General features: G+C 54.6%; 50 protein-coding genes. 39 read left to right on the top strand and 11 right to left on the bottom strand.

The annotated features are described in order from the left end of the window. Positions 1-298 precede the first annotated feature (298 nt). From FE783_RS33865 to opp4C, 5 genes are all read left to right on the top strand, one after another. Entirely contained in the window at positions 299-1261 is a 963-nt protein-coding gene (locus tag FE783_RS33865; RefSeq protein ID WP_138883820.1) for an ABC transporter ATP-binding protein, read from the top strand. 185 nt (positions 1262-1446) lie between these two features. Further along, positions 1447-2403, top strand: a complete 957-nt coding sequence (locus FE783_RS33860) for an ABC transporter ATP-binding protein (protein ID WP_138883819.1) — start codon at positions 1447-1449, stop codon at positions 2401-2403. A gap of 95 nt (positions 2404-2498) precedes the next feature. Further along, positions 2499-4160, top strand: coding sequence for a peptide-binding protein (locus FE783_RS33855; protein ID WP_138883818.1), 1662 nt, complete (start codon positions 2499-2501; stop codon positions 4158-4160). Between the two features lie 24 nt (positions 4161-4184). Next, a complete protein-coding gene (locus tag FE783_RS33850) occupies positions 4185-5156 on the top strand; it encodes an ABC transporter permease (RefSeq protein ID WP_138883817.1) in 972 nt (323 codons plus the stop codon). Positions 5157-5160: 4 nt separating this feature from the next. Beyond that, positions 5161-6036: an oligopeptide ABC transporter permease gene (opp4C, locus tag FE783_RS33845; RefSeq protein ID WP_138883816.1), complete on the top strand. Its 876-nt coding sequence runs from the start codon at positions 5161-5163 to the stop codon at positions 6034-6036. A 71-nt stretch (positions 6037-6107) separates the two neighbouring features. Here the strand turns inward: opp4C and FE783_RS33840 are convergent, their stop codons facing one another. Together FE783_RS33840 and FE783_RS33835 are read right to left on the bottom strand one after the other, a co-directional pair. Next, positions 6108-6476, bottom strand: a complete 369-nt coding sequence (locus FE783_RS33840; RefSeq protein ID WP_138883815.1) for a cupredoxin domain-containing protein — start codon at positions 6474-6476, stop codon at positions 6108-6110. Positions 6477-6656: 180 nt separating this feature from the next. After that, positions 6657-7019 (bottom strand): phage holin family protein, encoded by a 363-nt coding sequence (locus tag FE783_RS33835; RefSeq protein ID WP_138883814.1) that lies wholly within the window; start codon positions 7017-7019, stop codon positions 6657-6659. A gap of 256 nt (positions 7020-7275) precedes the next feature. Between FE783_RS33835 and FE783_RS33830 the strand changes: the two genes are divergently transcribed. The 12 genes from FE783_RS33830 (at position 7276) to FE783_RS33775 (ending at position 23574) form a co-directional block, all read left to right on the top strand. Beyond that, positions 7276-9639, top strand: coding sequence for an endonuclease MutS2 (locus FE783_RS33830; RefSeq protein WP_138883813.1), 2364 nt, complete (start codon positions 7276-7278; stop codon positions 9637-9639). 173 nt (positions 9640-9812) lie between these two features. Beyond that, positions 9813-12122: a family 78 glycoside hydrolase catalytic domain gene (locus FE783_RS33825; protein ID WP_138883812.1), complete on the top strand. Its 2310-nt coding sequence runs from the start codon at positions 9813-9815 to the stop codon at positions 12120-12122. A 136-nt stretch (positions 12123-12258) separates the two neighbouring features. Next, complete coding sequence (locus FE783_RS33820; RefSeq protein WP_138883811.1) at positions 12259-12927, top strand: tetratricopeptide repeat protein; 669 nt, start codon at positions 12259-12261, stop codon at positions 12925-12927. A gap of 169 nt (positions 12928-13096) precedes the next feature. Then, the gene (locus FE783_RS33815) at positions 13097-13777 is read left to right on the top strand and encodes a PspA/IM30 family protein (protein ID WP_138883810.1); all 681 of its coding nucleotides are present in this window, start codon (positions 13097-13099) and stop codon (positions 13775-13777) included. Positions 13778-13890: 113 nt separating this feature from the next. Next, positions 13891-14310, top strand: a complete 420-nt coding sequence (locus FE783_RS33810; RefSeq protein WP_138883809.1) for a DUF350 domain-containing protein — start codon at positions 13891-13893, stop codon at positions 14308-14310. A gap of 99 nt (positions 14311-14409) precedes the next feature. Further along, positions 14410-14883 (top strand): hypothetical protein, encoded by a 474-nt coding sequence (locus FE783_RS33805; RefSeq protein WP_138883808.1) that lies wholly within the window; start codon positions 14410-14412, stop codon positions 14881-14883. A gap of 168 nt (positions 14884-15051) precedes the next feature. Beyond that, on the top strand, positions 15052-16389 hold the full coding sequence (locus FE783_RS33800) for an MFS transporter (protein WP_420799792.1): 1338 nt from the start codon (positions 15052-15054) through the stop codon (positions 16387-16389). 69 nt (positions 16390-16458) lie between these two features. Beyond that, a complete protein-coding gene (cysK, locus tag FE783_RS33795; RefSeq protein WP_138883807.1) occupies positions 16459-17379 on the top strand; it encodes a cysteine synthase A in 921 nt (306 codons plus the stop codon). Between the two features lie 269 nt (positions 17380-17648). Continuing rightward, positions 17649-17960: a heterocycloanthracin/sonorensin family bacteriocin gene (locus FE783_RS39065; RefSeq protein ID WP_138883806.1), complete on the top strand. Its 312-nt coding sequence runs from the start codon at positions 17649-17651 to the stop codon at positions 17958-17960. A gap of 153 nt (positions 17961-18113) precedes the next feature. Further along, entirely contained in the window at positions 18114-20039 is a 1926-nt protein-coding gene (locus tag FE783_RS33785; protein WP_138883805.1) for a putative thiazole-containing bacteriocin maturation protein, read from the top strand. Continuing rightward, the gene (locus FE783_RS33780) at positions 20036-21979 is read left to right on the top strand and encodes a TOMM precursor leader peptide-binding protein (protein ID WP_138883804.1); all 1944 of its coding nucleotides are present in this window, start codon (positions 20036-20038) and stop codon (positions 21977-21979) included. The genes FE783_RS33785 and FE783_RS33780 overlap by 4 nt, the downstream gene beginning before the upstream one ends. A gap of 26 nt (positions 21980-22005) precedes the next feature. Then, a complete protein-coding gene (locus FE783_RS33775; protein WP_138883803.1) occupies positions 22006-23574 on the top strand; it encodes a SagB family peptide dehydrogenase in 1569 nt (522 codons plus the stop codon). Between the two features lie 87 nt (positions 23575-23661). Here the strand turns inward: FE783_RS33775 and FE783_RS38500 are convergent, their stop codons facing one another. Next, complete coding sequence (locus FE783_RS38500) at positions 23662-23787, bottom strand: sporulation protein YjcZ (protein ID WP_138883802.1); 126 nt, start codon at positions 23785-23787, stop codon at positions 23662-23664. Between the two features lie 149 nt (positions 23788-23936). On the opposite strand from FE783_RS38500, the gene FE783_RS33765 reads away from it, so the two are divergent. The 7 genes from FE783_RS33765 to FE783_RS33735 all read left to right on the top strand — a co-directional run bounded on the left by FE783_RS33765 (position 23937) and on the right by FE783_RS33735 (position 31268). Further along, complete coding sequence (locus FE783_RS33765) at positions 23937-25889, top strand: TOMM precursor leader peptide-binding protein (protein WP_138883801.1); 1953 nt, start codon at positions 23937-23939, stop codon at positions 25887-25889. Positions 25890-26137: 248 nt separating this feature from the next. Next, on the top strand, positions 26138-26830 hold the full coding sequence (locus FE783_RS33760; protein ID WP_138883800.1) for a response regulator transcription factor: 693 nt from the start codon (positions 26138-26140) through the stop codon (positions 26828-26830). Continuing rightward, on the top strand, positions 26827-27954 hold the full coding sequence (locus FE783_RS33755; RefSeq protein WP_138883799.1) for a sensor histidine kinase: 1128 nt from the start codon (positions 26827-26829) through the stop codon (positions 27952-27954). Before FE783_RS33760 ends, FE783_RS33755 begins: the two co-directional genes overlap by 4 nt. A 227-nt stretch (positions 27955-28181) precedes the next feature. Beyond that, entirely contained in the window at positions 28182-28928 is a 747-nt protein-coding gene (locus tag FE783_RS33750; RefSeq protein ID WP_138883798.1) for an SDR family NAD(P)-dependent oxidoreductase, read from the top strand. After that, on the top strand, positions 28925-29707 hold the full coding sequence (locus FE783_RS33745; RefSeq protein ID WP_138883797.1) for a creatininase family protein: 783 nt from the start codon (positions 28925-28927) through the stop codon (positions 29705-29707). The genes FE783_RS33750 and FE783_RS33745 overlap by 4 nt, the downstream gene beginning before the upstream one ends. Further along, positions 29704-30846 carry a hypothetical protein gene (locus FE783_RS33740; RefSeq protein WP_202916307.1) on the top strand — a complete coding sequence of 381 codons (1143 nt, stop codon included), beginning with the start codon at positions 29704-29706 and terminating at the stop codon, positions 30844-30846. The genes FE783_RS33745 and FE783_RS33740 overlap by 4 nt, the downstream gene beginning before the upstream one ends. Then, complete coding sequence (locus FE783_RS33735; protein ID WP_238403348.1) at positions 30843-31268, top strand: RidA family protein; 426 nt, start codon at positions 30843-30845, stop codon at positions 31266-31268. Before FE783_RS33740 ends, FE783_RS33735 begins: the two co-directional genes overlap by 4 nt. 107 nt (positions 31269-31375) lie before the next feature. Here FE783_RS33735 and FE783_RS33730 read toward each other — a convergent pair whose 3' ends face one another. Beyond that, complete coding sequence (locus FE783_RS33730; protein ID WP_138883796.1) at positions 31376-31954, bottom strand: hypothetical protein; 579 nt, start codon at positions 31952-31954, stop codon at positions 31376-31378. Positions 31955-32480: 526 nt separating this feature from the next. Further along, complete coding sequence (locus FE783_RS33725) at positions 32481-34274, bottom strand: cyclic nucleotide-binding domain-containing protein (protein WP_138883795.1); 1794 nt, start codon at positions 34272-34274, stop codon at positions 32481-32483. Between the two features lie 177 nt (positions 34275-34451). Here FE783_RS33725 and FE783_RS33720 point away from each other — a divergent pair, with 177 nt between their 5' ends. Then, positions 34452-34877, top strand: coding sequence for an RNA recognition motif domain-containing protein (locus FE783_RS33720; protein WP_202916306.1), 426 nt, complete (start codon positions 34452-34454; stop codon positions 34875-34877). 158 nt (positions 34878-35035) lie between these two features. Here the strand turns inward: FE783_RS33720 and FE783_RS33715 are convergent, their stop codons facing one another. Then, positions 35036-35632, bottom strand: a complete 597-nt coding sequence (locus FE783_RS33715) for a TetR/AcrR family transcriptional regulator (protein ID WP_138883794.1) — start codon at positions 35630-35632, stop codon at positions 35036-35038. Between the two features lie 163 nt (positions 35633-35795). On the opposite strand from FE783_RS33715, the gene FE783_RS33710 reads away from it, so the two are divergent. The 4 genes from FE783_RS33710 (at position 35796) to FE783_RS33695 (ending at position 39037) form a co-directional block, all read left to right on the top strand. Next, positions 35796-36359: a hypothetical protein gene (locus tag FE783_RS33710; protein WP_138883793.1), complete on the top strand. Its 564-nt coding sequence runs from the start codon at positions 35796-35798 to the stop codon at positions 36357-36359. Beyond that, a complete protein-coding gene (locus FE783_RS33705) occupies positions 36356-36991 on the top strand; it encodes a GNAT family N-acetyltransferase (RefSeq protein ID WP_138883792.1) in 636 nt (211 codons plus the stop codon). Before FE783_RS33710 ends, FE783_RS33705 begins: the two co-directional genes overlap by 4 nt. Positions 36992-37192: 201 nt before the next feature. After that, on the top strand, positions 37193-37990 hold the full coding sequence (locus FE783_RS33700) for an RNA polymerase sigma factor (protein ID WP_138883791.1): 798 nt from the start codon (positions 37193-37195) through the stop codon (positions 37988-37990). Positions 37991-38014: 24 nt separating this feature from the next. Next, positions 38015-39037, top strand: coding sequence for a hypothetical protein (locus FE783_RS33695; protein WP_138883790.1), 1023 nt, complete (start codon positions 38015-38017; stop codon positions 39035-39037). 152 nt (positions 39038-39189) lie between these two features. Here FE783_RS33695 and FE783_RS38765 read toward each other — a convergent pair whose 3' ends face one another. Beyond that, a complete protein-coding gene (locus FE783_RS38765) occupies positions 39190-39489 on the bottom strand; it encodes a CDGSH iron-sulfur domain-containing protein (RefSeq protein ID WP_138883789.1) in 300 nt (99 codons plus the stop codon). Positions 39490-39570: 81 nt separating this feature from the next. Here FE783_RS38765 and FE783_RS33685 point away from each other — a divergent pair, with 81 nt between their 5' ends. Then, the gene (locus FE783_RS33685; protein WP_238403350.1) at positions 39571-40539 is read left to right on the top strand and encodes an RNA-guided endonuclease InsQ/TnpB family protein; all 969 of its coding nucleotides are present in this window, start codon (positions 39571-39573) and stop codon (positions 40537-40539) included. A gap of 146 nt (positions 40540-40685) precedes the next feature. On the opposite strand, the gene FE783_RS33680 is transcribed toward FE783_RS33685, so the two are convergent. Then, positions 40686-41123 (bottom strand): DoxX family protein, encoded by a 438-nt coding sequence (locus FE783_RS33680; RefSeq protein ID WP_238403346.1) that lies wholly within the window; start codon positions 41121-41123, stop codon positions 40686-40688. Between the two features lie 149 nt (positions 41124-41272). Between FE783_RS33680 and FE783_RS33675 the strand changes: the two genes are divergently transcribed. Further along, positions 41273-41740 (top strand): MarR family winged helix-turn-helix transcriptional regulator, encoded by a 468-nt coding sequence (locus FE783_RS33675; RefSeq protein WP_138883787.1) that lies wholly within the window; start codon positions 41273-41275, stop codon positions 41738-41740. A 26-nt stretch (positions 41741-41766) separates the two neighbouring features. Beyond that, positions 41767-42276, top strand: a complete 510-nt coding sequence (locus FE783_RS33670; RefSeq protein ID WP_138883822.1) for an MOSC domain-containing protein — start codon at positions 41767-41769, stop codon at positions 42274-42276. An 80-nt stretch (positions 42277-42356) separates the two neighbouring features. On the opposite strand, the gene FE783_RS33665 is transcribed toward FE783_RS33670, so the two are convergent. Together FE783_RS33665 and FE783_RS33660 are read right to left on the bottom strand one after the other, a co-directional pair. Next, positions 42357-43919, bottom strand: a complete 1563-nt coding sequence (locus FE783_RS33665) for a sigma-70 family RNA polymerase sigma factor (RefSeq protein WP_138883786.1) — start codon at positions 43917-43919, stop codon at positions 42357-42359. A gap of 223 nt (positions 43920-44142) precedes the next feature. After that, a complete protein-coding gene (locus tag FE783_RS33660) occupies positions 44143-45054 on the bottom strand; it encodes an AraC family transcriptional regulator (RefSeq protein WP_138883785.1) in 912 nt (303 codons plus the stop codon). Positions 45055-45424: 370 nt separating this feature from the next. Between FE783_RS33660 and FE783_RS33655 the strand changes: the two genes are divergently transcribed. From FE783_RS33655 to FE783_RS33635, 5 genes are all read left to right on the top strand, one after another. After that, positions 45425-46729, top strand: a complete 1305-nt coding sequence (locus FE783_RS33655; protein WP_158302177.1) for an ABC transporter substrate-binding protein — start codon at positions 45425-45427, stop codon at positions 46727-46729. A gap of 182 nt (positions 46730-46911) precedes the next feature. After that, positions 46912-49593: a hypothetical protein gene (locus FE783_RS33650; protein ID WP_158302176.1), complete on the top strand. Its 2682-nt coding sequence runs from the start codon at positions 46912-46914 to the stop codon at positions 49591-49593. Between the two features lie 57 nt (positions 49594-49650). Beyond that, a complete protein-coding gene (locus tag FE783_RS33645; protein ID WP_138883782.1) occupies positions 49651-50991 on the top strand; it encodes an ABC transporter substrate-binding protein in 1341 nt (446 codons plus the stop codon). A 29-nt stretch (positions 50992-51020) separates the two neighbouring features. After that, the gene (locus FE783_RS33640; protein ID WP_138883781.1) at positions 51021-51887 is read left to right on the top strand and encodes an amidohydrolase family protein; all 867 of its coding nucleotides are present in this window, start codon (positions 51021-51023) and stop codon (positions 51885-51887) included. A 228-nt stretch (positions 51888-52115) separates the two neighbouring features. Next, positions 52116-52346, top strand: a complete 231-nt coding sequence (locus FE783_RS33635; RefSeq protein WP_138883780.1) for an NAD(P)-binding domain-containing protein — start codon at positions 52116-52118, stop codon at positions 52344-52346. A gap of 221 nt (positions 52347-52567) precedes the next feature. On the opposite strand, the gene FE783_RS33630 is transcribed toward FE783_RS33635, so the two are convergent. Further along, a complete protein-coding gene (locus FE783_RS33630) occupies positions 52568-55123 on the bottom strand; it encodes a helix-turn-helix domain-containing protein (protein ID WP_138883779.1) in 2556 nt (851 codons plus the stop codon). Positions 55124-55341: 218 nt separating this feature from the next. Here FE783_RS33630 and FE783_RS33625 point away from each other — a divergent pair, with 218 nt between their 5' ends. Together FE783_RS33625 and FE783_RS33620 are read left to right on the top strand one after the other, a co-directional pair. Next, the gene (locus tag FE783_RS33625; protein WP_138883778.1) at positions 55342-56577 is read left to right on the top strand and encodes a Gfo/Idh/MocA family protein; all 1236 of its coding nucleotides are present in this window, start codon (positions 55342-55344) and stop codon (positions 56575-56577) included. 261 nt (positions 56578-56838) lie between these two features. Beyond that, a partial coding sequence (locus tag FE783_RS33620) for an ABC transporter substrate-binding protein (protein WP_158302175.1) occupies positions 56839-57671 on the top strand: 833 nt, incomplete at its 3' end.

The following is a 57671-nucleotide window of genomic DNA, read 5'->3' as shown; positions in this document are numbered from 1 at the left end:
TGTTCCTTGCAGCAAAATAAGGAGTTTAAAAGACTTTTATTCTACTCGATTCCGGGAGACGACCTTTTTGCTATGCCACTTTAAAGCTTGTGTTCATTAAGGCGGTATATCATTAATACACATTTTCGTTAATGCGGGCATCCTTTAAAGCTGTTTATCTTTAACGCTTTTGTGTAATAATGTTTCTTTATTGAGGTTAAAAATGGGAAAAAAAATTTAATGACAATCGAGGGGAAAATAAGTAAAATGATTTTATTGCTTATTTTCTTTATGTAAAGAGCGAGCGGGGGTGAATGATGTGAATGAACCAATTTTACAGGTGAAAACGCTTAAAACTTCATTTCACAATAAAAATAAACAGACAACGGTCGTGGACGGGATAGATTTCGAGATCGGAAGCAACGAAGTGGTCGCCCTGGTAGGCGAATCGGGCTGCGGCAAAAGCATGACCTCCCTATCGATTATGCAGCTGCTTCCGCGTTCGGGAACGATTTCCGGAGGCGAAATCCGGTTCCGAGGCCGAAACCTGCTCCAGTTGAGCAAAGGGGAAATGTCGCGAATTCGCGGACGGCAAATCTCGATGATCTTTCAGGAGCCGATGACCTCGCTGAACCCGGTGCTGACGATCGGACTGCAGATGAGCGAAGCGGTCGTCCGCCATTTGAATGTCAAGAAGCCCGAAGCGAACGCGATTGTGGACGAATGGCTTCGCCGAGTCGGATTCCCCGAGCCTGCACGTACCCGGAAACAATTCCCCCATCAATTGTCCGGAGGCATGAGGCAAAGGGTCATGCTTGCCATGGCCATGTCCTGCAAACCGGATCTGCTGATCGCCGATGAGCCGACAACCGCTCTCGATGTGACCATTCAGGCTCAAGTGCTGGATTTGATTCGCCAATTGCTGAAGGAAACCGGTATGTCGGTGCTGTTTATTACTCACGATCTCGGGGTCGTCGCGGAGATGGCCAACCGGGTTATCGTCATGTATGCCGGTCAAATCGTGGAAACAGCCGATGTCCGTTCGCTATTCACATCGCCGTTGCATCCTTATACGAAAGGGCTGCTGCAATCGACGCCGCGCATGCAGGGCAAGATTGAGAAATTAGTACCGATCCCAGGTATGGTTCCTCCTGCCGGAACGTTTATAGCCGGCTGCCGATTTGCGGACCGCTGCCCGATAGCTACAGCCGAATGCCGCCAAAGTCTGCCCGAGCTCCGGGTCATCGGTCCGGGTCACAGCGTCCGCTGCATCAAGGCCTGATTCGAAGGCTAGCTACACTTTAGGACGTTAAAGTCTGGGGCTCCCCAAAAAGTATCCGGAATAAGCTCCGAAGCTTCTCTTCACTTTTTGGGGATCAAGTATGGGGGCTCCCCCAAAAGTACCCGGAATCAGCCTCGAAGGTTAGCTTCACTTTTGGGGGACTAAAAGTTAGGGGGATTAGAAACTTGAACGCTCCTCTTCTCGAAGTGCATGGGTTGAAGAAATATTTCCCGATAGGGAGAAACTTTAAGTCCGGCTCGGTCAAAGCGGTGGACGATGTGAGACTGACGTTGAACGAGGGCGAGACGCTCGGCATCGTCGGCGAATCTGGCTGCGGGAAATCGACGGTAGGCCGGCTCATTCTCCGGCTGCTCGATCCGACGGACGGCGAGATCCGTTTCAACGGCAAATCGATCGGCAAGATGAGCCAGCGGCAGCTTCGGCCGCTGCGCAAAGATATGCAGTGCGTGTTCCAAGACCCGTACGCTTCGCTGAACCCGAGAATGTCGGTCGGGAACGCTATCGCGGAGCCGCTCGTCATTCAAGGCGGCAGAAGCTGGCGGGAAGCGACGAAGGAAGCCGAGTCGCTGCTCGAAACGGTGGGCTTGAGCTCGCAAGCCGCGAGATTGTATCCGCACGAGTTTTCCGGCGGACAGCGGCAGCGCATCGCCATCGCCCGGGCGATATCGCTAGCGCCGAAAATGATCGTGGCCGACGAGGCGGTATCCGCCTTGGACGTATCGATTCAGGCGCAAATCGTCAACCTGCTCGGCAGTCTGCAGGAAAAAACGAAAGTGTCTTACTTGTTCATTTCCCACAATTTGAGCATCGTCCGGAATATTTCCAACCGGGTGGCGGTCATGTACTTAGGCCGGGTTGTGGAGACGGCCAGCCGGGATCAGCTATTTACGAATCCCCAGCATCCATACACGCAAGCGCTGCTGTCATCCGTTCCGGAGCCCGATGTGGATTTCAAACGGGAAAGAATCGTGCTGAGCGGCGAGGTGCCGAACGCGGCCAATCCGCCATCCGGTTGTCCGTTTCATCCGCGATGTCCGCACGCCACGGACCGTTGCCGCAGCGAGCGGCCTGAATTCAGGGAAGTGCAGCCGGGGCATTTCGCCTCGTGCCATTTCATATAAACGGCGGGAGTCGAGCTGTCCTTCGCTTTCATGCGGTGAAGGAAAGCTTTTCGTGCCGTAAACCAATTTATCGGCCTTAAGAGAGGGGAATTATCATGTTCAAACCGTACCGCAAATGGGCGACTGCAGCTTTAGTCGCAACGATGGGCGCTTCCGTCGTGCTGGCCGGATGCTCCGCCGGAACGAAGAACGGCTCCGAGCTATCCGCCTCGTCGGGAACTTCGACGAACACGACCGCACCGAAGAAAGAGAAAGTCGACGGCGGCGAAATTACGACGGCATACTTGTCCGATCCGCAAGGCTTTATCCGTTTCTGGGCGACGACTACGACGTCGAGCGAAGTGATCGATCTTGTATTCAGCTCGTTGTACCGTTTCAACGAGAAGCAGGATATCGTACCGGATCTCGCTGTCGGTCAACCGGTATTTTCCGACGATAAGCTGTCGATGACGATCAAAATCCGTAACGACGCCAAGTTCAGCGACGGCAAACCGGTAACGGCCGACGATGTCGTCTTTACTTACAACATTCCGATTAACCCGGACTATACGGGCCCTCGCAAAGGGGCTTTCGAGAAAATGCAGAAGATCGAGAAGGTGGACGACACAACCGTCAAAATCACCTTCAAGGAACCGCATGCCGGATACATCGACATGATGATTTACAACATTTTACCGCAGCATCTGCTTAAGGACGTACCGGTGAAAGAAATGGACAAATCGGCTTTCTTCAAGCAGCCGGTCGGTTCCGGCGCCTACAAGCTGGTGGAGTGGAAGCAAGGCCAATATTTGAGCTTCGTCCGCAATGAAGCTTACTACGGCGGCAAGCCGGCGATCGAGAAAGTGACGGCCAAAATCATCCCGGATGCGAACGCCATGATGGCTCAGCTGCAAACCGGCGAAATCAACGTCATCGCGGTTCCTGCCGACAACTTGGCGGCGGTCGAGCAATTCGCCAAAACGAACAACAAAATCAAGCTGCAAAAAGGAATCGCCCTCAGCCAATATTTGTTCATCGGCTGGAACTTGACCAATCCGCTCTTCCAGGACAAAAAGGTGCGCCAAGCGCTGACGATGGCGATCGACCGCAAAGGCATCGTGGAGAGCGTAGTGGAAGGCCAAGGCCAAGTCGTGAACAGCCAGACGGCTCCGGCTTACTGGACCTATACCGACAACGTACCGAAGTTCGACTTCAACGTGGAGAAGGCGAAGCAGCTGCTCGCGGAAGCCGGCTGGAAAGATACGAACGGAGACGGCGTATTGGACAAAGACGGCAAAAACTTCGAATTCGAAATGCAAGTGAACCAAGGCAACAAAGTCCGGGAAAAAGGGGTAACCGTCGTTCAGCAGCAGTTGAAAAAAATCGGTGTAAACGTGACGCCGCGAGTGGTGGAAGGTTCCGCTTTTACTAAAAATTTCCAAGGTAAAAACTTTCAAGCGATCTATTACGGTTGGTCGATCTCGGGAGACCCGAATCCGAAAGGCATCTGGCATTCGTCCGAAATCGAGAAAGGCTTGAACACCGTCTCGTACAAAAACGCCGAAGTCGACAAGCTGATCGACGAAGACTTGAGAACGTTCGACAAAGCGAAGCGCAAAGAGCTGCTTAACAAAGTCGACGCCCTGATCGCCGAAGACCAGCCGTACACGTTCCTGTACTCGCCGACGACGACGATGGCGTATCCGAGCAATCTCGAAGGCTTCAACGTCAACCGGGACAGCTTGAAGGAAATTGAGAAGTGGTATTTCACCAAATAATAAGAACGAAAGAAGTGACTTCCGGTGGCTCTTTACGCGCTGAGGCGATTGCTTAACGCCATACCTATACTGCTCGGCATTACGATCATCTCTTTTGCGATCATTCATATGGCGCCGGGGAGTCCGCTCTCCGCGTTCCTTGAAGATCCGACCATCAAAGCCGTTGACAAAGAGAATATGATTAAAGCCTTCGGGCTCGACAAGCCCCTCTACGTTCAGTATTGGGATTGGCTCACCGGCATGATGCGCGGAGACTTCGGGACTTCCTTTCTGAAAAGCGATCCCGTGTCCGATTTGATCCTGGATCGCCTTCCGACGACGCTGTTGTTGACCGTATCGAGCTTCGTGCTTGCGATGATGATCGCGATTCCGCTCGGCATCGCCTGCGCGTTAAGAGCGAATTCCCGGTTGGACCAGTTCGTCACGGCGATTTCCAACATCGGCATTTCCATTCCCGGCTTCTGGCTCGGGCTCGTGCTGATGATGCTGTTCGCCGTCAAGCTGGGTTGGCTGCCTTCGGGCGGCTTGCAGACGATCAACATGCCGTTTAGCATCGGGGATCGGATCATGCATCTGATTTTGCCGGTATGTACGATGGCTGCGGCGGAAATCGCGATCTGGACCCGGTATATCCGCTCCAGCATGCTGGAAGTCATACACCAGGACTACATGCGGACGGCCAAAGCGAAAGGCTTGCTGGACGGGCGGGTCATTACGGTCCATGGTCTCCGCAACGCGCTTATGCCGATCGTCACTTTGTTCGGACTGATGCTGCCCTCTTTCTTCGGCGGGGCTCTCATTATCGAAACGATATTCAGTATCCCGGGAATCGGCCGCCTCTTCATCGAGGCCGCCTTCCAGCGGGATTACCCGATCATTTTCGCGATAACAACCGTCGGTGCATTTTTGACCGTACTCGGCAGCATCATCGCCGATGTGTTGTATGCCGCACTGGACCCTCGGGTAAGTATCGACCAGAAAGGGGCGAAGGTGTAAGCCGATGGATGCCGCCGTTACTACAACCGCAGCAGTCAAACCGGTTTTGCCCCGCAATCGCGCGTGGGCCCGGTTCAAACAAAACAAACTGGCCGTAATCAGCTTGTTCATCATGGCGACGCTGATCTTGCTGGCGCTGTTCGCTCCGCTAATTGCGACGCATGATCCGGCCGAGCAAGACTTGCTGAACCGGCTGAAGCCGCCGAGCGCGGATCACTGGTTCGGGACCGACGATCTGGGCCGCGATCTATTCAGCCGTGTACTTTACGGCTCGCGGGTATCGCTGTCCGTCGGGATTTTCTCCGTCGTGTTCAACGTCGTAATCGGTGTGACCGTCGGTGCGCTTGCGGGTTATTACGGCGGGAAGCTGGACAGCATCCTGATGAGGTTCGTCGACGTGATGCTAGCTTTCCCTCAGCTGTTCCTGCTTATAACGGTCGTGACGATATTGAAGCCGAGCCTGTTCAATATTATCGTCGTCTTCGTCTTGTTCGGCTGGATGGGCAAGGCGAGGCTGCTGCGGGGGCAAATCATGTCGCTCAAAAACCGCGAGTTCGTGGATGCGGCCCGTACGATGGGAATGTCCGACTTCCGCATCATCTTCGTGCACATATTGCCGAACGCGATCGCCCCGGTTATCGTATCCGCGACGCTTCAGATGGGATCGATGATTTTGACCGAATCGAGCCTCAGCTTCCTCGGTCTCGGGATTCAACCCCCTCACGCAACTTGGGGCAATCTGCTGCAGAGCGCCCAAAGCTTGACGATCATGCTGAAAGCGCCGTGGTATCCGATCATCCCGGGCTTCATGATCTTCCTGACGATCATGTGCTTCAACTTTATCGGCGATGGATTGCGCAGCGCGCTCGATTCGCGGTAAGCGGATAAAACGATGCACAAAAAAACGGTTCGGAGCTATTCAGCTTCGAACCGTTTCTCTTTTTTATAGCCTTATTCAACAATCAGCTTCGCTTTCATCGTAGCGTGTCCGCTTCCGCAAGGAACGTTGCAGGTAATATCGTAGGTGCCGGGTTTGTCGAACGTAAAGCTGCCCGATTTGTTTGCGCCGACTTCGCCGATTTTGTCGATCTTGATGCCGTGAGCGCCTTCCTTGCTTTCCAGCTTGACGTTCAGCGTCTCGCCTTTTTTCACTTTATATTCCGCTTGGTCGAATTTCCAGTTGGTCGCCGTAATTTTCAGTTCGCCGGAAGCATTTCCTGCTGCGGGAGCGGCGGCGTTTTTCGTCTCTTCTTTCTTGGCGCAGGCTGCCAGCACAAGCACGACGGTCAAAGCGAGCAAATAAATAAGTGTCTTCTTCATAACTTAACCCCTCCAATGAATGGTATCGGATGATTGGCTCCAATTACTTTCATTATAGCGGAATGGGATATGGAAAGTGGTGACAGTATGGTGAATGCTTGGTGAACTTGTTGTGAAATTTAGGTAAAGAACGCCAAAAAAGGCCTGCCCCTAAGAGCAGACCGTTTCCGGGAACGCCAATTACCGGGCTTCTTCTCTGCGCCCCGCTTCGAACGGAGTGCTGATCGGAATGAACAGATCGATAATCCCGATAACAAGCGCCGCCAAAATCGCACCGACCACCGTCACGGACACGCCTCCGACAATAAACTGGGCCAACCAGATGACGGCCGCGCTCGCCAGGAAGCCGACGATGCCTCGTCCGAACGGAGTAACCCGTTTGCCGAAAATGCCTTCCACAATCCATCCCAACACCGCTATGACCAAGGCAAGGAACAAAGCGCTCCAGAAGCCTCCGACGGCAAAGTTGGGAACGATCCAGCCGACGAACATCAGCACGATGGCTGCAACGATAAATCGGACTACATGGCCAAGAAATCGCATGTACGCTACCTCCTCTTGGAATGGTCGCGAGCCCTCGAGGTTCGCGATTCGTAACTTGCAATCCTGTGTTATGGCGGCTATATCGGTGCAATCCTTATTTTGGCCCAACCGGTCCGCAATATGTTCGCCAAATATTGCCGAACGCCTCCTCCGGGCAAAATCGTTAAAACCGATCGTTCAATAGCTAATTGGCAAGCCTTCGGATATAATAAATAGACATACTGGTTTTGCGGATAGGAAGGAGTTTGACGCTGTTTTGAACCCGAAAGTACTGCTTACGCTTGAATATAATAAAGTTCGTCTCCGGCTCGCGGAGCATGCGGCCACGTCGCTCGGCAAAGCGCGGGCCGAATCGCTCGAGCCGAGTCCGGACCTCGAGGAAGTCAAGCTGCTCTTGAAGGCGACCGACGAGGCGGTGAAGGTCGACCGGCTGAAAGGGGGAGCCCCTTTCGGAGGCATCCGCGACGTGAGATCGGCGCTTCAGCGGTCGCGCATCGGCAGCACGCTCGGCGCTCCGGAGCTGCTCGATATCGCCAATACGATCGGCGGTGGCCGCAAGCTGAAGAGGTTTCTTCATACCGTTCATGAAAGCGAGCCGATCCCGTCGCTGACGGAGGCAGCCGAGCCTGTCAGCGAGAACAAAGCGGTCGAGGACAAAATCAAATCTTGCATCGATGATCAGGCGGACATTCTCGACAGCGCAAGCCCTGAGCTGAGCCGGGTCCGGCATGAGCTGCGGACGAGCGAATCGCGGGCGCGCGAGAAGCTGGAGCAAATGATCCGGACCCCCTCGATCCAGAAAATGCTGCAGGACTCGCTTATTACGATTCGCGGCGACCGTTACGTCATTCCGGTCAAACAGGAATACCGAAGTCATTTCGGCGGGATGATCCACGATCAATCCGCGTCCGGAGCGACGCTGTTCATCGAGCCGGAAGCGGTCGTGACGCTTAATAACAAGCTGCGCGAGCTGAAGCTGGCCGAAGAGCGCGAGATCGAGAAAATTTTGATCATGCTGTCCGGATACGCGGCCGAGGCGGCGGACGAATTGAGTATCTCGCTCGAAGCTCTCGGCGAGCTGGACTTTATTTTTGCCAGAGCGGGACTGGCCCGCGAGCAGAAGGCGACGCTGCCGATCATGAACGACCGCGGATTTCTGAAGCTTAAGAAAGGCCGTCATCCGCTTTTGAATCCCGGCGCTGTTGTGCCTCTGGACGTCGAGCTGGGCAATCAATTCACTACGATTATCGTTACAGGGCCGAATACAGGCGGCAAGACTGTCTCGCTCAAAACGATCGGCCTGCTCAGCCTGATGGCCATGTCCGGCATGTTCATACCTGCGGAAGACGGCAGCCAGCTGTGCGTATTCGACGCGATCTACGCCGATATCGGCGACGAGCAGAGCATCGAGCAAAATCTCAGTACGTTTTCGAGCCATATGACCAATATTATTTCCATTCTGAAAGGAATGACTCCGAAAAGCTTGGTGCTGCTCGACGAGCTGGGAGCGGGCACCGATCCGTCGGAAGGCTCGGCTCTTGCGATCGCACTGCTCGAATACATTCATACGATCGGCTGCCGCGTTGTGGCAACGACCCACTACAGTGAGCTAAAAGCTTATGCATTCGAACGCAAAGGCGTCATCAATGCGAGCATGGAGTTCAACGTGCAGACACTCAGTCCGACGTATCGGCTGCTTGTGGGGGTCCCCGGGCGAAGCAACGCTTTCGCGATCGCCGAACGGCTCGGGCTGCCGCGTTCTATTCTGGAGATGGCTCGCGGCCATGTAGACGAGGACGACAAGCGCGTCGAGACGATGATCGCATCGCTCGAGGCGAACCGGGCGACGGCGGAGGCGGAACGCCGCAATGCCGAGCAGCTGCGCGGCGAAGTGGAGCGGCTGCGAAGCCAGCTCGAGGACGATCGCGAGAAGTTCCGGGAGCAGCGCGACAAGCTGCTCGCGAAGGCGGAGCAGGAGGCGAAGACCGCGGTGGCGAATGCGCGACGAGAAGCGGACGAAGTGATCCGCGAGCTGCGGCGTCTCGCGCTGGAGGAACGCGGTGCGGTCAAGGAGCATAAGCTGATCGACGCCAAGCGGCGGCTCGATCAAGCGGTTCCGGAGCTGCGCGACAAGCGCGATCTGCCGAAATCGGCCAAGAAAAAGGCGGAGACGATCGAGGTCGGGGACGAAGTGCGCGTCGTCTCGCTCGGACAGAAAGGCCAAGTGGTCGACTTTGCCGGCAGCGAGGCTACGGTGCAATTGGGCATTTTGAAGATGAAGGTGAACAAAGCGGATCTGGAGCTGATCAAGTCGGCGCCGGCGGCCAAGCCGGTTCAGCAGGTAGCCACTATCGTGAAGCGCAGCCGGGACGAGAACATACGCACCGAGCTCGATTTGCGGGGGAGCAATCTGGAAGAAGCGATAATCGAGACGGACCGGTTCCTCGACGAAAGCTTCCTGAACGGCTTCGGTCAGGTGTATGTCATTCATGGCAAAGGTACAGGCATACTTCGCGCGGGGCTTCAGGACTATTTCCGGCGGCATAAGCACGTGAAGAGTTATCGGCTCGGCAACTATGGAGAAGGCGGCGCGGGCGTGACCGTCGTGGAATTGAAGTAAGAATGGAGAGAGGTTTTGGACAGCACCGCTGCGGGCTGCTCCGGGACCTCTTTTTTGTGCGGTGGCAAAATCGCCCTTGATAATGGCAATATCCCCACCTGTTTCGGATCGTTCCTTCCGCTAAACTGAGGACGAAATAGCTAGTGAGCGAACCGAACTGGAGGGACAAGCGAATGCAGCCGATCGATTGGCAAGCGCGATGGATATGGAACGATTTGCCGGAGTTTACGCCCAACGTATATGTGGAAGCCCGGAAGTTGTTCGAATTGGATAGGTTGCCGGAGACGGCGATGCTGCATATTTCCGCGAATCAGGAATATGTCGTCTACGTCAACGGGACAAGGCTAGGCCGGGGCCCTTCCCCCTCGGACAACGCATGGAAATATTTCGATTCGATCGAAATCCGCCGCTCGCTTCGCACCGGAAGCAACGTCATCGCCATATTGGCCTACAACTTCGGCACCAAGGAAATCGTCATCGAACAAGCGCAAGGACCGGGAGGAACGATCGCCCAATTGGACATGGATTTCGGCCTGGAGAAGAAGCGCATTTGCACGGACGACAGCTGGAAGTGCAGGAGATCCCCGCGTTGGGTCGCCAAAGTTTCCCGTCAGCATATGTGGGGAGGCTATCGCGAAATTTATTTGGCCGACGGCGAGGACGGGTGGGAAAGCCCGGATTATGACGACTCCGGCTGGCCGGGAGCGGTAGTCGTCGCCCGGGCGGAGGAGGAGGGCAGTCCGTGGCCGCGGCTGCTGCCCAGAGATATTCCGTTTCTGAGCGAGGAGCTCGTATCCCCTTCTACGATCGTTCGGACGGAGGCCAATTACGGGACGGTTGACGGGGCGGAGACGCTGCTGCTTGAAGCAGCCGGACCATCCGAGATGCGTATCGATGCGGCTGCGCCGGGTGCGATGCCGGCCGTCGTGTTCGATTTCGGTCAAGAGAAGGTCGGCTACGTCGAAATGGAAGTCCACGCCCCGGATGGAGGCGTCCTTCAACTGCATTACGGCGAATCGCTCGATTTGGCCCACTACGATACGTTTATCCTGAAGCGTGGACGCAACCGGCTCGAGCCGTTCGGGCGCAGGGCGTTCCGTTACGTCAAGCTTGTCGCTCAGGCGGCGCCGGCCGTCGTCACGGTCGGCTTATTCCGCGTTCGTTTTGTCCATTACGCGTTTGGTCATGCAGGCTCGTTCGAATGCAGCGATCCGCTGCTGAACCGGATATGGCAGGTCGGTGTATATACGACGACAGTGAACAGCCAGGACCATCTGGAAGATTGTCCGCTCCGTGAAAAGGCGCTGTGGGTCGCTGACGCGATCGTCATGGGCAAGGTCATATACCAGACGTTCGGCGATTCCCGCCTGCTGCGCAAATGCTTGCTGCAGGGAGCCCGGATTCAATTGGCCGAAGGCGCCATTCCCGGAACCGGACCGGAACGCAACGGCAAAATTCTTCCCGATTTTTGCGCGCACTGGCTGTTCGGCGTGTACGAGCATTGGACTTATACTCGGGATAAGTCGTTTCTGCAAGAGCTATGGCCCGCGATCGTCCGCTTGCTCGAATGGTTCCGGGCGCAGGAGGACGCGGACGGTTTATTCGCCAAGGCGAACCGCCGCCCGTGGTGGTGCTTTATCGATTGGGCCGATTATATCGACCGGCGCGACCGTGTAACGGCGCTGAACTGCTTCTACGCCAAGGCGTTAGTACTCGCGGGCGAGCTCGCCGAAGCCGCCGGGGAGCGTGAGCTGAAGACCGAATGGCACGAACGTGCCTCCCGGTTGAGAAAGGCCATCCGCCAGCATTTGCGGCATGCGGGGCGCCCGGAGTTCGCCGATTGCTTGACGGACGAAGGGCTGTCGCCGCAGTCGACCGCGCAGACGAATTTCGCCGCGATCTGGACAGGCGTGACGGAAGGCGAGGAAGCGGAGCGTTACGTTCGCGACCAATACGAGCAAGGACGGACACCAGAGCTGAAGGGCGCTTTCTTCTATCATATCGTGCTGGAAACGTTGTTCTCTCATGGGTTCGATCACCGGGCGATCGGCAAAATCCGTTCCTACTGGGGCGAAATGCTCGCCCGCGGAGCGACGACCTGGTGGGAGACGTTCGATCCCGAATCGCCGCACTGCACCGTCCCCGGGCCATTTCAAGGCAATACGCCGACTTATTTGCGGGACGACGTCCCCGTCAGCTTTTGCCACGGCTGGGGGGCGGCGCCGACTTACTTGTTGACCCGGTACGTACTAGGAATCGACGTAAGCGCGCTTGGGGAAGGCGTAGTCCATTTCCGCTTCCGTCCGGGAGATGTCCGCTCCGCACGGGGCGAAGTGCCGACGCCTTACGGAAACGTCAAGGTCGAGTGGAGCAAGGACGACGATGGCGTGCTGACCTACCAGGCAACCGTGCCGCAAGGATTGCGCTGGGTCGCGCACGACGGTCTGGACGATTGTGCCGACATTAGCGTTTTCGCGGTTTGATCGAGAGGAAGGCCATCCAACCGTCGGGGTGTTTCCCCCGACGGTTTTTCCATAAATTCAAGATTACGCCATCTCCGGCCAAAGTCTGTATGTACGATTGCTTGCATATGGTAAAATGGAAATCGGAGGTGGCGAGATGAGCAAGTTTTTTTTGTTCGCGCTTATATGGTGGCTGGTCGGGAACCCGTTTCTCGCACTCATTATCGTGCTTGTTCTGCTATATATGCTCGACCGCCGGTTCATCGGATTGTCGCCCAGCCTGCTGAAGCCTTACCGGCGCAACCGCCGTTTGTCGCGGCTGAAGCGCGAGCTTGCCCTTGCGCCGCATAACGCGGGAAACAAGCTGGAAGCGGCCCGTCTCTATATCGAGAAGGAAAAGTACGCCGAAGCGCTGGAGCTGCTCGAGCAGGTGAGCTCCGTCTATGATTCGGCCGATGTCGTCTATGAGATCGGGCTATGCCGGTTGAAGCTGGGTCAGCTGGAAGAAGGGGAACGGCTCATCCTCCAAAGCTTGGACATGAATGCGCGGGTGAAGTATGGGGAGCCGTATTTGCGTCTCGGAGAGACTCTTGCTCCCGTGGCGCCGGACCGGGCGATCCGGTATTTGGAGCAATTTCGGCAGATCAATTCCTCCTCGTGCGAAGGCAGCTATAGGCTGGGCCGAATCTACGACCGGCTTGGCAGCAAGGATATGGCGAAGCGTGCATACGGCGACGCGCTGCTTATTTATCGCGGACTGCCCCGTTACAAACGCCGGGCGGAGAGGCGTTGGGCCATTTTGTCGAAATGGCGGCAAATTTTTTAAAAATCGCGCGGCGTTTTGAAACTTCTTCGTTCGGCTTGCGTATGAAATGGATGTAAACAAAACAACGCGTTGATTTCCAATTGGAAGTTGCTTGAATAGGCAACAAAGTCAGAACAAGATTAACTCTGACTTTGTACCAGGCATACAAATATGAGGAGGAATTGTAAAAATGGGAATTTTCAAAAGACTGCGCGACTTGACGATGGCTTCGATCAACGACTTGCTGGACAAAGCGGAAGATCCTGTAAAAATGCTCAGCCAATTTTTGCGCGACATGGAAGAAGACATCCTTGAAGCCGAAACCGCGGTAGCGAAGCAAATCGCGATCGAGAAAAAATTCAAGCAGCAAGCCGACGAAGCGGAAGATATGGTCAACCGCCGCGGCGAGCAAGCGATGAAGGCGCTCGAGCAAGGCAACGAAGAGCTGGCCCGCAAAGCTTTGCAGGACAAGAAGGAGCATCAGGCTCGTTTCGACGAGATGAAGCGCCAATACGACATCGCCAAGACGAACGCCGATCAGCTTCGCGGTCAGCTGAGCGAAATGAAAGACGAATTCGGCAAAATGAAAAACAAGAAAGACCTTCTCGTAGCCCGTGCGGAAGCGGCTAAAGCGCAAAAGCAAATCAACCAGACGATGAGTGGCTTCGGTCAAGACAACGCGGCCAAAGGCTTCGAGCGGATGAACGAGAAAGTGCTTCAGATGGAAGCCGAAGCGGAAGCGAGCAAAGATATCCGCAATTCGAACCGCACGCTCGACGACGAATTGTCCCAGCTGGACAAAGGCGGCGGTGTCGAAGACGAGCTCGCGGCTATGAAAGCCAAGCTGGCGGCTAAAAAGCAAGGATTGTAATAAATAAAAAGAGACTGCGGAGTGCAATGTGCGGGATCGGCTGAATGAAGCCGGTTCCGCCGTGCTTTCCAGTCTCTTTCAGCCATTTTCGCTTGGAAAGGCGGCTGAACCTGATGAACGAAGAGGTGGATGTATTGTTGTCGAACCCGTATTTGGAAACGCTCGCTTTTTTCTCTATCGCCATTTTGGCGCTCATCGTGTTTTTGGCCATTTTCGAATTCGTGACGCGTTACAACGATTGGGCCGAAATCAAGAAGGGCAACGTCTCCGTGGCTATGGCCACGGGCGGTAAAATTTTCGGGATATGCAACATTTTCCGGTTCGCGATCCTGAACAACGATACGATTCTGCACTCGATTATATGGGCGAGCTTCGGCTTCCTGCTGCTGCTCGTGGCGTACTTTATCTTCGAATTCTTGACGCCGGTATTCAAAATCGATGCCGAGATTCAGAAAGACAACAAAGCGGTCGGACTGCTGTCGATGATTTTGTCGATCTCGATCTCGTATGTCGTCGGTGCGAGCGTGACCTGACCATGAAATATTTGTGGGGGACTTTGCTGGTGCTGGCGCTTGCGTTTCTTGCCGTAGGCGTTTATTATTTCGTTAATAACGCCTGATGGGGGAATTCGAATGAGCGACGACAATTCGGCTGCGGTTTGTCCGTGGTGTCAAACGGAGATTGTATGGGACGAAGAGATCGGTCCCGAAGAGACGTGTCCGCATTGCTTCAACGAGCTGAACGATTACCGCAGTCTGCACGTTCACCTGGACGGAGACGATCTGGAGCTGACCGACGACGATGACGATTTGACCGAGCTTACCGGCTACGAGGCGTCCGTAAGAAAGCGGCTGGAGCAGCAAGAGGACGGCATGGAATGCATCCGCTGCCAGGACGAGATGGTTTTGGCGGGATCGATGAAGGTGGAAGCCGGCCAATTTGCGCCTGTTCCGGCAACGGGCTCCGCACCGGGCTTCTTGAAGCCGCCGTTTTCGATGAATATGTTCGTATGCCCGTCTTGCTTCCAAGCCTCCTATTCGTTGTCCGACGAAGATAGGGTCCGGCTGGTCAATCAATGGTCCAATCCGGTTCGAGACGAAAGCTGATCCGTTCGGTGAAAGTTTGAGCGAAGCTCCACTATGCGTGGGGCTTTTTTTGTTTTGCGGGGCTTGGAACGGGATATGGATTTGATTGCTTGCTTTGGGGAATGGTATAAGAAGCCGCATACGCCAAAGCGTTTCCGGTGTGGCAATTCAAGCATACAGGTGAGGCTCATGCAGCGGGAGAATAATCGTTACGGGAATACGGCGGCCCGGGAGAAGAAACCGGGCATGGCCGGCGGATCGGCTGCGCCCGATAAGAGCGAAGGTTATTTCCATAACCGGGATTCGCCGATGAAAGCAAAAGCGGGCTTCGATTCGCAAACGTGGCTCCTGCTTATCGTGAGCGGGTTGTTTGCCGCGGCCAACGCTTTGTCCGGTACGTTCGTCAATGTCTATTTGTGGAAGGCGAAAAGCGATTTCGCCTTGATCGGCTGGTTCGCCTTCGCCCATCAAGTGACGATGGGGCTTACGTTCTGGCTTGCGGGCAAATGGGTGAAGGAGCACAACAAAATGCACAGCTTGCGGCTCGGAGTTGCCGTTGCCGCGCTTTTTTATTCGATCGTGCTGCTCTTGCAGCAGCAGGCCGTCGAATACGTGTGGCTGCTCGGGATCGTCCAGGGGCTGTCATCCGGTTTTTTCTGGCTCGCGTTCAATGTCGTCTATTTCGAAGTGACGTCGGCGGACAACCGGGACCGGTTCAACGGATGGGCCGGTCTGCTCGGCTCGGGCGCAGGCATGATCGCTCCGTGGATTTCCGGCTGGCTCATTACACGGCTGCCGGGGACGAGCGGATATCGGCTTATTTTCGCGATATCGCTTGCGGTTTTCGTTGTCGGTGTCGTATTCAGCTTCTTTCTGAAGAAACGCAAAGTGTCCGGCAAATATGAATGGACTCATGGCTATCGCAGCTTGACGAAGCGGGACGGCCCTTGGAAGCGGGTGTTTGCCGCGCTGATCGCCCAAGGCATCCGCGAAGGCGTGTTCGGATTTTTGATCGGGCTTATGGTTTATATCGCCACCAGCAACGAGATGCGAATCGGCAACTTCTCGCTCGTTACGTCCGCCGTTGCGCTGGTCAGCTTCTACGTGGTGGGGAAATGGCTGAAGCCGGCTTACCGCAAATGGGGAATGCTTACCGGCGTGATCATGATGATCGTCGTCATTCTGCCTTTTTTCTGGCGGGTCAACTATACGACGCTGCTTTTATTCGGGATCGGAGTGGCGCTGTTCATCCCTCTCTACACGATTCCCATGACGTCTTCGGTGTTCGATATTATCGGCCGGGACCGGGAAAGTGCCGAGCATCGGGTGGAATACGTCGTGCTTCGGGAGCTGGGACTCAATTTCGGCAGAATGTTCGGCACGATCGTATTTATTATCGTAGTATCGTGGACTACGGCTCCTGCAGCGATCAATTGGCTGCTGCTCGGTGTCGGCAGCTCCCCGCTGCTCGCCTGGGCGCTTATGCGGAACAAGCTGACCCATGCTCAATCCGGCAAATCCCGATAACGTTACAATGAATTTGTGTTATAATGGATGTACGGACATAAGTGTAAAGGCAGGGGGAACGTACATCTCATGAATAAGAAAATGGTTCAAAGCGTAACGGAGCTGATCGGCGACACGCCGGCCGTCCGGATTAACCGGCTCGTCGGGGAGAACGATGCCGAAGTTTACGTCAAGCTGGAATATTTCAATCCGAGCCGCAGCGTGAAAGACCGCGCGGCCTTTAATCTGATCGAGCAGGCGGAGAAGGACGGCAAAATTGCTCCGGGAGCGACGATCATCGAGCCGACGAGCGGCAATACCGGAATCGGACTCGCGATGAACGCGGCGGCGAAAGGCTACCGTGCCATTCTCGTCATGCCGGACAACATGTCGAAGGAACGGATCAACATCTTGAAGGCGTACGGAGCCGAGGTCGTGCTGACGCCGGCTGCCCAGCGGATGCCGGGGGCGATCGCCAAAGCGATGGAGCTGCAGACCCAAATTCCGGGCAGCTTCATTCCCCAGCAATTCGAGAATCCGGCCAATCCGGATATTCATCGGGTGACGACGGCTTTGGAAATTATCGAGCAGACGGAAGGGAAGCTGGATGCGTTCGTAGCTTCCTCAGGTACGGGCGGAACGATTACGGGGACGGGGGAAGTGCTTCGCGAGCATATACCGGGCATCCGTATCTATGTCGTCGAGCCGAAAGGATCGCCGGTACTGTCCGGCGGCCAGCCCGGACCGCACAAGCTCGTCGGGACTAGCCCGGGTTTTATCCCGAAAATTCTCAATACGGACGTATACGACGAAATCGTACAGGTTGCCGACGAGGACGCAATCCGGACCACGCAGCAATTGGCGGCGCTCGAAGGCATTCTGGTCGGGCCCTCTGCGGGCGCTACCGTCTGGACGGCACTTCAAGTCGCCCGCCGGCTGGGCAAAGGGAAGCGTGTGCTGTGCATCGCTCCGGATACGGGCGAACGTTACTTGAGCATGGACATTTTTTGAATCGAATAGTAAGGCATAACCGGCCCCCGCGGCCGGTTTTTGCTGTTTTTAGCACGATGAAATTTAAATAACACTTGCTGAAGAAGCTAGCCAAACGGCAGCTTCTTTTTTTTGTTGAACAGCTTCTTTTGGTACAAACGCCCAAAATATGGGCGTTTTCATCAGTAACAAGAGCGGAGCATTCGCCATAAGTTGAAAGCATGAATCGATACCGTTCAAACTCTTATTCAACCATTATCCGCGATCATAAAAAACGGAGGTAATAACAAATGAGTGGAATCCAAAATGAACTCGAGCAGTTGAGCGTAAACCAATTTCAGGCCGGTCAAATGACGCCTTGGAATCAGCAGTATTATCCGGCGGCTCCATATCCGGCCGGTCAAAATCCGGCGGACCCGGCAAGATTATGCGTTGGAATCGGTCTTTGCAGCGGGTTCTGCAGCGGCTTTTGCGGCGGTTTTTGCGGCGTCTTTTGCAGCGGCTTTTGCAGCGGCGTTTGCGGCGGTTTTTGCGGCGGTTTACATTGCGGCGGTTTTGGCCATCGTTGCGGCGGTTTTTGCCACCATCATTGCGGACGGTAAGTTAGACGGAATCGAGTGTTGCCCCTGCACAGGCTTTGCGCTTGCAGGGGTTTTTCTTTATCCCCATGACATGAGGGACAAATCTACATACATAGGATAACGATGAAACGGATATTGCAGAAAAAGCCGAATCTTTCGCGGAGGAGGAAAGAGATGGGTCATTTGACACCGGCTGCGCGGTTGAAAGTAAACGGGGACACATTTTTTCTCCCGGTTCCGGAAGGCGTCTACTTCCGGAACAACGTGGGTACTTTTCGTATGGAAGGCGAGATGATCGATCGATGGGTCGAGAAGTTGGTTCCCGTGTTCAATGGGGAGAACACGCTCGCCCAAATAACGGACGGTTTGTCGGCGCCATACCGGGATCGGGTGTATGAAATTGCGGAGGTGCTGCTGGACAAAGGCTTTGCCAGGGATGTGAGCCAAGATGCGCCGCATCGGCTGCCGGACGACATCCTGCATAAATACGGCTCGCAAATCGCTTTTTTGGACAGCTTCGGCCATTCCGGAGCGTATCGGTTTCAAGGTTATCGCAAGGCCGGCGTACTGGCGGTAGGTTCGGGCCCCTTTTTCATGTCATTGGTGTCGGCTCTGCTCGAGTCCGGACTTCCCAAGTTTCACGTGCTGATTACGGATCCGGCATCCACGAACCGACAGCGTTTGGCGCAGCTGACGGAGCATGCCAAACAAACGGATGCCGAGGCGGACGTGCTGGAGGTCGCTTTGCCGGGTCAAGGAGCGGCTGCTTGGCGGGAGCTTGTTCGCCCTTACGAATCCATTTTGTATGTTTCCCGTGACGGGGATATCGAGGAGATCCGGATGCTTCAAAAAGCATGCAGAGAAGAGCGGAAGATGCTTCTGCCCGCCATGATCGTTCATCAGACCGGAATGGCGGGTCCGCTTGTACATCCGGAATCCGGGGCATGCTGGGAATCGGCATGGCGACGAATCCATTGGCCGGAAGTTTATAAAGACCCGGAGGTGCACCGGTTCTCCTCCACGGCGGGTGCGATGCTTGCGAATGTAATCGTGTTCGAGCTGTTTAAGACGGTTACGGGAGCGGTGGAATCGGAGCTCAGGCATTCGCTGTACTTGCTCGATCTGGAGACGCTGGAAGGAAGCTGGCACAAGGTCATGCCGCATCCTCTGGCAAGCGCGGAAGCGCGGATGCCGATCGAATGGATTCAAGATTTGGAGGCACGGATTGAAGGCGGCTCCGGGGGCGGCGTACCGAACGGGCTGTTCCCTTATTTAAACCGGCTGACGTCAAAGCAAACGGGGATTCTCCATATATGGGACGAGGGGGATTTGAGACAGCTTCCCTTATCCCAGTGTCGCGTTCAAGCGGTTGATCCGCTGTCGGGGGGGCCGGCCGAGTTACTGCCTGAAACGGTATGTAACGGTTTCACGCATGAGGAAGCGCGGCGGGAGGCGGGACTTACCGGGATCGAGGCCTATGTGTCGCGATTGGCCGGCACGATGACCGATGGGAAGCATTTTGTCGGCATCGGAGTCGGGGAGACGATGGCGGAAGCCGTAGCACGCGGAATCCGGGCCTGCTTGACCGAGAAGCTGGCCGTGCGGCATGCGGACGGCAAGCCCGTTATTGTCCCGGCGCAATGGAGCATGGTGGAAGATCATCGATGCCGATATTATTTGCAGTCATTGACGAGGATGCAAGGTGCGCCGATGATCGGCGTGGAAGAGAACGTGTCGGGATTCCCGGTTATGTGGGTCGGCGTCGGTAATCGGTGGTACGGCGCCGTCGGTCTGAACCTGACATTGGCGCTCAGGGGCGCGCTGCAAGCGGCATTGCTGACTGTGCAAAATGAACCGGATCGCAGGGCGGTCCAAGCGCTGGAAGTTTCGTCGGTGCTGAAGGGCAGAGGGGAGCCTGTTCACATAACGGTGCCGTCAAGCGAAGGAATCGTTCAACCGGCCGTTTTGCGGGAAGCCCTGCATGTTCTCGCAAGCAACAATCAACATCTTCACATTGCGGATATGGCGGTAGAGCCGTTTATGAAAGAGGTGCCGTTAGCGGTGACCGGCGTCGTGCTGCGGGAGGGGGAACCTGGATGAATGGAGTCGTAGCCGTTGTCGGGGAAGGGAGATTGGCAGACTTGGCGTGCCGGGAACTTCTCGACTCCTGTGAAATCGTACGTATCCGAAGTCTCGAGGCCGGTGTGCCGAAAGCGGCGGTTTTCGCGTTAGTTCTGCACGATGCCTGGCATCCCTCCGTTCACCGCAAGGCGGAAGACGTTATGCGGCAAGCGGGAATCCCCTGGCTGCGGGGCTTTCTCGCATTCGGCGAAGGCATAGTCGGGCCGCTCGTTCGTCCGGGAACGGCAGGGTGCTCCCAATGCGCGGATACCCGCAGCCTGATGGCGGGGCGCGATCGGAAGGAGATGTGGAGGCTGCGGCAGCTGCTGGCCGAGACCGGGGGTCCGCAAAGCGACGTCTGGGCATCGTGCGCCGGACTGTCCCACATGGCATGCCTGCTGGCTGCGGAATCGAAGAACGTATTGCACGGCGCCCGATCCCGTACCGAAGAACGGATGTATGTATTGGATATGAAGACGCTGAGATGCACGAGCCATTTCTGCTTGCCGGATTCGCTATGCGCGGTTTGCGGAAGGACGCCCGACGATTCGCAGGATGCGGCTCGGATTGCTCTCCGATCGAGTCCGAAGATCGGCGGGAACAGCTACCGCAGCCGTTCCCTGGGAGAGTTTAAGACCGTTTTGGCGGAGCGGTATTTAGACTACCGGATCGGGTTTTTGAATGGAAAAATGTTGGACCTTGTATCGCCTTTTGCCGATGTCAGCGTAAATCTCCCTTTATTCGGCTACGATGAAGCAACGGCAGGCCGAACGCACTCTTACGCGGATAGCGAGCTTACCGCCATCATGGAAGGGTTGGAGCGGCATTGCGGCATGGCTCCCCGCGGCAAGCGGACGGTGATCCGCGACAGCTACCGCAACTTGGCGGACCGGGCGCTCGATCCTGCCCGAGTAGGGCTGTATGCCAAGGAACAATATGAACGGCCCGGTTTTCCGTTCACTCCGTTCGATCCCGATCAGCCGCTTGATTGGGTGTGGGGGTATTCGTTTTTGCAGGAGCGCCCGATCCTGGTGCCGCAGCTGCTGGCCTATTACAGTTCGAGCTGCGCGGGGGGATTCGTCTATGAGACGTCGAACGGCTGCGCGTTGGGCGGCAGCTTGGAGGAGGCTATTTTCCACGGCATTATGGAAGTGGTGGAGCGGGACGCATTCCTGTTAACCTGGTATGCGCAACTGCCGCTCCCGCGCCTCGATCCCGGCTCTGCGGACGACCGGGAATTGGATCTGATGATAAGCCGTGTGCAGGCCGTGGGCGGGTTCGATCTGTTGTTCTACAACGCGACTATGGAGAGCGGGATACCTTGCGTGTGGGCCGTAGCGAAGAACAGGAAGCCGAATGGAGTAAACCTCATCTGCATAGCGGGAGCGCATCTGGATCCGGTAAGGGCGGTGAAGAGCGCGGTTCATGAATTGTCGGGGATGATGCTGACGCTTGACGATAAATTCGAAGCGAACCGTGCCGAGTATGAGCGGATGTATCAAGATCCGATGTTGGTCCGGGTAATGGAGGATCATTCCTTATTGTACAGCTTGCCGCAGGCGCAGGAACGGCTCCGATTTCTGCTCGAAGAGGACCGCCCTCTTCGTACGTTCGGGGAGGAGTTCAAACCGGCGCCGCGCCATGCCGACCTTACGGACGACTTGAACGATATTCTGCTGCGGTTTCGAAAGCTCGATCTTGAAGTGATCGTCGTGGACCAGACAGCTCCGGAATTGAGACGCGACGGACTGCATTGCGTGAAGGTGCTGATCCCGGGGATGATGCCGATGACGTTCGGTCATCACCTTGTCCGAGTGGAAGGATTGAAGAGGGTGCTGACCGTTCCCGCGGAACTCGGCTATTTCAAGCGGCCGCTTCTCAGAGAACAGCTCAATCCGCATCCCCACCCGTTTCCTTAAGGAACTTTGCCCGAGGAGGGTATACAATGAGTCCGGAATCGTTTCTGCGCGATCTTCATGCGGATCCCTCCCGATCCAAACCGCTTGACTGGGAGGTCGATTGGGAGGACGCGCCGCTAGCCTATAAGCTGTATCGCGGATTGCCGGCGATTTCGTTATCCCCCGAAGTGCCTCTTGTGCTCGGCGGCCGGGAAAGGGGCCCGAAGCCCGACCTGACCGGTCTCGGTCATTTGCTGTGGTACGCGTACGGGCTGACTCAATTGAGCCACTCCTGCGCCGCCGATCCAACCGCGCGCCCCATGCAGATGCACCGCCGCTTCGTACCCTCGGGCGGCGGATTGTATCCGAACGAACTGTACGTGTACCTGAAGACGAAGGACGCCCCCGACGGAATTTACCATTACGATGCGGCGCATCACCGGCTCGTACTGCTTCGGGAAGGCGATTATGATAGTTTCTTGGCCAGCGCTCTTGGAAACCGCTGCAAAGTATCGGCTTGTTTCGGCGCTATTTTCGTATCGACCGTATTTTGGAAAAATTACTACAAGTACAATCATTTCGCCTACCGGCTGCAAGGGCTGGATGCCGGCGTCCTGATCGGACAATCGCTTGAAGCGGCGAAGCGGTTCGGGTACGCGGCAAGGGTGTACTACCAATTTCTCGACCGGGCGGTTAACCGTCTGCTCGGGCTGTCCGATCGGGAGGAGAGCGTGTACGCGGTCATTCCGCTTTCCGCGGAACCCGCGGACGATTGGTTTTCGGACGGGAGCGGCGAATCGGGGAATATCAGCTCAACGGAGTTATGCCGGCAGTTGGAGGAAATCCGCCACGATCATTATGTACGATCCCGATACATCAAGCCGTACCCGATGCTGATCCACATGAACGAAGCATCCATGATCGAATATCCGGGAGCTTTCCGGCGCGCCGGAGCGGCGCCGGACGCCGACAGCGGGGTCCGCGCAGCCTACTTGCCCCGAGTAGACCGTCCGATGTACGATCTGGCCGCCGTATGCCGCAAACGATATTCGCCGGAGTCGGAGTTCGTTGCGGGCAAAGTAACCGCAGAGCAGGCAGGCGCCTTGCTACAGGATGCGACGGCTTCCTGCACGTATCGCAATGATTTGGACGGCCCCCGCGACAACCCCGCTTCGCGTGTCAGTCTGTATCTTTGCATGCACCAAGTCGAGGGAGTACCGGACGGGGCGTATCGTTACGATGCGGCAACGCATGCGTTAAGGCGGCTATTCCCCGGAGACCATAGGCATCGTCTTCAGCAGGCGATGTATTTGAACAACGTCAATCTGTTCCAAGTACCGCTTTGTCTTCATGCGGCGGGCAACAAAAACTTTTTAATACCCGAATTAGGGTACCGGGGATACCGCATCCAACAGATGGAAACGGGCATCCTCGTGCAGCGGCTGCTGCTCGCGGCGTCCGCCGCCGGATTGGGAGGCCGCCCCTTGCTCGGATTTCATGCCGATCGCTGTGACGAGATCTACGACATCGCGCCGCAAGGAAAAACGAGCCTGATCCAAATTCCGATCGGCCCGTATCATCATCGTTCCAGATTGGAGGGGGGCTTGCATGCCTGACCGCCGCCGCAATATGTATTCAAAGAAAAGCTGACTCGACATGGACGCCGATGCCAGCTTTTGCTTTGAGCCGATGCGCACGAGGAATTAAATAAATGCCCTCGAAACGATGACCAGCAGGATGAAGAGAACAAGGATTACGCCTGTGCTGGTAAATGCGCCGAAGCCTCCACAGCTACCTCCGCAACTGAAGCCCCCCAACAAACCGGACATTGTTGTCACCTCCTTGTTCTACAGGATGACTACATCAGACATTGTATGATCGCAAATCAAAATGGCTTGGGTGATTGGTCAGAAATGGCTCCTGTCACGATAAGCTCCCCTATTTATCCGTGCGGGCTGCCAAGACAGGAGGTTAGCCGGTGACAAAAACCGTGTCGGTAATCGGCGAAGGAATGATTGCGGCTATTGTAAGCAAAACATTGTCCGACCGATTCGAGGTCGTATGCCAGTCCGAACTCGCCTTGAATGTACCGGAATCGGCGGAACTGATTATAGTGGTTTACGATGAAGAACGATCTTCCGACTATATCGATGCGGGAGAAGTGTTGGGGCGGACCGGGATCCCGTGGCTGCGCGGCTTTACTTGCCGTGACGAAGGGTTCGTGGGACCATTGGTTCGCCCCGGCATACCGGGCTGCTCCCTATGCGCGGATAATCGTCGTCTGCTGGCGGGGCACCGTCCCGAGGAAAGTCCGGATTTGCCGCATGGCGGCCGGTTTGCTCCCGCGGCCTCCCGCGGAAGCGGTGCGTCGATTCCGGGACTTCGGCACATGGCGCACATGCTGACGGCGGAGGCGGAGAGCGTGCTGCAAGGCTCCGAGTCCCGTCTGCAGGAGCATATGTATATCATGGATCTAACCACGTTGGCCAGTTCGCGCCACTTTATTTTGCCCGACCCGTTATGTCCGGAGTGCGGCTCATTGCCCGACGATTCCTCGCAGGACGCCCGTATTGCTTTGCAGCCGAGACCGAAGGCGAACAGGGCCGGTTACCGAAGTCGTCCGCTCGCAAGCATGAAGACGGCCGTCGAACCTTACTTCGATTCAAGAACGGGCTTGATGAACGATAAAATGCACGACCTCGTATCGCCGTTTGCCTCCGTAACGATCAACTTGCCTTCGTTCGCGTATGGAAACGAGGTAACGGCGGGTCGAAGCCATTCCTATGCGGAAAGCGAATTAACCGCCATGCTGGAAGGGCTGGAACGGCACTGCGGTCAGGCTCCAAGCGGAAAAAGAACCGTAGTACGCGAAAGCTTTCATCAGATAGCCCACGTTGCGCTCGATCCTGTCCATACAGGGTTATATTCGAAAGAGCAGTACGAGCTGCCCGATTTTCCGTTCCAGCCGTATGATCCCGACACCGAGATCGATTGGATATGGGGATATTCGTTTTTGCGGGAGCGCCCGATTCTGGTTCCGGAGACTCTCGCTTATTACAGCTCGGGCTTCGGAGGCGGATTCGTACAGGAAGGCTCGAACGGCTGCGCGATAGGCGGAAGCTTGGAGGAGGCGATCCTTTACGGTATTCTGGAAGTCGCAGAGCGCGACGCATTTCTGATGACCTGGTATGCCAGGCTGCCGCTCCCCCGTCTGGACCTCCATTCCGCCGGCGACTTGGAACTGCTGCTGATGGTAGAAAGGCTGCGCGCCGCGGCCGGCTACGATGTACATTTGTTCAACATGACGATGGAGAACGGAATCCCCGGCATTTGGGCATTGGCGAAAAACGTCGGAACCCCCGGGAGGATGAATCTCATTTGTGCGGCCGGAGCCCATCCGGACCCGGTACGGGCGGCGAAAAGCGCCATACACGAATTGGCGGGCATGCTGCCCGTCCTGCAAGAAATGTTCGGGAATACCCGCGAGGGGATAGAGAGCATGTACGACGATCCGTCCTTGGTACGGAATATGCCGGACCATGCCCTGTTGTACGGTTTGCCGCAAGCGGAGGAACGACTTCGGTTTCTGCTGGATACGAATCGTCCGTTACAGAAGTTTCATGAGGCGCTTGGAATGCGTGCGGCTGCCGCTCATGCCGACTTGACCGACGATCTGAAGGACCTTCTGCATCGATTTCGCCAATTGAGGCTCGATGTGATTGTAGTGGATCAGTCTTCGCCGGAAATCGCGCGAAACGGCCTGCATTGCGTAAAGGTGCTTATACCGGGTATGCTGCCGATGACGTTCGGAAGTCACCTTGCCCGATTAACCGGACTGGAGAGAGTGCACAGAGTCCCGATGGAGCTGGGTTATGCGGACCGGCCTTTGACGGCAGAGCAGCTGAATCCGTACCCTCATCCTTTTATATGAGAATCGATTCTCCGCGACCTATGAGTCCCGGACATTCTTTGGTTCACAATAAGCGGCGGTTCCTTCACTCGTTCCCGTAAACGAGCGGGGCGCAGCCGCTTCACGAAATCGAGCTCACCGGGGATTCGGCTGGACAAGCTCTCGTAGTCTGGAATTTAAAGCGATCGATCGGCTGCGTCGCGCTGTGGTACAATCGATTTATTACAACGATCGGCGTTCCCGAAATGTGACAGGAAAGGTGGCCTCTCATGAAGACGGTTCTGGTAGTGGACGATGAAGAGAAGATCAGGGACGTTGTCGCCTCTTATCTGAAGAAGGAAGGATTTGCGACGGTGGAAGCGGCTGCGGGAAACGAAGCTTTGCTGCTTGTGCAAAACCGGCCCGTCGATCTCGTCATTCTGGATCTCATGCTGCCGGATATGGACGGGGAGTCGGTATGCCAGGCGATTCGCCGGCTCAGCTCGGTCCCGATTCTGATGCTGACCGCCAAAGTGTCGGAAAGCAACCGGATCAAAGGTTTGTCGATCGGTGCGGACGACTATTTGATCAAGCCGTTCGACCCGCGCGAAGTGGTGGCCCGGGTCCGGGCTATTTTGCGCCGTTCGGACGAAAGTCAGCTGCTGGCCGACCGGTTGTCCTTCCGGGACGGACACCTGGAGATCGATTCGTTGAAGCATGCGGTGTCTCGCCACGGCGAGCCGATCAAATTAACGCCGAATGAATACAAGCTGCTGCTGGCTCTGGCCAAATACCCGCAAAGGCACTTCACTCGCGAGGAACTGGTCGTCAAGGTGCTAGGTTACGAATTCGGCGGCGATGACCGGGCGATCGACCAGCATGTGAAAAACATCCGGCTCAAAATCGAGGCGGACCCGAAAAATCCCAAGTATATCATTACCGTTTACGGCTCCGGTTACCGGTTTGCGGGCGGTGACCCATGAACAGGCGGCTGCATGCACGGCTTGCTTTCATCATCATCGCCACGGCCACCTGCATTTTGTTCATTTCGACGGTAAGCGTCATTGTGGCGACGCACTATCATATATCGATGTTTCATGAACAAGCTGCGGGGATGAGTCAGGACATTTCTCGATTGGAGTATCATTTGGAGCAGGCTCTTGTTCAGTCGATCGTATGGACATTTGCCGGCTCGCTTCTCCTGGCGGTTCTGATAGGACTGTATATCGCGAAACGGATTTCCAGGCCGCTGGTGGGCATGAAGCAGGTGGCGGAAAAAATGTCGGACGGCCAGTTGGACGCCAGAGTCTCTATTGCCGGCAAGGATGAGCTTGCGGAATTGGGAGCGTCGCTGAACGATTTGGCCGAACAGCTGCAGAAGCAGGAACAGCTCCGGGTCACCATGACCGAAGATATCGCCCACGAGCTCCGCACTCCGCTTGCCACCCTCAAAAGCCATATGCGGGCATTTGAAGACGGCATTTGGGAACCGACCCCCGAGCGGATCCACTCCTGCTATGAGGAAATCGAGCGGCTGGCGAATTTGGTAGCCGAGCTGGAAGATTTGACTCACGTGGAATCGCCCGCCTTTCGACTGGAGAGGCAGGAGCATTCGCTCGCATCCATTATAGAGCAAGGGACAGGCTTGCTCGCCGCGGCTTATATGGAGAAAAAAGTCGGGCTATCCTTCCGCTGCAGTCCGGACATTCGCCTGTTCGCGGACCGGAGTCGGATGATTCAAATATTGGTCAACCTGCTGAGCAATGCCCTGAGGTTCACTCCGGTCAACGGAACCGTGCGGATCGAAGCGGTAGAGGAACGGCAAAGCGTGCTGATTGCGATACGGGACTCGGGCAGCGGAATTGCGCGGGAAGATTTGCCTTATATTTTCGAACGGTTTTACCGGGGGGACAAGTCGCGCAACCGGAGAACCGGCGGCAGCGGCTTGGGGCTTACGATCGTCAAGCGGCTCGTCACCGCTCACGGGGGGCAAATATGGGCGGAAAGCAATCCCGGCACGACGTTCTGCATTCGGCTGCCGGGAAGCGGTTCGATTGTGCCGCATAGTGCGACCGCGACCGCCGATTCGTACGAAGCCGGACCCTAATGAAGCATTGACGGCGGTGGCGTAAATAAATTGAAAGAAAGTAACGTGATTGAGCCGCTTCGGTGCTGTGGAGCGGTTCTTTTTGTTCGTTTCCTATACATGAATCATTTCACGTAAATGAATTAAATGCTTGAAATTCAATATGGAACGGGTTACCATGGAGATGAAAAAAAGGGTTGGGAAACGATAAAGGCAGTCAAAGTGGAGCAAGAGTGGGAGTGGGGAACATGCTGCAAGGGAAAACGATAGTGATCACGGGTGCTCTCGGCATGCTGGGCCGATCCGCCGTGCCGATGTTTCTGCGTCACGGGGCGAACGTGATCGGCTGCGACATCGTGCCGCTGGAGAAGTCTCCGGACATCCAAGCCGTGGCCGAGCAATACGGCGACAGCCGGTTTATGTTCATGCAGGCCGACGCGTCCGACGAAGAACAGGTGAAGGCGCTGATCGATGCGGTCGACAGCCGGTTCGGGCGTTTGGACGGCGCTTATTTCAACGCGTACACGAATGTGTGGAAGCCGTTATTGGACCTGTCGCTTCAGGAATGGGAGCGGACGATCGCCGGGACGCTGACATCGGCGTTTCTGTGCTGCAAATACGCTGTTCCGCTCATGATCCGCTCGGGCGGGGGTTCGATCGTCAACACTTCGTCCGTACTCGGTCATGTGCCGAAAAGCGGCTGTCTCGGCTACGGTGCGGGCAAAGCAGGGGTCAACCAGCTGACCCGGGTTATCGCGAAAGACTACGCCCGCTATGGCATACGGGCGAACGCCTTGCTGCCCGGCGATTTCAAATCGCCCGAGAAGCTTGCGATGATGTCGGAGAAATCGAAAGAGCTGATCGGGCAGGAGACGCTGCTCGGCCGCAGCGGCAGTACGGACGAGATCAATCAAGTAGCGGCGTTTCTGCTGTCGGACGCTTCGTCCTATGTGACAGGATCGCTGTATTCGGTAGACGGGGGGTTCCGTATATGAAATCGATTCGCATGCACGAGCATACGCGGGAAGAGATCGGCGAATTCGCCCGTTCGGGGGGCGCAGTAGTCGTCGCACTCGCCGCCACCGAGCAGCACGGCCCGCACCTTCCGGTTTATACGGACACGCTGATCGCAGGCCATGTTGCCGAGGAATCGGTCCGGCTGGCCGGGCAGTCCGTACCGGTGCTGCTCGCTCCGGTGCTGCCGATCGGTTGCTCCGAGCACCATTTATCGTTTGGCGGTACGATTTCTTTATCGCCGATGACTTATTTTCAAGTGCTGCGCGACATCGGGGAAAGTCTCGTCAAGGACGGCTTCCGCAAAATCATTTTCCTGAACGGCCATGGCGGCAATGAGCCGATGATGCAGCAGATCGCGAACGATATGGCGGTACGCCATCCGATCTGGACCGCCGCGGCCTCGTACTGGTCGCTTGCGCGGGACAGTCTGCAGCAGATCGGGGCAAGCGAGGTCGGACCGGTGCCCGGGCATGCAGGCGGTTTCGAGACGTCCGCGATTATGGCGCTTGCCCCCGGTCTCGTCCGCGAAGACCGGATCGGCGCTTCCCACCCGGAGCGGGACTGGATTTTCGCCGGGCCGCCGGGGGCGTTCGTCGGACGCCATGGCGAGCTGACCGGCTGCGACGGGTATACGGATGCTCCGACCCGGGCGACGGCGGACAAAGGTCGGCTGTATTTGCAGACGATTACCGAAAGCGTATCCGCGTGGATCGTCCGCACCGTACAGGCGATGGAGAGAGGGGAGGGGCAGCTGTGAGCGAAGGCGGGCAAGGGCAAGCGATTCCGCAAGCCAACCGGAAAAAGGTGGCGGTCATCGTCACGGAATACCGGTTCAATTCGCACGCGGACGTCATTCTGGGGCGGCTGCTCGGCGACTTCGATTACGAGCCGGTGCTGGACGTAGCGTCGATCTATACGGATCAGGTGCCGGACAACGACATGAGCCGGGATATGGCCGCGCGCCGCGGCGTTCCGATCTATCCGACGATCGCGGAAGCGGTGAAGGCGCCTCATCTGGACGCGCCGATCGACGGTGTCATCATTATCGGCGAGCACGGGAATTACCCGGTCAACGAGAAAGGCCAGAAAATGTATCCCCGCTGCCGGCTGCTCCGGGAGACGCTGGCGGCGCTTGACGAGGCCGGCTTACGTGTGCCGATTTTCTCCGACAAGCATTTGTCCTACGATCTGGATGAGGCGGAATGGATGTACACCCAGCTGAAGCGACGGAACATCCCGTTTATGGGCGGCTCTTCGATCCCGCATACGCCCTCGGTCCCGGCGTACGACCCGGCTTTGCTCGCCACGGCGCGGGAATGGCTTGTCGTAAGCTATTCCACTTCGGTGGAAGCTTACGGCTATCACGGGCTCGAAGTGCTTCAATCGATCGCCGAATGCCGTCGCGGCGGAGAGACGGGAGTCCGCACCGTATGGGCGGTGGAAGGCGAGGAAGTTTGGAAGGCGATGGACCGGGGCGAGTGGCCCGAAGATTTGATGCTTCAGGCGCTGGGCGGTTATCCCGATCTCCGTCCGGGTCATCCCCGCGAGCTGCAGCCTTCCGGTACGGTATTGTTCGCCGTCGAATACGAGGATGGAACGAGGGGGTACGTCATCCAGTTTCCGAACCTTGTCGACCAATGGGGCTATGCGTTCCGGTCCGACGACGGCGTAACGGTCGCGCTCTGCGACAGCGAGAAGAAGCGCCCGTTCGGCCATTTCGAACGGCTGACCCGGATGATTGAAGCGTTCGTGACGAGCGGCCGGCCTCCTTTTCCGATGGAGCGGATTCTGATGAGCACCGGGCTGACCGGATACGGGATGAAATCGCTGTACTTGAACAAACCGGTCGATGCGCCGCTGCTGCGGTTCGCCTACAGCCGGAACGGCGGGGGGTGAGCGATTCGGGGATGAGTATGGAGGAGCGGAATTTCAATCAGCCTGCGCCGGACCGCGTCTTGAACCGGCCGCCGTTCTCTACGGCCGTGCGCAGCGGGAGCAACGTATACATATCCGGCCAAGGGGGCATCGATCTTGAGGCGAAAGCGGTGGCCGGTCCGGACCTGAAGACGCAAGTGGAATTTACGATGCGCAATCTCGAGCGGGCTCTCGCCAAGGCGGAGCTGACGCTGTCGGATGTCGTGCAGGCGACGGTATATTTGTCGGACCGCAGCTTGTACGCGCCGTTCAACGAGCTGTACCGGGACTACTTCCGGCAGCCTTATCCGGCGCGGACGGTCGTCTATTGCGAGCTGAACTACGGGCTGTTGGTCGAGATCGATGTCATCGCCACGACTGACGCGGATAAGCAGTACTATTGAGAGACGGTCGAGAAAGTGTGCAAAGAGAGGAAGCGCCGGAGGCGTGAGGACAAGCGGAACTTAGCAGTTCCGCTTGTTCGCGTTATATGCCCTTGCAGACCCGTCGGTCATTTGCCGCTTTTATGGCGCCGCCTCACGAACGTATAAACAATGGCGGGCCCGATCACGACAACGGATAAGCCTAATCCCGTCAAAATAGCGCCTCTCACCCAGCCGCCGTCGTCTTCCAATGCGGCGTTCGGTTTATACCCCGCGCCCAAAGCGGCCAGCTCTTCTCCCGCAGACGAAAGAGGCTTCGTTCGCGTGCAAATGCCCGTCTCCAACCGGTCCGAACTCCCATGGGCAAATACGATGTAAGACTGGTTGACGGCAAATCCTTCGTAACCGCAGCTTGCCGAGCTGAGCGCCGTGTATACGGTCGTTTCGGAGCGAAGCTCCCCCTTCCATACATCGGTTACTTCAAACGTCACTTCAACCGGATCGGCGGACGAGCGGAACAACAAGCCTTGCGGCTTGTATACGCTTTTCACTTTTCCCGCGAAGACAGCGGTTTTCCGGTTCAAATCGTCCTGCACAGGCATCGGCCCCGCGCAGGAGCAGGCATGGACTACGGCCGGCTTCGCGAATAGCCATCCGCCGATCGCGAGCAGGCAGCAGAGGAACAATGCGGCCGTTCGTTTCCCCATTAGGATCACCTCTGCTACTAGACGCGCCGAACCTCTAATATGTTCCAGCTGTCAACCGGAGAGGGGAAGCTTTTTTATCGTTTTTGAAAAGGCTTCGATCAGTAGCTTTTCTTTTAATCCATCAGAATGTTTAAGTTCTTTAACGAACTAAAGTGAATGGGTAACCCTTGGCTTGAACGAACCAAACTTCACTAATACTGAACTCTATTGCGCTATTCGCCCACTAGATGGTCGAATACAGCGAATAACGAACCCCATTTCACTATTACCAAACTTAAGTTCAGTAATAGTTACTCTAGGTTCATTGTTCCTTCAATTACCGAGAAGTGGAGCCAAAAAGCGCAGAGAAGTTCACTAATAAACAAATTTGGATCATTAATGACGAAGAGCCGTAACTCCACTCTCCCAACGCACTAACGTTTGGTTTGCATGACCGTCCGGGTGTTTTACCCGGACGTTTTTCTTATGGTAATCGGATAATGGCACCTGTGCGCCGAATGGCTCTTGCCGGTAGCCATACGGTACTTCACACACTAAGTGCTTGCCCGCACCTGGCGCAATACACGGTCCCAGGAGGGGAGAGCGTGCCGCACCCATGGCAATGAAGTTCTCTAGCCATATCCGGATCAGCCATAGAGGTCATATGCTCGCGTTCAGGATTGATAAGGAGAAGAGCCCGAGTTTCTTCTTGGGTGCCTTGACGAATTAACCGGCGTAACAGCCATATGCCGCATACCCCGACTGCCAGCTGCCCGATGAACCCTATGATGCCGCGATTCGAAGCCATATTCCACGCGGAATGCAATAGGACGGCTTCTGCCATATAGACAAGCGCTATTCCATAGAGTCGATGACGATTGCTTCCCTTGACTCTGCGCTGCAACCGCCACCAGCCGACGGCCATTAGCCCAGTCCAAATCCCGTGGCCGAAAGGGGAGAGCAGCGTGCGCACCCATAAAACGGCTAGCAAGCTCGACGTAGAATCTATTCGGGCCAACCCGTAAAGCGCACTCTCCAGACTGGCGAATCCCATTCCGGCTGCAACTCCGAAGACGACCGCATCCGTAAGGAAGCGCATGTTTCTCGCTCGGAACACGACCAGGAGCGGAAGTAGTTTGCTCAATTCCTCGATCACGGCTATCAAGAATGGAATGGTGAAACCCTGGAGTCCTCCGGAGGCAATCCCACCTGTGAATACGAATCGGGTTTCCAGCCACCACGCAAGGGGGACCGCGATCCCGGCTGCAAAGGCAAAAGCCGCGGCCAACCGCCTTGGGTGAAATTGAAGCAATTGGGAATCGCGTACATAAGCAACGAAGGCCACAGGTCCGACGAACGCTCCAATGAACAGTACGGCAATCTGCAGCGGCTGCCATCCGATCCATAAAGCGAGCAATGTAAATAGGACGAATAACGCCAAACCGCCGAACATCACCTGCAACCATTGGTTCCGCCAGGACAGCGGCTGATGCAGGGAATCGACGGTATACGAGCTGTTCCGTTGATCGCTTGCCGCGGACACGTGATCAACGGCGTGCGGCTGGCGCACATGGGCAATTTCTTGAATTTGAGCCCGGATTTGCTCGGATTCACGAACGGCATGATGAAAATGTTCACGTGACAGAGCCAACAGTTCGCCGTCGGTTACCGCCTGAACCGTGGAGGTGCGGGGGATATTGGCGAGAAGAGCGATCTCGCCAAAGAAATCGCCAGGACCGAGCACAGCCGCTCGCTTACCGTTCTGCCATACCTCGTACTTGCCCCGGATAATCATATAAAAAGCGTCCCCCGCTTCCCCTTCACGGACAATGGAAGCACCTGCCAACACGGGTAAAGGGGTTGCAGCTTCGGCCAAGCGGCGTAATTGTTCATCAGGAAGCCCGGACCAGATGGACATTTTGCGGAGGTTGCCGTGCGTGGAACGCTGCCGGATCAACCGTTCCAATCGCGAATGGAACGCCGGGCAGCTTTCTGCCAAGGCATGAAAGGATGTCCGGTCGAACCCCAAAGCAAGTCCATCCGTTAACGCAGCGACCGAAGCCGTCCTGCGCTCATTTCGGATCAGAGCCATTTCACCTATAAGCGCTCCCGGTTCGAGTTTTGCTAAACGAATTCGAAGTCCGATCAAGTTTCTTGCGTATACCTCGACCTCGCCCGTCATGATCCAATAGCAGTTGTCTCCGGCTTCTCCTTCCCTAAGCAAAACGTCGCCCGTTTTAAATTCGTAGTAGCGCATATGCTTTGCGGCATCAGTCAACTGATCGGGCGGCAAGTCCGTCGTCAGAGGATGTTCTTGTAAAAAAACGAGTGGTGTCAGCAAGGCGTCCCGCCTCTTTCCGAATACGCTATATATGTTCCAATTGTACCGACTCCACTTCCGGCTGAGCAAGATGCGCAGAGAAAAATCGCATTTTTTTTGGAAATGTGTTGCATGCCACGGAATTTTATAGTTGGATACGTTATATTTGAGGTGACAAATCGATTTTGGGGGTAGAAAATGAATCGGAACGCCATTTTAACGGCTTGCGGTACTTTTGTAATTGGAGTATTGGCAGGCGTGCTGGTGATGACCAATGACGGAGCGCACGAAGCTATCAACCAAGCGCTGTACGGCGGTACAAGCAATGCGGTGGGGAGAGCCGATCAACGATCAGGGACCGTTACACTTGAAATTGGCAATCTCCCTTGGGCTGTCACCAATGAGGACCTCGGTATGAAGGTTCGCGAGTATGCTGAAGTTATTTCCGCGAGAATCGCTACGGACCGTGAGACGGGTCGCTCACGCGGCTTTGGTTATGTAGAGGTGCCTGCCGATGCTGCCCAAAGGGTTATCCAGGCTCTAAACGGTTTCGAGTGGGGCGGCAGAAGTTTGACGGTTAAAGAAGCCGAGCGCAGAACATCCAGCAACCCGAGGTTTCGATAAAACATACCTTTCAAGGCCGCAGCCGCCGACATCCTTGTCGGCGGCTTTTCCTTGTTCAGCAAACGATCTCGGCTGAATGGCTTGGCTTGATGGCAAAGGAAGATTTCAGGGCAAGGACTCCGTTAATCGAGTGGCAATGGAATGTATGCAGACCGAGCTTAATTCTGCCGCTGCCCGGCCAGTCCATAGAAGAACAGCTCCAGCAGCTGATCGATGCTCAGCGTCAGACGCTCCCGCCCGGATGATTCCCAATGCCGGGCCAGCTCATTTTTGTACATGGAGAAATAGAGCATCGCCGTCTCTTCCGTCACATCCGGATGAATGCAGCCTTCCTGCTTCCCGAGCGCGACAAATCTCATAAAAAAGCGCATAATTTTCTGCTCGCTGTAGCTCTCTATCCTTTGCATCAGCCCGTTCCATTCAGTGGAGGGGGCTTTTTGAAGCTCCTCGGACAACAGGTTCAAGTTATGGGCTTCCCGCAGCATAATTTCCTTCGCTTTCTCGGGAAAGGAGAGCCCGGAATCCAGGATGCTTTCATACTGCTCCAGCTGCTTGTCCATCCAATTCATAAGCATATCGGCATAGAGCTGTTCTTTCGTCCCGAAGTAGTTATAGATGGTAGCGGGCGAAACGTTCGCCTTCTGCGCGATTTCGTTCACGCTCACTTTATGGAACCCGTGTTTGGCAAATAACTGAAACGATTCGTCGTAAATCCGGTCGATTTTTTTCTGCTTCCGTCGTTCATAGCCGTTCATCCGCTTCACCTCTCTACTAGTGTAACTGAAGTTTTGTAGTAATTCAATGTGATGAGTATAAAACTATTGAAGGTTTCGATGGATCGGACTATAATAGTTTTGTAGTGAAATCATACAATATATACAAAACTTCTTGTAAACCTATGTATGGGAGTGTGCCGAAATGAAACCGATCCGGATTCCTTCTTTCCTGCATGACGTTTTTGGCGAAAAGCAAAGTGTCGCCTCTATCGTGTCCATCCTGCTGTTCGGCGGACTGCTGACCACCGCGCTGTACGTAATTTTCCCTGAGCTTGCGGACGACGTGCCGGTATGGCGCACCGCTCTGGCGTTGCTGTTGATATTCGATATTTGCTCCGGCTGCATCGCCAATTTCACGGTTTCGACGAGCAACTTCTATGCGGCCCGGACTACGAATCGGATCGTATTTATCGCGATACACTTTCATATCGTGCTTGTGGCGCTGCTCTTGCATACGGCTATTTGGTACTCGGCAGCGGTATGGGCTTATACGATTACGGGAGCTTTCATTGTCAATGCGCTGATCGGGAAGCGGCAGCAGTTGTTCGTTGCCGGCTTGCTTTTGTCCGCCGGTTTAAGCTGGATGCCGATGATACCGGGCGTACCGCCCTACATGCTCATCGTCTGCACGTTGTTTATGCTAAAAGTGCTGTTCAGCTTCGCGGTCGATCACTACGGCAAAGGATTCTCGGGTGACGAACGATGAGCGCTCCGTTTACGATATCCAAGTTGAAGCGTTCGGATAGGCCGATGTTCGTATCGCTGATGAGCCGGGCTTTTGCCCGGGATCCTTTGTTCCTGCACGTATTCGGCGATTCCGACCGCGATGCGAAGGCGCGGAAGGAGGTGGAGGCTTTCGTCTCCTTTATGTTCGATAAAAGCTTGAAGCTCCATGAAGAAGCGTGGGGCTTGTTCGATCAGGATCGATTGCTCGGCGCATATATCGTAGAGAAGCCGGCTGCAGGCAGGCTACGGAAAATGTTGGAGGGATTTTGGCTTGGGGGAAGGTTGATCTCTTTGCTTTTCCACATATCCGGCAAAGCTCTAAACCAGCTTAATTCCTATATGGGAGTCACAAGAGCGGCGGCTCCCCGCTTGCCGCATCATTATCTGATCATGATAGGCGTCAAGCCGGAGGCACAAGGCAAAGGGATAGGCAAAGCTCTGCTGCAACATCTGCTGGATTCGGCAGCCTCGGACCCCGGCTCGCATGGAATCGCGCTGGACACGGAGCATCTCCCGAACGTGGATTTGTACCGGAAATTCGGGTTTGCGCTAAGCGCGGAGACGCAAGTTGATCTTTTGCCGGTGTACTGTATGTTCTGTCCGAAAAAGTAATGGCAGCATGGGCCCGCAGATAGGAATAAGAGTCTTTTGAGGTAGCTGCAAAAGACCGTCATTTTCCTCCAGCAGGGAAACTTCCCCTGGTGGTCGAACTAATTGCTGACGATTTGGAAAAAAAATTTTCGAAAACGATGTAAGGTTTTTCTCGTTTCCGGTATCAATATAAGGTCGAGGACGAAAGAGGTGGTGCAGGCCGTGATCGATCGGCGAGCGATCGTAAATGCAGAAGCCGCAATGGAAGTGGAAACGGCAACGGAGCAGCCGGGGGCTGGGGATTCGTTGGAATGGTCGAGAGAGGAGCAACTGGTGGAGAAAGCCCGCGCCGGCGACCGCGAAGCGTTCGGCGAGCTGGTCCGGCGTCACCGCGCCAAGGCGCTGGGCTGGGCGTCGGCGATTTCGCGGGATACGGAGATAGCGGAAGATATCGTCCAGGATGCGCTGATCCGCGCCTTTCTGCACGTAGGCACGCTCTCGGACGCATTCCGGTTCCAGTCGTGGTTCCGGCGCATCGTCCAGAACCAGGCGAATGCCCGCCTGCGGCGAGGGGGGCCGTACGGCAAGGAACGTCCGTTCACGAGCATGGAGGAGCAGACGGCGCCGGCGGATGCGTCTTCGTGGAGCGGCACGGACTGGTGCGACATCGATTCGATTTTGTTTCATTTCAGCCGGTCGTTGAAAGCCCGGCAGTCCGATTCGGATCCGGAAGCGCTGATCGTGCGGCTCGAGCTGATCGAGGGAATCCGCTCGTTGCTGGGGTGTTTGAGCAAGCAGGAGAGGAGCGTATTCGAAGCGCACTTTTTCCGTCAGCTGCCGCCATCCGAAATCGCTTCGCTGCTCGGTACGACCACCTCGAATGTGTATACGCTGCTTTCCCGGTCGCGCAGCAAAGTGCGCAAGGAGCGAATTCAAGTGTACTTCCGCGGCGTCGCCGACGCGATGTCGCGAAACGGCTGCACCATGCGGCGTATTTTGACTCGACCGTTCGATTTCTGATCCGCCATGCAGGGAGGGCTATTATTGAAACAAACACAGGAGCCGGTCCGGCTCACTTGGTCGCCATCCGCTCAAGCGGTATACGGTCTGCTGCAGTATACGGACAAGAAACAGCTGTATTCGCTTGCGGATGTGATGTTCATAACGGGCAATGCGTTCATGATTAACATTCATCCGGTTACGGTATTCGCGGCCGGCCCTACTTTGTTCTCCCCGTTTCAGTTGACGGGGAAAGGGTTGCTGGCGATGGGCTTCGATATCGCGGAGAGCTTCTACAGAATTCCCGCTTCGCCGGAGCAGCTGGAGCAATACGTGCAATTTGTCAAAGAGAGCGTCGACCGCGGGCTGCCGGTCATCGGCTGGGACTTGTTTTGTCCGGAGTTCGGGCTCATTTACGGCTATGACCATCATAAACAGCTGCTGTATGCGCGGGATGCCGAGAAGGACGGCGTCATTCCGTTCGGCGAAATCAACAACAGGAGGTTCATCTGCATCCATGCGACGGCAATTGTCGCATCGGCTCCCGTCGACCCGCTCGATACACTGATCGATTCGCTGCGGAGGGCGCTGCAGTTTTCGAACGAAACGAACCGGCACGTCTCCTCGGAATACCGCCACGGGCTTCCCGGCTACGATGCTTGGATCGAGGCGTTAACGATAAGGCGCATCGACATCCCGAGTCATGCGTACAACCTTGCCGTCTCTTTGGACGGGCGGACGTTCGCAGCGCAATTTTTCTCGGGATTTATGGACACGGTATTCGGCAAGACGCCGTCTGGCGCCGAGTTGGAGCCGCTTGCCGCAGAGGCGGCGCTGCATTACCGCGAGACGGCGGACGCTCTGGCGGAGCTGGCCGAACGGTTCCCTTTCCCCCACGGGGGCGAGCCGAACGATCGCGAGGAGGCGGAATGGGCGATTCCGCGGCTGACCCGGGCGAGAGAAGCGGAGACGAAAGGCGTCGCCGTCATGCAGCGGATGCTGGACCTATTGACGGAACGAAACGGAACTAGGCCAGTCAAGCTCGGGAAATGGACCGGCGGCCGGTAAGAAGCTTAAGGAGATCCAGTTCCATTATTGAAGGAGTAGCACACAAAAAACCGTCCACGGACGGTTTTTTTGTGCGTAATGGTCGCTTTTATTTCCGAATGCCCGGCGATATCCAGTCAATCGATAAATCAAGCAAAGCCATGCCACTGCCATCACTTCGGCGCGCCGGACGCTTCTCTGAAGCCGCATGTTTTGTGCGAGCCGTCGCAGAACGGCTGAGTGTTGGAATGCCGACAGCGGCATAGGGCTACCGTATCGCCGGTAGAGAATGCGGCTCCGCTCCCGTCCACGAGTTCGAACTCTCCTTGAATGACATAAGGACCTTCATCGTACTTCTTAACATCAATCCGAAAGAAGTCCTTTTCCTCTGCAGGGAGGGGATGAATTTCGGTTAGGCGAAGCCTAAATGAACTGTTTTTTTTCGAGATCCCTCGTCTTTTCTCTTGTAACATTTTCTATAGTGGGTTGGAGGATTAGTGGTGAATAGGGTATAATGGGAATATATGTTCCCGTCAGGAGGGATGCATGTGCAAATGACCTTTCAGTTTCGCCTTTATCCGACTTCCGAACAGGAACAACTCATGAATCGAACGCTGGAATTGTGCCGGAAGCTGTACAATAGGGCTAAGGAGCAACGCGAGACCGCCTACAAGCAGGAAGGCAAAACCATCACCTATGCCATGCAGCAGAATGAACTGCCTGCCTTCAAGAAGGAGTTTCCCGAATACAAGAACGTTCACTCGCAGGTACTGCAGGACTGTTTGCAGCGTTTGGATGATGCGTATCAGCGTTTCTTTCGCGGTGAAGCCGGGTACCCCCACTTCAAGTCGGCTGACCGATACGTTTCTTTTACCTACCCGCAACCCGGTGCGGTTGATAAGACGTTTGCCAAACCAGGGTATGTCTATCTTTCCAAAATCGGCGTTGTCAAAATGAATGCCCACCGTCCCTTTGACCCTGCGAACGTGACGCAAATCAATGTGAAACGGTATGTGGACAGGTGGATGGTCAATATCAGTGTGAAAGTGCCTGATGCGGAAGCGGTACAAACGGCGGAATCCGCTGTGGGCATTGATGTCGGGCTGAACACGTTTGCGGCGCTGTCCGATAAAACGAAGGTGGACAACCCCCGGTATTTGCGCAAAGCGGAGAAGCAGCTGAAACGGAAGCAGCAGCAGCTTTCCCGCAAGCAACCTGCTTCCTGCAACCGGAAGAAGGCCAAGCATAAGGTCGCCAAGGCCCACCAGAAAGTCGCGCGGCAGCGAAAAGACTTTTTGCATAAACAATCGCACCGCATCGTACGAGACCATGATCTGATCGCGGTGGAAGAGTTAAAGGTCAGGAACATGGTCCGCAACCGCCGCCTGGCCAAAAGCATTTCGGATGCCGGATGGAGGCGATTTATCACTTATCTGTCTTACAAAGCCAAGAGACAAGGGAAAGACAGAGACATCGTCTCGGCAAAGATCATCTTGCAGCGGGCCTTGGAAATACCAGCTTGATGGACCGAACACCGTAGGGAGGGTTGCCCCCGAACGGGATGCGGAAAGCATCGAACGCTTGTGGAGATCATGTAAGACCTTTCTCCAAGGAAAGGCGGAGATCGTTGAAACAAGAAGCCCCCGCCTCTTCAAGCGGTGGGAGGCATTCACTGGTTACTTTGGACATGGCCATTATTTCCCCTTTCGAATAAACTCACCCAAACGTCCTTTAAAGAGTTGGGAGCCGTTGCGGCTACATGGACACTGACGGCGAGAAGCAGCAATTCGAATTCATAGCCGGTTGCCGAACTGGATATGAAACCCGCACCGAGCTTCACTTTAAGCAGCGCCACGAGAAGAATGAGGCTGAATAAAGCGGCGACATAACGGGTTCCCGCGCCGATCAGGACGAGGATGCCTCCGAGCAGCTCGATCCACGGGAGCACATAGCCGAACAGCTCCGCAAGCGGGAAACCTTGCGAATGTAGCCATTCCGTCAAGCCGCCGTACCCCCATTCCAGTTTGAATATGCCGTGCATCATAAAAGTGATGCCAAGCAGCAAGCGTAAAGCGGTGTTCGTGTAAAAGCCTACGTTTCGGGTCACCTTGCCCAACTCCTTCGATTAGTTTCATAATCAATTGTTGACTACGCAACTAATGTACCAGAATATAGTTGCGCAGTCAACAATTATTTTGTTGCACAGTCAACTAAAATTGCTTACTATTGAAAGTAGCAAAGGAAGGGATGACGGCCATGGACAAAGTAACCGAGCAAGAGCTGTCCGCGTGGAGATTTTTTATTAAGGCGCACGCTATGATCATCGAGAGAATCGAGCAGGATTTGGCCGAGCAGAAGCGGGTTCCGCTTACCGCCTATGACGTGTTGATCGCTTTATTCGAAGCGCCCGGCCGGAAGCTCCGTTTCGGAGACTTGAACAAGAAGCTCGTTCTGAGCAAAAGCGGACTAACCCGATTGGTGGACCGGATGGAGCGGGAAGGGCTGATTCGAAGAGAAAGAAGCGAAGAAGACAGACGCGGCGCCTATGCCGCGCTTACGGAGTTGGGCGAGACGGAGCTGCGGAAAGCGTGGCCCGTCTATGCGAAGGGCATCAAGCAATATTTTGCCGCACCGCTTTCCGCCGGGAACGATCTGCAATCCGCCCGCAATGCTTTTGAGGCGCTGTATGTATACATGCAGTCTCAGGAGGGGGCGTCGTCTTGAACATTCAGCTTGTTGTCGAATGTGTAATGCTCGCGGATGATCCGACTACATTCGTTACCCGCGAAGTCTCTGACATTGAAGTGGAGATCGGAGGGATTCCGGGCGACCGGCATTATGGCATACTCCGCCCCGCCGATTCGCGGCAGAACATTTATCCGCGGGGGACGATGATCGCCAATCGGCGCCAAATCAGCATCGTTTCCGTGGAGGAGTGCCGGCGGATCGCCGCTAATATGGGTGTGCCGGAGATAAGGCCCGAATGGCTCGGGGCCAACATCCTGGTAAGCGGCACGGATAAGCTGACGGAGCTGCCGGCCGGAGCGCGCTTGCTGTTTCCCGATGGAACGGGCCTTATCTGCGAAGGCGAAAATTTGCCATGCGTAGGGCCCGGGAAGGTGATCGAGGACGTGTACAAGCAGACGGGTCTTCACCGCAAATTTGTGCCGGCAGCCCGTAAATCGCGAGGCATCGTATGTTCGGTTGAACGGGAAGGAAGTATTCACAGAGGCGATCTTGTTCAAATAAGGCTCGCGTGAAAGGTTATCGTCCGCGAAAAGAAACGGGACCGCCTGATGCATCCCCTTTGTGCACAGAAACAGCTTTATGCCGGCCCCGACTACATCGGGACCACGCGCTTGCCGGATACATCCCACCGCCACGGTACGGAGTGTCCTTGGAGATGGACGCCGCCGTACCACTCGTCGATGCCTTGCACGGTGATCCAATCCTCTTCGCCGTCCAGAACGCGCCGGCCCAATGCCGACAGCGTAATGACGCAATCGCGGAAGGATGGTTCGGGATTGCTGAAGCCGGGGAAGCCGGACAGTCCTTCGATGTGCAGCAGCGGGTGCGGCTGTTCCGCCATTCTCGCCAAATGATGCCAATATTCCAGATCGCCCATGCCGAGCATATGCAGCTCATCGCCTACATGCTGAAACAGTTTCACCGGAGAGCTGATACCGCTCTGCACTTTCTCCAGCGTAATGCGCTCTATAAGTCCGAGACCGCTGCCGACGGAAGGAAGCCGCGCCAGATGGGCCTCGAATGCTTGCCGCACGAAGGGCAGCGCAGACGTATCCCCTTGAAGCAGGCTCATCAGCTTCATCGGGTCCGGGGAGGCGTATGCTTCCCACACCTCGCGGCCCAAGTCCAGCTCCCGCTGTCCGATCGTCTGCCAGGTGCCCGACAACGTCTCCATCTGCTGCACGGACAGCTGGCCCAAGCCCCGGAAGCGTTCGATGCCGGGAAATGCCCCGATGCACAGCAGACTGAGCTTCGTCCCGCCCAACCGCTGCTGGGAGAACCAATGGAGCAAGTAACATAACATCGTTTGATCGAACAAGTCGTGTTCGAACCAGAGCACGATTTCTTCGTATTGGCGGAACTCCAGGATTTGCCGCTCCTGCGCCTCGCTGATCTTGACATAGTCCGAACGGGGAATGCCCATCGATTGTTCCAAATATTGAGCCCTAGCGGACCGGTTCTCCGGCTCCGCCATATCGGCGAATACGGGACCTGCAGGGTACACTTCTCTCCACACCAAAATATCGCCCTGCACTACGCCCTGCTTCAGCTTATCCCCTACGGAATCGCCGTTTACGATATGAAGCATGCTGCTTCCTCCCTCGTATAGATGCTGGAACACGGAAATGCAATCGGCTATCGGCAGCGTGCCTTTCAGCTTGCGGCGGGCATCGAAAAGCCGCTTCTTCAGCACGGGGATCGGGGTGTCCAAGGTACGCGATATTTCTTGGAGCGTATACCCGTAGAAGTAGAAAAGTTGAACCGCTACCCGCATATTGGCTGACAAGGACGCGATGGCGTCGTGCAGCAGCTGCTGCAGTTCTTTTCGCTCCACGATGTCCGACAGGCTCGCCTGCACCCCGGCGATTTGGGCGATTTCGTCAAGGGGCAGCGTCCGGTGCCGCTTCCGGCGCAGCAGACGGTGGCATTGCCGGACGACGATCGCTTTGAACCAGCCGGGAAAAGCTTCCGGCTCCCGCAGCTTGTCTATATGCAGGAACGCTTCCGTGAACGCCTCCTGAACCGCATCCTCGGCCAGATGCGAATCGCGCAACCGCTCGTAAGCTACCGCATAAGCCATAGGCGTAAACCGCCGGACGAGAGGCCCGAATGATTCCCGGTCTCCGAGGCGGGCGGCTTCGATCCATTGAAGCATAATGGCCGCTCCTTTCCGTGTTCTCATACATAAGTGCCGCGGAGGGGCGTAAAGGTTACGTTCTAGAAAAAGTAATTAATAACCTCGTTATATTCCTGCTGGGCATTTACGTCTGAGGGATCGGAACGATGCGATCCTTGCCACCGTTACCGTTATTGATGCGAACTCTCGTCGGACCTGACCGGCAAACGTTGCATACGGCAGCGGGCCCGGGAGGCGGCGCTCACTCATGCTTCGGCCGGTACTGCATGGGCGATACGCCGGTCCATCGGCGGAACTGGCTGGAAAAGTGGCTGAGCGAATGAAAGCCGAGCTCCAGGGCAATGGCCTCGATCGGACGGTTGGTCGTCACCAGCAGCCGTTTTGCCCGGTTCAGGACCAGCTCGCTGACGTAGCGGCGCGGCGAGACGCCGTATACTTTGGTGAACAGCTTCGAACATTGGCTGCGGCTTAAGTGCAAGTCTCGGGCGATCCGGGCGACGGATTCGTCGGAATCGGCCGTTACCATCCGCCGAAGCCGTTCTTCGATCGCATGCGCCGTATCGATTTCCAGAAAGGAAGCGACGGAAGGCCGGGCTTTCCCGGCGGGCGCTTGAGGAGCGGCGCATTGCGCAGTCAACGAAGCGACTATCTGTAAAATCGCGGCTTGCAATTCGAGCTTGCGCAGCGGATCGATATACGAAGCCACGAGCTTGGCGGACGGACCGGACGAGGGGCCGTCCGTCAGGCTCAGCGCCATCAGTCGCTCTATGCGCGCAACGATTTCCGCCAGTCCGCCCGCAGCCGCATCGGCACCACCCAGCAGAAAGCAGTCGGCGGCGTTGAGCCGCCTGCGCAAGTCAGGATCGTCCACGTCAAAGTGGATATTCAAAAACGAATACGGCTCAGCGGCGAGGTTCTCCAGCCGATGGCGCACTCCGGCTTTCAGCAGCATCCAGTCTCCCGCGCGCATCGTCCGTTCGCTTAATTTACTCACTCCCACAAACTGCACGACTTCACCGCTGAAGCAGTATAAGATTTCAAACATTTGATGATGATGCAGCGGATACGACCAACCCGGCGGCTTAACGCCAAATCCGCAGCCCCTGATTTGCAGCGTGCTGGTCATACTCGGAAAGAACACCTCGATATCCATCCGTTTCCTCCGTTCGAGTCGACTGGAGACAGTCCCTTCAGTTCATTTTATCATATTTGAACAACCCTAATGGTAATGGCACAAATGATAAAAAAAACGGACGCTTTGCGCATGGTCCCGGGCGCAAATCCGGCTTATGATGAAGGCAACCGCCACCTGGAACAAGCTGTCGCCGTATCCGGAAAAGCAAGCCGGCAACGCGGGACAAGCCATTAGATTGGGGCCGCAACCTTGGCGAGAAAGGAGGGAGAAGACCGCGGAACCGGACCTAGGTCCGATTTGCTGGCAGCGGAGGGATAGGTGTTGGCGGGGCGAAGCGATTACCGACTTGAAAGTGCTTTTAAACCAAATAAAGAAGAGGGTGTCGTTCATGTTGAAACCATCGATTGCGATCGGAGCGGCGGGAATGCTGCTCGTACTTGCCGCCTGCTCCGGATCGGGCACGCCCGATGCCGGCAAAGTGGCGGGGGAGACTCCTGCCCAGCCCGAGAAAAAAGAACCGACCACGCTTTACTTTTACAACGTCGGCGCCAACTTCGACGCCGCAGGCTACTTCGAAGAAAAGTTCGGCAAGGCGATCAAAGAGAAATTCCCGCACATTACTCCGGTGTTGATCCCTACCACGAGCGGAGCGCTCGACAAGCAGATCGCGTCGGGCCAGCAGATCGACGTCATTTTCGGCTCGGTCGGCCTCGCCTACAACAGCGTCTTTCTGAACAACACGCAGTACGATATCGAACCGCTCGTCAAAAAATACAAGACGGATTTAAGCCGCTTCGAGCCGCAGACGCTCGAGATGATCCGGCAAATGAGCGGCGGCAAGCTGTACGCGCTGCCGTTCGACACCGCAGCTTCCGTCATTTACTACAACAAAAACTTGTTCGACAAGTTCGGCGTCACCTACCCGAAGGACGGCATCACCTGGGACGAGCTGTACAACTTGTCGGTCAAGCTGACGCGCAACGAAGGCGGCGTCCAATATTACGGCTTCACGATTTCGCCGAATCATTACTTTTGGCGCAACCAAATGTCGCTCAACTTCGTCGATCCGCAAACGCTGCAAGTGTCGCTGACGAACGACAAAGTCAAAAGCCTCATGGACAACATCGCCCGCTTTTATCAAATTCCCGGCTTCAATCCGGATAAGGCAAAGATGGACAGCTTGACCAAAATGTTTTTCCAGGATCAAGTGTCGGCGATGTGGACGCCGGTGGCCGGTCTGCACGTCGAGAAAGACCTGGCCCCGCTCAATTGGGATATCGTCTCGTACCCGACGATGAACGGCTTCGGGCCGCAGCCTTATCCGGTCTTCATGTTCCTGAACGTCGGCAGCAAATACAAGGACGACGCGTACCAGGTGATGGACTTTTTGTCCACCGAGACGTTTCTGACGGAGAAGGCGAAGGCGGCGACGTTCATCCCGGCGCTAAGCAGCGCTAACATTTCGAAAGTATTCGGCCAGGACGCCCCGCTGTACAAAGGGCGCAATGTTGCCGCGATCCCGCTGAAAAATATGGCGAAACCGTCTCCCCAGAGCAAATATTACTCGACGGCAGGGCAGCATCTAACGATCGCCTTGCGCGGCATTTTGTATGAGGGCAAAGACGCTAATACGGCGCTGCGGGATGCCGAGGAAGCGATGAAGAAAACGATCGAGGCGGACAAAAACAAGTAGCCGCGGAGGCCGAAGCCGGCGGAAGCGGTTTGAACGGAAAGCGAAAACAAACATACCGGAAGGACTGCGCAGCGGTTCGGGGACCGTGAGCCGCTGCGGCCGGGCGGTCGACCGGTGGAAGGCGCATGAAACCGACTAATGAAACCGTATACAAATTTCTATTTAAGCGGGAGGCGGCGGAAATGATGGAACGGCGAGAAATGGATGAAATACAAGAAGATAAGGGTTTGGATGCCGGCGGCAAATCGCCCTTGCTCACGAGAAGGGCGATGCTGTCGTCGCTAGGCCTGACTGGGGCAGTCCTGGCCGCGGGCAGCGTGATCGGAGGAACGATAGGCACGTCGTTCGCGGCCGGGGGACCGGTGAGCGGGGAAGTGTACGGCCGCAAAGGGCTGCCCGATTTTTTTCTGGCGGAGGATCCTGGTTTAGAGAGCGTTGCCGATATGCTTTCTATTGCAAATCCGCAAAACGGCAGTCGAGTATATGTAAAATCGTACCATGCCGGATTAAACAAAGGTGGCGGATGCTTTGTTTATGACTCAACAAAAGCAGCTGTAAACGATCGTGGTGTCGAGTTAAATGGATGGGTACGTCAATTACAAAATAATGTGTTGAATCCGTTCATGTTTGGAGCGCATGGCGATTTAGTATTCACTATTCCGGAGGTGCTTGATTATGCATCCGGGCATGATGATACTCAAGCATTTAAAGACATGCTGAATATGAACAAGTATGTGATCCATACCAATATCAGCAAAGCAATTTCGTCGCAAGTATATAGCAAGTATACATTTGAAATACCGCACGGCTCTTATTACATCACAGACACGCTACCGATTAGAACGAATACAAAGATTGAGGGGAACAATTCGACACTATTTTTTGACCCGCCAACCGCTATTGATATGTTTAGTACGCCACGCGACGAAATGGCAGCGGCTTATCAGTTGAGTACAGGTTGGAATACGCAAACAATTTCCATGGTTGCAATCTCGAATTTGGTGCTTCTTGGAAATGTAACACGAACATCGACTGTTCATGCGCAAAAATGTATCGATGGTGCGAATGCGTACAAGTGGCGACTGGAGAATTTGCTTATTGAACGATTTCATAACGGTATTTCGCTTTACGGGCTGGATACGTCCGCTTGGACAAATGGCTCGCGCATCGGAAATTTCTACGAGAACGTTGTGGATGGCGTAGCCATTCATGAATGCGTACAGGGATTCTACAACACTTCAAATGCGTTACAAGCTACAAACTTAACTATAGGCGGCGGCACAGTAGTAGATAAACGATATGCCAATAAATTCGACTACCTATTGATAAACACAGGTGCCGGCTGCAGCTTCAATGGTTTTAATATTGCCCCGGCATCAGATCAAGGGTCGTCAAAAGCTTTGATTTATGATGCTTGTCACGGTTCGTATTATGGCGGAGGGTACTCGGAATGGTTTAATACTTTATTCGAATTAGAAATGCAAAAACGTTTTGACGGATTCAAGTTTGATGCAAGTCATTTGTTTAAAAGACCTCAAGATACTTGTGTAAGATTTATTGCGGGTACTTACAGCACTTACGACCCCGCTACCGGCATTCGCACACCAAGCAGACATTTTGAAAATGGTAGACAGCATAACGAGTACTTAAATCATACAGGGTTTGAATTTGGTGCGGGTGCAAGTCTCATTACGAACTTCTTTAAATTTTGCCCGCAGTATGATTTTAAGTTTGGTATGTATGGAGCCTACACGGCAAGCAATGATTTAATCTACGATGTGAAACGTTTCGAATCCGTGCATACCGGATTTACAACGAAGTATGGTATTCGCCTAATCAATCCGACAGCATCCCAGATCGATATCATTCTTCCGATCAATACTCAATCTGTACAAGCCAAAGTCTGTATGTTGTATAGAACAATAGCAGGTTCTTTTGATTATGCCAAATTGAAATCAAACGTATGGGTTAACTCTTCCAATGAGCGCATTTCGTTGGGCGAGTTGATGTATGATTACCGTAACGGCTGGAAAATGGCAGCTTGTGAAGTTACATCGGAAAATGCAAGAGAAGGCAACGTAACCATTTCTATCCCCGCAAATTCACAAGTTGAAATCGAGCACATTGGAGCTTACACAGGCGGTGTGCCCATGATGCCGCAGTATGCTGACTACGAGCCGCGAATTAACGCACTTAACACAGAGTGGATGAATACATCGTCCCTTTCCAATGTGACGGGCGGTACGTTTGCACTTCATGATGTATTTAGAGCATTATATGATGCTAACGGTACTTTTGCATCAGATGGATACATAACGGCAGCAGGTAGAACACACACAAGTCGCTATACGATTGCTAGTCAAGCAACGCTAAGCGCTACAGACACTAACGTGATAGATACATCAACATCATCTGTCATTTCTCGTGCAGGTATTGGTAGTTATCTCTCACTGACTCAAGGGTCTACTAATATATTTGCGGTTGTCGGTCGTGTATTTGAGAATGGGAGTTACTCTAAAAAGCTAATCGTTTCACATGCTTCTGCCAGCATTACCGCCGGTTCTGTTACCGTTCCAGTCGGTTTTATGCAGTCGCCTGCGTTTAGAGATGTAAACGGTTATGCTAGAAGATCAATATCTTATACCAAGACTATTGCTGCAAATTCTATAGCCGCAACAGACGCAACAATGGATAATGCTTATCTAGGTGCGCCTGTACATGTAGCTGTTTCACCGCCGCTTGGGGTAAGTTCAAGAGTTTGGGCGGAAGTAATATCTACCGGAAATGTTAGGGTTTATCATCAAAACCTAACCGCCTCTGATATTACGGTGACAAACGCCATATTGTCTTTAAAAATTGTCTAATCTATATTAGTTGAACTAGAAATTCGGGAATCTTGTATAAAGGGGGGGGCAACCACAATGGGCAAAAGAGCGAAGAAGCCGCTTGTGTTGGGCTGTACCATTGCTGCGATTAGTATGATGCTGCTGAGCGCATGTCAGAGCGGCAAGTCGAATGAAGGACCGGAGGCGACGCCGGAGAAGCGGCAGCAAGTTCCTGCGGAGCCGACAGAGCTGTATTTTCTGAGTACGAGCAACTACTGGTGGGATGAAGAGGTATTTATGAGGGACTTCGGCGAACCGCTTAAGAAAAAATTTCCCAACATCATCCCCAAAACCGTAAAGCTTACGGCAATGAATGCAAAAGAGATGGAAGGACTGATTGCGTCGAAGCAGCCGATGGACGTCATTCTTGCGGCCAATTACAGCTACCTCTCCTTAGTGCAGCCTTATGGCTTGTCCGAGGATATCGAACCGTATCTCAAACAGGCGCAAGTGGATTTGAATCGGTTTGCCGCGGAATTTCTCGATCTGAACAGGAGCTTGGGCGGAGGGAAGCTGATAGGGCTTCCGCTGCAGGACAGTCCGACACAAGTGCTGTACAACAAGTCGATCTTCGATAAATTCGGCGTTCCTTATCCGCCCCATGACCGGTGGACATGGGATGAAATGTTTACTGTCGCCAAAAAGCTGACTCGTATGGACGGAGATACTTCCTATTACGGTGTGCGGGTCCACCCTACCTTCTTCAGAAGAAATCCGTATTCGCTGGAATTTGTCCATCCGACCACGCACAAGGTGCAGTTCAACAGCGATCTGGGAAAGACCGTATCCGAGATGTTTCTTCGGCAATATGAGCTTTCGGACACCAAAGGACTTACTCCATATGGAGATAAACTGTTTTTCGAAGACCGGACTTTGGCGATGTGGATGGGGCTGGGCTCCTCTTACAATACACCGGAGAGGTATAAGGGTCTGGAGTGGGATTTGGCGCCGATCCCGATACTGCCCGAGCGTGGGAACGTCAGCGTTCAGCCTTATCCGGATTATATGTACTTGTCCAGTATAAGCAAGCATAAGGAGCTAGCCGTGAAAGCGATGGACTTCTTTACATCGGATTACTTGCAGATGGAGCTATCCAGGAAAGGCTGGACCACGCCTTTGAAAAACAGCCAGATCAAGACGGCGTTCGGCCAAGACTCCGATTTGTTCCGAGGCAAAAACGTAAGCGCCATGAGTCCGGCAAAATATGCTCCGGCAGCCGCCTATGATCTGTATATCCATCAGGCATCCGCAACGATCATACCGAAACATATCCATAACGTGGCATTGGGCCAAACGGACATCAATTCCGCAATGCGTTCCGCCGAGGAAGAAGTAAACAAATTTATCGAAGCACAGCAAAGTATGCAAGCCAAGTAGTCACCACCGATAAAGCGAGGTTACGATCCATGATTATCGACTGCCATAATCATCCGGACTGGTATGGATATAATATCGAACGGTATTTGGACAACATGAAGCGATACAACATCGACAAAACCTGGCTGCTTAGCTGGGAATGCCCGGATGACGAATACAGCCCGACATACAAAAAACAGGTCCCTGACGCATCGCTGCCGGACGGCCCGATATCGTTCCACCGCTGCGTCCGGTATGCGGAGCAGTATCCGGACAAATTCATTTTAGGCTACGCGCCCGATCCGCGCCGTCCTGATGCGATCGACAAACTCGATCATGCGATCCGGCTGTACGGCGTCCGCGTGTATGGCGAGATCAAGCTGCGCATGATGTACGACAATCCGGACGCGATCCGGCTATTCCGTTTCTGCGGGGAGAAAGGGCTGCCGGTTACGGTACATATCGACTACGAGTTCGCTACGGGGTCGGCGTATCCCCGTCCGAACTGGTGGTACGGCGGCGGCATCGACGCCTTCGAGCGTGCTGTCAAGGCTTGTCCGGACACGTATTTCCTCGGTCATGCTCCCGGTTTCTGGGCACATCTATCCGGCGACGACCAGTACGACAAAGTCGCCTATCCGACAGGAAAAGTCCAGCCGGGCGGCAAGGTTAGCGAAATGCTGCGCAAATACCGGAACCTGTACTGCGATATATCCGCAGGCTCGGGAGCGAGAGCGTTCAGCCGTGATCCGGAATTCGCGAGAGAGTTTATACTCGAATTCCAGGACCGCATCTTGTACGGCCGCGACTATTTCGATAACGTTCACCAGGAAGTGCTGGGGTCGCTTAATCTGCCGGACGACGTTCTTGCCAAAATATACTCGGGCAACGCTTTGAAGCTCGTTCCGTTATCCTGATACGATACGGGCAAAGCCTATCGGGTTAAGGAACCGAAGGCCCGATGCCCGACATTTGGACTCCTATTTTGTACGGCCGCGAACTGGCGGACCGGATCGGCCTCGAAGAAGCGTCGGCTACCCAGAGCTGTTTCGGGTGTACCAATTCGGCTGCCAGGGGCCGGACTTTTATTTTACCACCGCTTTCTGCCGTGGCAGTCCCGGTGTCGAAACGCAGCATACTACGGTATGGGAAAGGGCGGGACATGGGAGGCGCTCGCGAACCCGCGATTCAGCGGGGCGAACGCCACACTCTTCATGAGTGGCGAGGACGATGAAACCAAGCAAACTGTCTTTCGGCTGGGAGCCGAAGCGGGTTTCGACATGGTGGACGCGGGTGGTGATGAAGCGATGGGCGGGATCGAAAAGGTGCTCTTTTCGTTCTGGACCGCGCTCTCGCCGCGGTTCGACCATGACTGATGAGAGAAGAAGCGCAACCGTCTTGAGCCGATGCCGATGCATCTCAACTTTCCGTGGACACAATTACAACCCGATTGCATATAAGTCGAGTGGATAACTATCTTAGCCAGTTATTGTTTTTAAGCCCGATTATTATCAAGCCGGGATAACGAGCGAAATACCGAAGGCGTCGTCCCGGCTTGATGTTCGACGGTATGTAGCTGCCTGTCTAGGGCAAATAGCTAGTTTTTGATTTCTCCCGGCGTAACTCCATAATATTTGCGAAATACGCGAATGAAATGACTGATGTCTTTAAACCCAAGCATGTAAGTCGCTTCCGATACGCTGTTGCCACCCTGCAACAGTTTTTTTGCATGCTCCATTCTTTTTTTCAGGATGTACTGAGGAAACGATACACCCATTTCTTTCTTGAATACCCTTCCAAGATGCGAGGCATTTACATGCAAACGATCGGCTGCGTCTTGAAGGCTCCAATGATGTCCGTCCTGTGCTTCCATCAAATCGACAATCTTTTTGACCAAAGGATGATGTAGTTTCATGACGGCCGTTGCCGCAATGGTGCGGTTTCCGGTCTCGGGCTGATTCATGAAGCGTCGGTCGGTCAAATCGTAAATGATTTCTATCGAGATACTTGTCGGATTCATTACGCCTTCTTCGACGAAAAAACGGGCAGTCCACGCGGTTCGATCGAAAAACCAATAATCGCGGTTGGAAAAAGTCGCTTTATCTATATCGGATGTCTCTGTTAAAGAAAACCCATTTACCGTTACTTTAAACGGCTTTGCATCCAGATGAACTTGAACATCATAGATGCGCCTGGACGGCATTCCATCGTAAAGCCCTGTTCTCAGACCAATTTCCGCGCGCAAAGACGTATTTTTTGCTGAACAACAGATTTTGGTTTCGGCGATTTCCTGCTGCAAATAGGAATAGGTCGTCCCATCGTCCTCCAATAATGTATAATTGCTTTCCCCGTGCGGATAAAAGTGCAATCCGATGATTTCCTTTTGTTTATCATCGATACAGTCGCCAGCGGTCCAAGTCGGGATAATCGCGCCGGCTCGCACATATAGGGGACCTCCTGCAGGGGAAGGGATGGCAGGCGTCAACCACTTCGGTCCGGCATGCCTCTCGCCTGTCCAGTAATCGATCCATTCGCCATTCGGTAAATAGACTTGATTTGTAAACGCGGCCACAAGAAATGAATCGCCAAACATATATTGATTCAGTAATCGGTTCGATAGAGGGTCTTCCGGGAAGCACAGGGGCATTGCTCGTACGATGGGCATTCCTGTGCGAGCGGCAGTATGCGCCGCAGAATAAATGTATGGGATAAGAGAATACCGCAGTTTAGCGTAATGCTTAAATGTCAACAATAAATCGTTCTTCAAAATAGACGGATGGCACCAGAAGCCAGAGCTGTTTACAAGCGACCATGCTTGCAAAAAACCGAAATGGATCCCTTCGGGCGTCGATACGTCCATATCGCTTGTTGTATTGGCATGACCGGTTAATCCATGGTTTAATACGGAAATCAGCGTCGATTCGCCTTGCGAGTTGCCGGCCCATGTGGCTGCATATTGCTGCAAGCCTGTATACCCGACCGCGATGTAATTCATTGAGCGGCGCCCCGTTTGTTTTTGAAAGCCTTGATGCATTTGCTTGCTCAGCAGGAGGGGGTATAGATTGCGAATTTCCGTGTCGCTCATCTGATTTCCCCATATTCCCGTCGGATGTTGGAAGGAGTTTCCCGGCACGACCATCTTGAATGAAGATACGCCAAGTTCAACAAATTGACGCAATTGAGCATAAAAGGAATGCTCGTCTTCCAAGCTTACATCATATCTGCAATATAACCATAGACTCATTTTAAAACCGTGATTGTGCAACGTATCGATAAAGGGAGCTGTATAGTTGGAGGAGGATGACACTCGAAAACGGTTCAGATCCCAACGAAACGGAAATGGAATCTTGCCGTCATTGTCTTCTTCCATCCAACCGCGCTCAAGACCGATCATATCGCAAGGAATGCCGTCTCTGCGAAAATTCAAAGCATCGTCGATCATCTCGCGTGCGTTCGTGTACGAATGACAGGTGAACGTTAAACCGTAAGCCCAAATGGGCATCATAAGCGGTCTTCCTGCGACTTCCGTATAGCAATCAAGCAGCTCGGCATAATCGTCCCCGACAAACAGAAAGTAATCCAGATCTCCTTCTTGCCCGCTAATGAATAAACGATCCGCATACGTGTGGGCAATATCAATGCGGTGTCTCCATGTCGTATTGACTAGCAGCCCCCAGCCTTTACTGCTCATAAGGAACGGTACGGGAGCATGGCGGTTGGTAGCATCGACCTTCATGTCGGCGGCATGTCCCCGATGCTGAATGCGTTCCCTCGTTTCGTCCCCTAGCCCGTACATCATTTCGTCCCCGGATAGAAGAAAATGGACTTCAAAGCCATGTATAGAAGCGGGATTTTGAACATTCTCGGCATGACAGGTCAGCATATCGCCGCGACGATTGAACAAGGCTAGCTTTCCGCTGTTTTTGTCAACGTGCAGGGAAGAATGGCCATTATGGATCATGATGGAAGTATCGTTTTGCTCCATCGTATATGTTGTCGATAGGGTAGGATGAATAATACCGTAACGAACGAGTGGCGGCTCGTTAAAATCGGCAGTATGATTTGTACGAATCCGAAATGTACCATGAGAGAGCGGATCTATGCGTAAATACGAACGATTTGCGATTTGGAGCAAGATGTGCGGATTGTCCATGGAAGATGCACTCCTTTCACTTCATTCCGGTTACGGATTGCATATAAACGCATCGCTCATAAATAGACCAATTCTTGCATTCAGCAGACCGAAAGCTGCACCAATTGTCCTATAACTTGGACAAGGCGACATTTACAATGATTATAGCTTCCGATCAGGAGGAGAATCAATCATGAATAATGGGTGTTTCATGCTGAGAGGCGAAAGGACGGGGATAAATGGGAGCGCAACAGACTGTGAAACTGGGTGTCATCGGATTGGGCGGACGCGGCAGAGGGCTGCTAACGCTTTTGCTGGGAATGGAGAATGTCGAAGTGCCTGCAATTTGCGATGCGTTCGAAGAACGGCTGGAGAAAGGCCTAAGCATCGTAGTAGAAAATGAACGTCCTCCGGCAACCGGTTATTCGGATTATCGGGAGCTGCTCGCCCGATCCGACATTCAGGGAGTAGTCATTGCTACGACTTGGGTAACCCATGCGGAGATCGCGATCGCCGCAATGCGGGCGGGCAAGTACGCCGGTATCGAAGTCGGCGGAGCCGCTTCCCTGGAAGAGTGCTGGGAGCTGGTTCGCACATCGGAGCAGACCGGCATGCCCTGTATGCTGCTCGAGAACTGCTGCTACGGACGTAACGAGCTGGCGGTTATGAATATGGTGAAGAAAGGCCTGCTGGGCGAGATCGTTCATGCCCAATGCGGGTATGAGCACGATCTGCGCGCGGAAGTCGCGATGGGTGATGTGAACAAACACAACCGCTTCCACAACTATTTGCACCGCAACGGCGACGTGTATCCGATCCACGGCCTGGGGCCGGTGTCCAAGACGCTGGAGATCAACCGCGGCAACCGTCTCGTGACACTGACCTCGATGTCCTCGAAATCGCGAGGCATCAAGCAGTGGGCGACGGACAAGTTTGGCGAGAACGACCCGAAGGCCAAGCTGAACTGGACCCAAGGCGATGTCGTCACGACGATGGTAAGGTGCGCCGGCGGCGAAACGATAACGATCATCCACGATACGACGCTGCCTCGTCCGTATTCGAGAGCGGGCCGCGTGCAAGGGACGAAGGGGCTGTGGATGGAAATCAATCATTCGATCCATATCGATGGCCTCACTCCGGCGCACAAATGGGATTCGTTCGACAAATACCTGGAAGAGTACGAGCACCCGATCTGGAAAATGTATCAAGAGATAGGCGTACGCGGCGGCCACGGCGGTATGGACTACCTCGTGTTGCAGGCTTTCACGGAGAGCATCATGAACGGCACTCAGACCCCGATCGATGTGTACGACACGGCGGTATGGATGGCGGTTACCGTATTGTCGGAAGAGTCCATCGCGCTCGGCAGCATGCCGGTTGCGATCCCGGACTTCACGAAAGGCAAGTGGATCAACCGGGAGCCGGCGCCGGTCAGCCGATATGCCTTGGACGCCGTTCATGATCAATTGTTCTAATTTGAAAGAGATCTCCCTCAGGACGTGATGAACCTGGGGGAGATCCTTTTTTTGTTTCGCTTGCCTAGCGAAACACGCATCTTCTAGCCGGTGAAAAGTTCGGTTACGTATTGCGTATACAGGCAACACACATAAATAGACCGAATATTGCATTCAGCAGACCGAAAGCTGCAACAATCGTCCTATAACTTGTGCAAGGCAGCGCTTACAATGTTTATAGCATTATTTTTCTATGCGAAAAAACAAAGGGAGGCAAGAAGGATGGAGAAAAAGAAATACGGCAAACGGTATCAGTTGTTCTTGATCGCGGCTATGATGCTGTTTGCTTCAGCATGCGGGGCAGACAAAGGTGCTAAAGAAGGCGGCAAGGGGGAGACGAAGACCAAGGAGCCGGTCGAGCTTGCGTTTTACTTTCAAAACGGCAATTGGACGGAAGAGCGCTTTATGGATTTATTCGGGAAACATATTCAGGCAAAGTTTCCCCACATAACCCCGAAACTTATTTTGCAATCGAAAGGACCCGTAGAGGATTTTATTGCGTCGGGAACTATGGTCGATATATGGTTCAATACGGCCAGTTCCGTTCCTATGAACATAAGTATGGCTATCGACTACGATATGTCCGAGCTGATCAAGAAAAACAACTTTAATTTGAATCCGTTAGAGCAGACGTCGATCGAACGGATGCGCAGCATGGCCAACGGCGGGCTTATCGGACTGCCGTACAGCGCCGAGCTGTCCTTGCTGTATTATAACAAAGACTTGTTCGATAAATTCGGCGTTCCTTACCCGAAAGATGGCATGACCTGGGATGATATTTACCCTTTGGCGAAAAGTTTATCGCGAAACGACGGCGGAGTGCTTTATCGCGGCATCAGGTTTAACGTTGCATTCGGCCTTCTCTACAACCAGTTATCTGAAGCGTTTGTAGATCCGAAGACAAACAATCCGACGCTCCAGACAGACAAGTGGAGGAAAGTTATTGATAATATGACGCGACTTTATCAGATTCCTGGCAATGAAGCGACAGTACCCCAAATCACTAACCCGCTGAAAGGATTTTTTGAAGATAAAGATACTGCAATGTTTGTCGG

The organism is Paenibacillus mesophilus (assembly GCF_005938385.1).
Taxonomy (GTDB): Bacteria; Bacillota; Bacilli; order Paenibacillales; family NBRC-103111; genus Paenibacillus_AB; species Paenibacillus_AB mesophilus.
Note: the sequence above shows the minus strand (reverse complement) of the source record. Positions and strands in the feature narration are given on the sequence as shown.

Coding starts and splice junctions, on each gene's coding strand:
- FE783_RS33855 (WP_138883818.1), top strand. CDS start 2,499: ATGTTCAAACCGTACCGCAAATGGGCGACTGCAGCTTTAGTCGCAACG.
- opp4C (WP_138883816.1), top strand. CDS start 5,161: ATGGATGCCGCCGTTACTACAACCGCAGCAGTCAAACCGGTTTTGCCC.
- FE783_RS33840 (WP_138883815.1), bottom strand. CDS start 6,476: ATGAAGAAGACACTTATTTATTTGCTCGCTTTGACCGTCGTGCTTGTG.
- FE783_RS33835 (WP_138883814.1), bottom strand. CDS start 7,019: ATGCGATTTCTTGGCCATGTAGTCCGATTTATCGTTGCAGCCATCGTG.
- FE783_RS33825 (WP_138883812.1), top strand. CDS start 9,813: ATGCAGCCGATCGATTGGCAAGCGCGATGGATATGGAACGATTTGCCG.
- FE783_RS33820 (WP_138883811.1), top strand. CDS start 12,259: ATGAGCAAGTTTTTTTTGTTCGCGCTTATATGGTGGCTGGTCGGGAAC.
- FE783_RS33815 (WP_138883810.1), top strand. CDS start 13,097: ATGGGAATTTTCAAAAGACTGCGCGACTTGACGATGGCTTCGATCAAC.
- FE783_RS33810 (WP_138883809.1), top strand. CDS start 13,891: ATGAACGAAGAGGTGGATGTATTGTTGTCGAACCCGTATTTGGAAACG.
- FE783_RS33805 (WP_138883808.1), top strand. CDS start 14,410: ATGAGCGACGACAATTCGGCTGCGGTTTGTCCGTGGTGTCAAACGGAG.
- FE783_RS33800 (WP_420799792.1), top strand. CDS start 15,052: ATGCAGCGGGAGAATAATCGTTACGGGAATACGGCGGCCCGGGAGAAG.
- cysK (WP_138883807.1), top strand. CDS start 16,459: ATGAATAAGAAAATGGTTCAAAGCGTAACGGAGCTGATCGGCGACACG.
- FE783_RS39065 (WP_138883806.1), top strand. CDS start 17,649: ATGAGTGGAATCCAAAATGAACTCGAGCAGTTGAGCGTAAACCAATTT.
- FE783_RS33785 (WP_138883805.1), top strand. CDS start 18,114: ATGGGTCATTTGACACCGGCTGCGCGGTTGAAAGTAAACGGGGACACA.
- FE783_RS33780 (WP_138883804.1), top strand. CDS start 20,036: ATGAATGGAGTCGTAGCCGTTGTCGGGGAAGGGAGATTGGCAGACTTG.
- FE783_RS33775 (WP_138883803.1), top strand. CDS start 22,006: ATGAGTCCGGAATCGTTTCTGCGCGATCTTCATGCGGATCCCTCCCGA.
- FE783_RS38500 (WP_138883802.1), bottom strand. CDS start 23,787: ATGTCCGGTTTGTTGGGGGGCTTCAGTTGCGGAGGTAGCTGTGGAGGC.
- FE783_RS33760 (WP_138883800.1), top strand. CDS start 26,138: ATGAAGACGGTTCTGGTAGTGGACGATGAAGAGAAGATCAGGGACGTT.
- FE783_RS33755 (WP_138883799.1), top strand. CDS start 26,827: ATGAACAGGCGGCTGCATGCACGGCTTGCTTTCATCATCATCGCCACG.
- FE783_RS33750 (WP_138883798.1), top strand. CDS start 28,182: ATGCTGCAAGGGAAAACGATAGTGATCACGGGTGCTCTCGGCATGCTG.
- FE783_RS33745 (WP_138883797.1), top strand. CDS start 28,925: ATGAAATCGATTCGCATGCACGAGCATACGCGGGAAGAGATCGGCGAA.
- FE783_RS33730 (WP_138883796.1), bottom strand. CDS start 31,954: ATGGGGAAACGAACGGCCGCATTGTTCCTCTGCTGCCTGCTCGCGATC.
- FE783_RS33720 (WP_202916306.1), top strand. CDS start 34,452: ATGAATCGGAACGCCATTTTAACGGCTTGCGGTACTTTTGTAATTGGA.
- FE783_RS33715 (WP_138883794.1), bottom strand. CDS start 35,632: ATGAACGGCTATGAACGACGGAAGCAGAAAAAAATCGACCGGATTTAC.
- FE783_RS33710 (WP_138883793.1), top strand. CDS start 35,796: ATGAAACCGATCCGGATTCCTTCTTTCCTGCATGACGTTTTTGGCGAA.
- FE783_RS33705 (WP_138883792.1), top strand. CDS start 36,356: ATGAGCGCTCCGTTTACGATATCCAAGTTGAAGCGTTCGGATAGGCCG.
- FE783_RS38765 (WP_138883789.1), bottom strand. CDS start 39,489: ATGTTACAAGAGAAAAGACGAGGGATCTCGAAAAAAAACAGTTCATTT.
- FE783_RS33685 (WP_238403350.1), top strand. CDS start 39,571: ATGACCTTTCAGTTTCGCCTTTATCCGACTTCCGAACAGGAACAACTC.
- FE783_RS33675 (WP_138883787.1), top strand. CDS start 41,273: ATGGACAAAGTAACCGAGCAAGAGCTGTCCGCGTGGAGATTTTTTATT.
- FE783_RS33670 (WP_138883822.1), top strand. CDS start 41,767: ATGCTCGCGGATGATCCGACTACATTCGTTACCCGCGAAGTCTCTGAC.
- FE783_RS33665 (WP_138883786.1), bottom strand. CDS start 43,919: ATGCTTCAATGGATCGAAGCCGCCCGCCTCGGAGACCGGGAATCATTC.
- FE783_RS33660 (WP_138883785.1), bottom strand. CDS start 45,054: ATGGATATCGAGGTGTTCTTTCCGAGTATGACCAGCACGCTGCAAATC.
- FE783_RS33655 (WP_158302177.1), top strand. CDS start 45,425: ATGTTGAAACCATCGATTGCGATCGGAGCGGCGGGAATGCTGCTCGTA.
- FE783_RS33650 (WP_158302176.1), top strand. CDS start 46,912: ATGATGGAACGGCGAGAAATGGATGAAATACAAGAAGATAAGGGTTTG.
- FE783_RS33645 (WP_138883782.1), top strand. CDS start 49,651: ATGGGCAAAAGAGCGAAGAAGCCGCTTGTGTTGGGCTGTACCATTGCT.
- FE783_RS33640 (WP_138883781.1), top strand. CDS start 51,021: ATGATTATCGACTGCCATAATCATCCGGACTGGTATGGATATAATATC.
- FE783_RS33635 (WP_138883780.1), top strand. CDS start 52,116: ATGGGAAAGGGCGGGACATGGGAGGCGCTCGCGAACCCGCGATTCAGC.
- FE783_RS33630 (WP_138883779.1), bottom strand. CDS start 55,123: ATGGACAATCCGCACATCTTGCTCCAAATCGCAAATCGTTCGTATTTA.
- FE783_RS33625 (WP_138883778.1), top strand. CDS start 55,342: ATGGGAGCGCAACAGACTGTGAAACTGGGTGTCATCGGATTGGGCGGA.